The organism is Pseudonocardia hierapolitana, from assembly GCF_007994075.1.
Lineage (GTDB): Bacteria > Actinomycetota > Actinomycetes > Mycobacteriales > Pseudonocardiaceae > Pseudonocardia > Pseudonocardia hierapolitana.
This window is the reverse complement of sequence record NZ_VIWU01000001.1, coordinates 2,540,507-2,596,213: the sequence shown is the minus strand read 5'-3', so window position 1 is coordinate 2,596,213 and position 55,707 is coordinate 2,540,507. Positions and strand designations below refer to the sequence as shown.

The following is a 55,707-nucleotide window of genomic DNA, read 5'->3' as shown; positions in this document are numbered from 1 at the left end:
CGGATGGTGACGGTGCGTCCCACCTCCCTCGACGTGCTCGTCGCCGGGCGGCTGAGCCGGCGGGTCCCGTTCGGTGGCACGTCCGTCGACCTGGCCGAGCTCGATCGCGCCCTGCCTGCGAGCTGGTTGACCATCGGCGAGGGCGTCGCGACCCTGTCTGCGACGGTCGTACTGACCAGGGGCACCACCTTCGACGTCGCCGGCCCCGGCGTGCACACCCTGCGACTGGCCGGTGGAGCGACGTCCGCCGCCGCGGCGTCCATCCACACCGGCGGCGGAGCGCTCACCCTCGCCGGCCTCACCGTCACCTCCGTCGATCCCGCCACCGGGCAGGCCGTGCCCGCCACCGCCGCGGGTCGCCCGTCGATCGTGGCCTCGTCCGGCGGTCGGCTGGAGGGCACCGACCTCATCGTCAGCGACCTCGGCGCTCCGGCCGCAGCCGACGACAACGGCCGAGCCGCGGTGCTGTTCAACCCCGGCAGCACCGGCTTCCTGACCCGGGTCGCAGTGCAGCGGGGCAGCAGCGGCCTCGAGCTGCGGCGCTCGGACGGCGTGCGGCTCACCGACGTCTCCGTCAGCGAGTCAGGGGGCAACGGCCTCGTCCTGGCAGGCGACCGGGCCTCGACGCTGACCGGGATCCGCGCCGAACGCAACGGCGGCGACGGCGTCCTGGTGACCGGGGAGAGCTCGGATCGCCCGATCACCGGCATCGCCACGTCCGGGAACGGCGGCTACGGCCTCGCGGTCAAGAGGCAGACGGGCGCTCGCGTCACCGCCGTCACCACCACGGGCGACCAGGACGGCGGGCTCGAGATCAGCGGCAGCAAGGACGTCGTCGTCACCGACTTCACGGCCACCGGCCAGCGGGTGGGCGTGTTCGCCCACGTGGCCAGCAGCGGGATCACGCTCGACCGCGTCCGCACGTTCGACGGCCGCTGGGGGGCGTCGGTCGAGAAGAGCACCACCGGGTTCCGCATCATCGACTCGACCTTCCAGGGCGCCCAGGTGGCGGGCATCTCCATCGGAGGCAGCCGGACCATCCTCGAAGGGGTCCAGGTCCGCGACTCGAGCACGGGGGTGCGGATCGAGCGCGGCGCGCACGACGCCCGGCTCACCGACCTGACCGTTGCCGGCGGCCGGGACGGTGTCGTCGCCAAGCCGGACACGACCGGCGTCGTCATCACGGGGCTGGTGGCCGACAACGTCGAATCCGACGCCGTGCGCACGGCCGGCCCGGGCACGCGGATCGTCGGTGGGCTGATCACCGGTGGCGCCACCGGGATCGACGCCGAGGCCGCCACCACGATCAGCCACACGACGATCAACGCCTCGGAGGCGGGGATCAGCTCCAGCTCACCCGATCTCGTGCAGGCCACCGGTGTCGCCATCGAGACCCTGGACGTGGGCGTCAACACCGGCACCGGAAGCCCGTTCCTCCTCACGGACTCGCAGGTGCACGCGCTGGAGTCGGTGCGCGGCGAGGTCGACCTCGCCGGCATCAACGACCTGAGCCTGCCGCCGCTGAACGTCATCGGCCTGATCGGGATACCGCTGATCCTGCTGGCCGTCGTCCTGGAGGAGGTGCACAGCTTCCGCCAGCGCCGCTTCGACCGCGGCCGGGCCCGGGGGCGCGTGCTGGGGCTGGGATCGCCGGTCACACGGACGGGTTGAGCCTTCCGCTCGCCGTTGTCGCCCGCGTGAACCCCGCGATCACCGCTGGTGGCGCCCCCTTGACCTCGACCGAGGTTCAGGTCCGACGATTCGGACCATGACCTTCACGGACTACGAGCTGGCCTACCTGAAGGGCCCGCGGCTGGGCCGGCTCGCCACGACCGGGCCGGCCGGCCCGCAGCTGACCGCCCTGGGCTTCTCGGTGAACGAGGACGGCACCATCGACATCGGAGGGCCGGACCTGAGCAAGACCCAGAGGTGGCGCAACATCGCAGTGAACCCGCTGGTGTCCTTCCTCGTGGACGACATGACGCCCGACGAGCCCGGCGCGGTCAAGCCCGGCTGGGGGCGCGGCATCGAGATCCGCGGCGTCGCCGAGCTGCTCACCGACCACGCCCCGCCCGCGTACGGCGGCAGCTGGTTCAGCAACGAGGTCATCCGCATCCATCCCCGGCGCATCCGCAGCTGGCACCTCGACCCTGGGCAGGACCAGTACAGCCGCGACGTCGCGTAGCCCGGGCAGGGGTCAGGTGTTCGGCAGTTCGGCGGCGATCGCGAGGTCGGCGGCGAGGGTCTCGCGTTCCGCGGTGGACAGCTCCAGTTCATCGATCTGCGCGAGCACCGCCGCCGCGGCGTCGTGGTCGCCGGTGCGGACGTGCAGCTCGGCGAGGTAGACGAGAGCCGGGAGTCGCTGGGCGGGCGGGGCGTCGGCGTGCCGGGCGAGGCCGCTCTCCAGCATCCGGATCCCGGCCGCCTCGTCGCCGTGCGAGTCGGCCTGGCGCGCCGCTGCGGCGACCACCCGGGCGATGCGCCCCTCCTCCTCCGCGGGCCGGTCCTGGGGGCCACCGTCGAGGTCGGCGTCCGACGCGGTCCGCTGCCGGCTGATGCGCAACCAGTTCCCGCCGGGGTCGATCACCATGAACCCGCCCCGCGTGCCCTGCATCCGCCGCGGCCGCGTCATCCGCGGGATCCCGGACACCGGCACCTTCCCGAAGGCCTCGCGCAGGCCGGCCGCGAACGCCGCGTGCAGCGCCGCGGTGTCGGGCACGAGGACGATCACGGTGTGCATCGACTCGGCCGGATCGAATCCCGGCACGCCGAAGAGGTGCAGCTCGATGTCCTCGCGCCGGACGGCGGCGTACGGGTTGGGGCGCTCCTGGCGGTAGGTCACCTTGAAGCCGAGCGCCCGGTAGAAGGGCAGGGAGTCGTCGAGGTCCCGACAGGGCAGGGCGGGGATCACCGTCGCGGAGGGCACCACAACACCGTACGGTGTTCGGAGTATCAGCACTAGGAGAAGGCATGGAGTACGCGGGGCGGGGCGACCCCGCACGCACGGTGGCCCTGCTCTGGGAGGGCGCGCCCACGCCCCGGCGCGGGCCACGGCAGCGGCTCGAGCTCCCGCGGATCGTCGACGCGGCGATCGCCCAGGCGGACCGCGCGGGCCCTGCGGCCCTGTCGATGCGCGCGCTCGCGCAGGAGCTCGGCATCGGCCCCGCCACCCTCTACACCTACGTGCCGGGCAAGGCGGAGCTGCTGGAGCTCATGGTCGACCGCATCGCCGCGACCCAGCCCCTGCCCGTCGCCGACGCCGGATGGCGCGCCGGGCTGCACGACCTGGCGACGACCGATCTCACCGCGTACCGCGCGCACCCGTGGCTCCTGCAGGTCGCGACGTCGCGAACCGTCTTCGGACCGCACGTCATCGAACGCTACGACGCCGCTCTGGGCCTGCTCGACGGAACGCGGCTCACGGGGATCGAGATCGCGGGCTGTGTCGCGGCGGTCGAGGCGCAGACGCGGGGCGCGGCCGCCGCGGTCGTCGAGGCCGAGCAGGCGCCCGCCGCCACCGGGAGCAGCGACGACGAGTGGTGGGAGCGGCGCGCCCCGCTCCTCGCCGAGCGCATGGACGGGCGCTTCCCCCGCCTCGCCGCGCTCGAGGCCGCCGGGGCGTTCGCGGTGTCGAGCGTCGCATTGCCGTACACGCTGCAGCGGGCGCTGGACCGGTTCGCCTTCGGGCTCGACCTCGTGCTCGGCGCGATCGGCGCGCGTATCGCGGGGCTCGCCTGACGCGGGGTGCGAACGGGGGTACGGGATCCGGGAGCGGACCACCGTCGTGCCGCTCATCCGCGACGGCCACGGCCTGCGGGGCGGCATCGGGGAGTGGCAGCCGGCGGCCGGCGTCTGACGCCGACCCCGTGTTCAGCAGACGAATCAAGCGTTCGGTGTTCGGGCACGGCAGGATGCCCGCGTGCGGAAACTGCGCGGTGTCCTCGTCCTCGCGGCCTGCGCCGTGATCGCCGTCGTGGTGGCCGGGGTCGCGCTCGCCGACCCGTTCCACCTGCGCCACATCCGGTGGTTCACCGCGTCCGCCGTGCTGCTCGCCGTCCTGCTCGTCACCGCGGCGTTCGCGCTGCTCGCGCCCCGGGGCGTGGTGCGGCTGATCGTGCTGGGCCTCGGCGCGGTCGCCGCGCTCGGCTGGGTGGGGATCGTGGCGCTCGCGACGCAGGTGACGGTCGAGAACCGCTCGGTGTCGGAGGTGACGGACGCCGGCAGGCGGCTCGTGGTCGTCGAGTCCGAGCCAGTGGCGGCGCGCCCGGTATATGCCGTCGTGGTTCGCGCCGGCACCGGAGTGTTCGAGCAGGAGGCGGTGGTCTACCAGGGTGTCGAGGCCGGGCCCGTGCCGTCGGAGGTGCGGTTCGTCGACGCCGACACCGTCGAGGTGCGCACGGGGCCCTGTGTCTACCGGTCGGAGGTCGAGGCCGTCACCCTCGCCGTCGACCCGGTCCACCGCACCCTGCGCCACGACACCTGCTGACCGCGACTCGCGCCCACGGAGACCGCGACTCGCGGGATCAGGGGACGGGGTCGGCCTCGGCGATGCTGGTCGGGGGCACGAGGCCCGCGTCGCCCGGCTGCAGCACCACCATCATGAACCGGACGGGCCCGTCGCCGATGCCGGAGTAGCGGTGCGGCGCGTGGGCCTGGAACAGGACCGTGTCGCCGGTGTCCAGCTGGTGCTCGGCGGCGCCGACGCGCAGGCCGAGCCGGCCGGAGAGGACTCCCAGCACCTCCTGGGTGCCCATCGGGTGGGCCTCGCCGTCGAATCCGTCGCCCGGCTGGAGGGTCCAGTCCCACAGCTCGACGACGTCCGGCGGGTCGGTGCCGATCCGGAACACCGCGGCGCTGCCGGCCGTGCTGCTCCACAGCGTGGCGGCCTCGGCGGCGCGTCGGACGATCACCCGCGGCTCGGTGGCGTCCTCGACGAGCGACGCGACGCCGACGCGCAATGCGGCGGCGAGCCCGGTGAGCGTGGCGATGCTGGGGTTGCCGCGCGCTGTCTCGATCTGGATGACGGTGCCGCGGCTGATACCGGCCGCGGCGGCGAGCGCGTCGATCGTCATCCGGCGCTGCTGGCGCAGCGCGCGCACGTTGCGGCCGACGGCCGTGGCGACATCCTCCGGGGACTGCATGGGGACAGTTTGCCGGACCCTGGCGGATAGTTGGTTGTACTTCCTCTGGCCCGTCAGCTAGCGTCAACTTCGCTGTCCTTCGAAGTCGATTGTGCTGAACCGAGGTCCGATGTCCCTGCCCTTCGCCCTGCCGTCCGCCGTGACCTACGGCATCGCCGACTTCACCGGTGGGATGGCGGCGCGACGAGCGTCCGTGCTCGTCGTCACGGTCGTCGCGCAGGCCGCCGGGCTGCTGACCCTGCTGCTCGTGATCGGTTTCGTCGCGGGGCGACCGTCGCCCCCGGCGTTCGGGTTCGGGGTGATAGCCGGACTCGCCGGGGTGTCCGGCCTCCTGCTGTACCTGAAGGCGCTCGCCGTCGGGCCGATGGGCGTGGTCGCCCCGCTGTCGGCGGTGGTCGGTGCGGGGCTCCCGCTCGTCGTCGGGCTGGTGGGCGGTGAGCGGCTCGGGCCGGTGGCGGTGCTCGCCGTCGCGGTTGCGCTCGTGGCCATCCTGCTGGCCACGACGGGCACCCGGAACGACCGGGCCGCGAGCACCGGCGTGGTGCTGGGACTGGCCGCGGGCGTGGGCTTCGGCTTGTTCTTCGTCGGGGTCGACGCCGCGCCGGACGACTCCGGGCTGTGGCCGCTACTCGCCGGCCGGACCGCCTCGGTGGTGCTGCTCACCGGCCTCGTCCTCCGGCACCACCTGCCGCTGCCCTCCCGCAGCCGGGCCCGCGCCGTGAGCCTCGCGCCGGTTGCGGGCGAGTCCGGCGGCGTATCCACGCGGCCGGTCGGCCGTTCGAGGTCGCGGGGCCCGGTGGTGCTGATGGTGGTGAGCGGCGTGTTCGACACGGTCGCGAACGTGCTGTTCCTCGTGGCCACTCGCCTCGGCGACCTGGGGATCAGCGCGGTCGTGGTCTCGCTCTACCCGGTGGTGGTCGTCCTGTTGGCCCGCGTGGTGCTCGGCGAGCGCCTCACCCGCACCCAGCTGCTCAGCGCGGGGCTCGCCCTGACGGCGAGCGCGCTGCTGTCCGCGGCCTGATCGTCGGCCTGATCGTCGGCCTGATCGTCGGCCTGATCGTCACTGGCGCCAGGACGGCAGCCACAGCTGCGCGTCCCACATCTCCGGGGTGATGGGCACGCCCATCAGGATCGGCCACAGCCATGCGAAGTTGGCGACGACGAGGCCGGTCCAGAGCCCGACGACCAGCAGGCCGGTCTGGCGCCGCTCGCGCCCGGCGCCCGCCGGCCCGAGCACCGCACCCATCGCCAGCACCGTGGCGAGCACCAGGAACGGCGCCAGCGGTGTCATGTAGAAGAAGTACATCTGGCGCGCCATGTTGGCGAACCACGGCAGGATGCCCGCTGCGTACGCGAGCAGCACCGCCCCGTGCCGCCAGTCGAAGCGCGAGAGCAGCCGCCACACGGCGAAGCCGAGCACCGGGACCGCGGGCCACCACAGGGCGGGGGTGCCGATCAGCATCACCGCGCTGATGCAATCGGTCCTGCCGCAGCCGGTGACGTGGTCGCCCGATGCGTAGTAGTAGAGCATCGGGCGCAGCCCCATCGGCCACGTCCACGGCTTCGACTCCCACGGGTGCACGCCGCTGGCCTCGGTGGTGAGGCCGGAGTGGAACTCCAGCACCCTGCCGCTGTAGTACCAGAGCGAGCGCAGGGCGTCGGGCAGGAACGACCACGGCCCACCGGTGCCCACATCGATGCCGACGGCGTGCCGGTCGGTGCCGGTCTCGCTGCGGAACCAGCCCCACCACGCCGAGAGGTAGGCGAGCACGGGGACGACGGCGAGGGCCCACAGCGCGGGCCCGAGGTCGCGCCGCAGGGTGCCCACCCATGGCCGCCGCACCCCGGCGGCCCGACGGGCGCCGACGTCGAATAGCAGCACCAGCAGCGCGAAACCCGCCACCCAGTACGACCCCGACCACTTGACGGCGCAGCCCCATCCGAGCAGCGCGCCGGCCAGCAGCCGCCACCACCGCACGCCGAACCGCGGCCCGAACGGGGTGTCGTCGACGCGGCCCTCGGTGACCACCAGCGCCATGCGGGCCCGCACGTCGGCACGGTCGCAGAGCAGGGCGGCGAACGCGGCGAGCACGAAGAACGCCGAGAAGCTGTCGAGCATCCCCATCCGAGACTGCACGTGCGAGAGGCCGTCGCAGATCAGCAGGATGCCTGCGATCCCGCCGAGCAGCGTCGAGCCGGTGAGCCTGCGCCCGACCCGGATGACGAGCAGCACCGTGAGCGTCCCGGCGAGGGCGGACGCGGCGCGCCAGCCGAAGCCGTCGTAGCCGAAGAGCAGCTCGCCGAGCGCGATGAGCTGCTTGCCGAGCGGGGGGTGCACCACGAGCTCGTAGCCCGGGTTGTCCTCCACCCCGCCGTTGCGCAGCATCTGCCACGCCTGTGGCACGTAGTGCTTCTCGTCGAAGACGGGGGTGCCGCCGTCGGTCGGGTAGCCGAGTCCGGCGAACCGCACGACGCCCGCGACGAGCGTGAGTGCGATCGTGACGATCCAGCCGCGGAGGCGGTCGGCGGGTGGCGGGGGCCCGAGCACGGCGGTGGGGTCGAGCGGGCGCGGGGCGACCTCCGGGCTCGCCCCGAGCGGTTGAACGCCTTCGACGGGCCGGTCCCCGGAGGCCGCGCGGCTGCGCAAGCCCTCGACCGCCCGGGTGACCATCCGCCTGATCGTAGGCTGTGGCCCGTGTCCTCAGGTTCAGGTCCCGGTCGGCTGGTGCTCGCTGCGACGCCGCTCGGAGACGCGCGCGACGCCTCCCAGCGCCTGCGCGACGCGATGGCCACGGCGGACGTCGTCGCGGCGGAGGACACGCGCAGGCTGCGCTCGCTCGCGGCGGCGCTCGGTGTCGCGGTGACCGGGCGGGTGATCAGCCACTACGACGCGGTGGAGGCGGCGCGGCTGCCCCGGCTGCTCGACGACGTCCGGGCGGGACGGACCGTTCTCGTCGTGACCGACGCCGGCATGCCCGCCGTGTCCGACCCCGGCTACCGGCTGGTCGCCGCGGCCGCGGCCGCCGACCTCCCGGTGACGTGCCTGCCGGGCCCGTCGGCCGTGACCACGGCGCTCGTGCTCTCCGGGCTCCCGGCCGAGCGGTTCTGCTTCGAGGGCTTCGCGCCTCGCCGCGACGGCGAGCGCCGACGCTGGTTGGCCGGCCTCGCCGCCGAGGCCCGGGCGGTGGTGTTCTTCGAGTCGCCGCACCGGCTCGCCGACACCCTGGCCACCGCCGTCGAGGTGCTGGGCGGAGGCCGGGCCGCCGCGGTGTGCCGCGAGCTGACCAAGCTGCACGAGGAGGTGCTGCGCGGGCCGCTCGGCGAGCTCGCGCAGTGGGCCGCCGACGGCCCGGTCCGCGGCGAGATCACCGTGGTGCTGGCCGGTGCCGCGCCTGCGGAGGCGCCCACCGTCGAGTCGCTGGTGGGCGCCGTCCAGGAGCGGGTGGCCGACGGGGAGCGCATGAAGGACGCGGTCGCCGCGGTCGCGGAAGCCGCGGGCGTCAAGAAGCGCGAGCTGTACGCCGCAACGCTCGCCGCCGGGGGATCGTGAGTCGAGTCACGGCTGGGTGGGACCTTCTCCTGCCCCGGTGCGAGCGATCGCCTCTGCGATCTCCGTCAGATCCTCCGCGGTGAGCATCAGGTCGTTCGCCGCGATCCAGCCGTCGATCTGCTCGGGCCTGCGGGCACCGACGATCGCGCCCGTGACGCCCGGCCAGGCGAGCGTCCACGCCACCGCGACGGCCCCGAGCGACACGCCGTGGCGCTGCGCGACGGGCTCGAGGGCGGCGGTGAGGGCGAGGTTGCGGTCCAGGTTGGTCGTGAACTCGGGGCCGCTCCTGCGCCAGTCGTCGGCGGGCAGCGCGGCCACCCGCTCGGCCGTGAACGCGCCGGTCAGCAGGCCGGACTGCATCGGCGAGTAGACGATCGCGCCGGTGCCGTTCTCGTGGCACCAGGCGAGCTCCCGCGCCGCGGCGCGCTTGATCGCCGAGAACGGCGGCTGCAGCGAGTCGACGTGGCCGATCTTCTCCGCCACCTGGAGCTGGTCGACGTCGTGGTTGGACAGGCCGACCGCGCGCACCTTGCCCTCCGTGCGCAGGTCGACCATGACCTGCCAGTACTCCTCGAGCGACGTGCCGTCCTCCGCGGGCCAGTGCACCTGGTAGAGGTCGATCCGCTCCACGCCCAGCCGGCGCAGCGACGCCTCGACGTCGCGGCGCACGATCGCCGGCTCCATCACCCGGCGCGGCCGCGCGGTGCGGTCGGCGTCGTCCCAGACGAGCCCGCACTTGGTGAACACGTACGGCCGCTCGCCGTCGGGAATCGCCGCCAGAGCGCGTCCGACGACCTCCTCGGAGTGCCCGAGGCCGTAGACCGCGGCCGTGTCGATCCAGTTGACGCCCGACGCGACGGCGTGCCGGATCGCCGCCACCGACTCGTCGTCGTCCTGAGGGCCCCATGAGGCCGCCCAGCCGCCGCCCCCGATCGCCCAGGCCCCGAACCCGACCCTGGTGAGCTCCATACCCGTCGTACCCAGCTCGGCTGTCGTGAGTGACACCCGTCCTCCTGTCTTCGGCGTTGTCCCGATCCTCGCGGCGGCGCATTCACCTGTCCAACAGATGGATCTGTTCGCAGTGAGCACCTACAGTTCTCAGTCGTGGAGTTGCGCCAGCTCGAGTACTTCGTCGCGGTCGCAGAGGAGCGGCACTTCACGCGGGCGGCGCGCCGCGCGTTGGTGTCGCAGTCGGGGCTCTCGGCCTCGATCCGGGCGCTCGAACGCGAGCTCGGCGCCCCGCTGTTCGTGCGGTCCACGCGCCACGTCGAGCTCACGGAGGTCGGGCGGGCGGTGCTCGCCGACGCGCGGCGCGCGCTCGCCGGCGCCGCCGCGGCGCGCGACGCCGCTGACGCGGTGCGGGGCCTGCTGCGCGGCACGGTCGTCGCGGGCACCGAACAGGGCGTCACCGGCGTCGACGTCCCCGCGGTGCTCGCGGCGTTCCGCGCCGAGCATCCCGGCGTCGACGTCCGGCTGCGCCACGAGGGCTCGCTCGCCCTGCTCGAACAGATCCCGGCGAACCGGGTCGACGTCGCGTTCGTCGCGATCACCGGCCCGGTCCCGGACGGCGTCCGGCTGTTCCCGGTGGCGAGCAGCCCGATGGTGCTGCTGTGCCACCCCGAGCACACCGTTGCGGTGGGCGAGCCGACGTGGGCCGACCTCGCCGCCCAGGTCTTCGTCGACTTCCCGCCCGACTGGAGCATCCGCAGGCTCGGCGACCGGGCGTTCGCCCGGGCCGGCCAGCAACGCGAGGTCGCGCTCGAGGTCAACGACGTGCACGGCCTCATCGACCTCGTCCGCCACGACCTCGGCGTCGCCATCGTGCCGGAGTCGGTCGCCCGCAAGAAGACGGCGGCCGGTCTCGCGGTCCGTCCGCTCCCCGGTGCTGTGAAGATCGATTGGGAGGTGGCGGTCGCGGTCGGCGCCGAGGAGCGGGCGGGCCCCGCAGCGCTGGAGCTCTGCCGGATCGCCCGCGCGGAGACGGCAACGCCCTGTCGATAGGCGCTGAGACGCGACTCGCGGTCTCGACGCGGCAGGCGGCACAAGTCGGGGCCCGGTGTTCACGGCTCGTTCATTCGGACGGGTGACGATCACGGCATGACCGCTCCGGCGGGCCGGCGTTCCGGCAGGCGGGTCCTCAGCTGGTTGCTCGCGCTCGTCCTGTTGGGCGTGATCGGGTTCGTGGTGTTCCGCGACGTCGGCGGGCAGGAGCCGGAGCCGGTGGCTCCCACCGTGGTCAGCGGCGTCATCGGGTCGGAGAAGGCGGCGTTCTTCGCCGACGAGCGGGTGCGCAACGCCTTCCTGGCCCACGGCCTCGACGTGCGGGCCGACCCGGCCGGCTCGCGCCAGATCGCCACCACCGTGCGGCTCGACGGCTACGACTTCGCCTTCCCGTCCAGCTCGCCCGCCGCAGACAAGCTGCTCGCGCAGCGCCCGACCGCGCGGACGTACGCCCCGTTCTCCTCGCCGATGGCGGTGGCGACGTTCGCGCCGATCGTCGACCTGCTCACGCAGGCGGGCGTGGTCGCCCCCGGCAGCTCCAGCTTCGACGTGCGCCGATACCTGGAGCTCGCCGCGGCCGGCACCCGGTGGGATCAGCTGCCGGGCAACACCACCTTCCCGGCGCGCAAGGACGTGCTGCTCTCGACCACCGCGCCGTGCCAGTCCAACTCGGCGGCCATGTACCTCGGCATCGCCTCCTACGTGGCGAACGCCGACGGGGTGGTCGCCGACCAGGGCGTCGCCGCCCAGGTGACCCCCTCGGTCCAGCCGCTCTTCCGCGACCAGGGCTACCTGCCGCCCACCACCGAGGTGCTGTTCGAGGACTACCTGTCGGCCGGGATGGGCCGGGTGCCGATGGCGCTGGTCTACGAGGCCCAGTACCTGGCCGAGGCGCTCTCGCCCGACCCGGTCCTGCCCGCCGACGCGCGCCTGCTCTACCCCAGCCCGACGATCTTCTCGCGGCACACGCTGGTGCCGCTCTCACCCGCAGGCGACCGCGTGGGGGAGCTGCTGACCAGCGACCCGCAGCTCGCGGAGCTCGCCGCGCAGCACGGGTTCCGGCCGACCGACCCCCGCCCGTTCGCCGCGGCGTTCCGGGATCGCGGGCTGCCGGAACCACCCCAGCTCGTCGACGTCGTCGAGCCACCGTCGTTCGACACCTTGGAGGGCATGTTGACGCTGCTCGGATGCGCGCCGTGAGGCGGATCGCGGTCGTGGCCGCGGTGCTCGCCCTCGTGGCCGGCTGCGGCGGTGACGGGGGCGGTGGCGACGGCCCGGGACTGGCGGTGGGCCCGTCCGACGCGCCGGTCACGTTGCGCGTGCTCGCGGGCAGCGAGCTGCTCGACCTCGAGCCCGTCCTCGCGGAGGCCGGGGCCGCCACCGGCGTGCGCATCGAGCTCGATCCCGTCGGCACGCTGGACGGCGCCGAGGCCGTGGCGTCCGGGACGGCGGAGGCCGGCCACGACGCGATCTGGTTCTCCTCGAACCGCTACCTGGCGCTGCAGCCGGCGGCCCAGGCGCGGCTCGGCACGGCCACCGACATCATGTCCTCGCCCGTCGTGCTCGGCCTGCGGCGGTCGGTGGCCGAGCGCCTCGGATGGGTCGGCCGCCCCGTCACGTGGGCCGAGATCTCAGCGGCCGCGGGTGCCCGGCAGTTCACCTACGGGATGACCGACCCGTCGGCGTCCAACTCGGGTTTCTCGGCGGTGGTGGCCGTGGCGACGGCGCTGGCCGGGGCCGGATCGGCGCTCACCCGCGAGCAGGCGGAGTCGACGGTGCCCGCCCTGCGCGACTTCTTCGCCGCCCAGACGCTCGCCGCCGGCTCGTCCGGTTTCCTGCAGGAGGCATACGTCCGGCGGGCCACCGGCGCGGACCCGGGAGAGCCGGTCGACGGCCTGATCAACTACGAGTCGGTCCTGGAGGGGATGAACGCCGCGGGCACCGTCCCCGAGCCGCTCGAGCTGGTCCGACCGGCCGACGGCGTGGTCACGGCCGACTACCCGTTCACCGTGCTCGCCGCCGCCTCCCCGGAGGCGAAGGACGCCCACCGCAGGCTCGCCGAGCACCTGCGCACCCCGGACGTGCAGCGCGCGATCGCGGAGCGCACCCACCGCAGGCCCGCGGTCCCCGGCGTCCTCCCCGCACCGGCGGGGACGGCGGTCGAGCTGCCGTTCCCGGCGCAGGCCGACGTCGTCGACGCGCTGCTCACCAGCTACTTCGACAAGCTCCGCCGACCGTCGCGCACGATCTACGTGCTGGACACCTCCGGCTCCATGGCGGGCGACGAGCGCATCGGGGCGCTGCGGCGCTCGCTCGCAGGCCTCGCAGGGGCGGACCCCTCGCTCACGGGGCAGTACCGCCGGTTCCGGGGCCGGGAGCAGGTCACGCTGCTGCCGTTCTCCACCGGCCCGGGGTCCCCGCAGACGTTCACGGTGGCCGAGGACGACCCCGGCCCGGACCGGCAGCGGATCGCCGACGCGGGTGCCGCCCTGCAGCCGGACGGAGGGACCGCGATCTACGACGGCCTGCAGGCGGCGTACCGGATCGCGGAGCAGCAGATCGCCGCCGACCCCGACCGGTTCACCTCCATCGTGCTGATGACCGACGGCGAGAACACATCGGGTGCCGACATCGAGGCGTTCCGGCTCTTCGCCGGAGCCCGGCCCGCCGCGCTGCGGGAGGTGCCGGTGTTCTGCGTGCTCTTCGGGGAGACCGACGCCGAGGAGATGGAGGAGGTCGCCCGGCTCACCGGCGGGCGCACCTTCGACGCGCGCACGGCGCCGCTCGCGGAGGTCTTCAAGGAGATCCGCGGGTATGTCTGACCGGGTGCGCCGCTACCTCGGCTCGCGGAAGAACATCGCGGGGATGGCAGGCGCGCTGGCCGGCGTGGGACTGCATCTCGCCGGCGTGATCGGCGACGTGTGGCCGGTGGTCGCGGCCGGGCTGTACGGGGTGGGCGCGCTCGTCGGGCCGAGCGACCCGCCGGGCGAGCCGGCCGAGCCCCGCCTGACCGACGCGCTGCGCGCGGAGGCCGCCGCCATCCTCGGCCGGGCCGAGGCGCGGTCCGGAGCCCTCCCGGAAGGCGCGGTCGCGGACGTCGGCCGGATCATCTGCGCCCTCCGCCTCGTGCTCGATCGGCTCGACGACGTGGCCGATCAGGAGACCGACCGGATCGCGGCGCCGGAGCGGCTCGCCGACGTCGCCGAGATCGTGCGCGTCGAGCTGCCGGAGTGCCTCGAGACGTATCTCGGCCGCGCCCCGTCCCCTCCCGAGGCGCCCGCCGCACGGGAGTTGCGGGCGCAGCTGACCCTGGTGGGCGAGCGAGTCGACCGGCTGGTGGCGCAGGTTCCCGACGTCCACGTCCGGCGCGCCGAGGACCTGACGCGGGAGATGCGCCGCCGCCACGAGCGCCCGTAGCCGGGGCCTCCCTGGTTCAGGAAAGCCACATTCCTGGCCTACGAGGCCCTGAATGTGGCTTTCCTGAACCGCGGGGCCACCAGCAGGGAAGACCCACTAGCTGTGGCTGATCTTCAGCCCGTAGATCACGACCTGGCCCACGTCGTCGGGGTCGGCGCCCTTCTCGGGGTTGGTGTTCACGTAGGCGCCCGCCTTGAAGTAGCTCTCGGCCCCGAAGATGGGCAGGTCGGCGGCGAGCTTGCCGTTGTACCAGACCTTCACCTGCCCGTCGGCCGACTGGATCTTCACGCGGAACCGCTCGCCGAGCTTGTACGAGGGATCGAGCACGACGTCCTTGTCACCGTCGGCGTACTTCACCGTGAGCCTGCTGCCGGACAGGTGGATCTGCATGACGTCGTCCTCGCCGCCGTGGATCTGTCCGGCGATGACGTCCGGCTTGGTGGCGGGCGTCTTGGTGATGGCCTGGTCGAGCTCCATCGTGTGGGTGCCGGACCGGCCGTCCCAGCTCGCCTTCTCGCCACCCGTCATCTCGCGCAGCTCGGAGCGCGGGTAGTGGCTGTTGACCGTGGTGGCGCCGCCTGCGTTCGCGGTGAAGACGACGCCGTCCTTCGTGTCGTTCAGCTGGAACCACTTGCTGGCGTAGGTGGAGAGGTCCTTGGTGTCGACGGTGTCCGGCTGGCCCTCGGACCCGGTGGGCAGCGTGAGGTACCACTTGCTGGCGTCGATGATCTCGGCCGGGAACCGGACGGCGCGCGCGACGGCCGCTCCCAGCCCGCCTTCGTCGCCCTCCTTGTCGTCGTCCTTGTTGTCGTCGGCGGGCGGCTCGGAGGTGGGGGCCGGGGCCTCCGTCGTCGGCTCGGGCGTCGGCGGCAGCAGCTCGGGGACGGGCAGCTCCGGCGTGGGGAGGACCGCCAGGTCGCGGGAGGCGAGGTTGACGTCCTTCTCCGACGGCGGGCCGAGCGCGCCCGCGAACGACAGCATGCTGCCGATGACGGCGATGACCGCCGCCATGGCGACTGCGACGAGGACGGTGGTGTGGTGCGCTGGGGTGCGCGCTCCACGCGCGTGGTCGCCCTGCTCCGACCGCTGTTCGTACGGGGGAGCGGGCGGCGCGTGGCGCGTCCGGGGGGAGCGGTGCCGGGCCACGAACCTGCCTTCCGGATCGACGACCGGCCAGGACGCCCGGCTCGGGGATGCCGGCGGGGGTGGGGAGGCCCCGTGTCCGTTTCGTGACCGGTCCGGTCGAGAGAAAAGCTATCGGCGAGACCGTCCCGGGTTGCCTGTGCACCGGCGAGAGGGATGATCTCTGCGATGAGCGGTACCCCTGTTAGGCCATTCGGCCTAACGACGGCATCAGTTGCCTGCTGAGGGAGCGGGAGCCGTCGTCGGGCGCCGGGCCCGTGCCCACCGTGCCGCCGGCTCCACCAGGCGTGCCGCCACTGGGCCGATCACCGCCATCAGCAACACGTAGGTGGTGGCGAGCGCCGCGAGCTCGCTCTCCACCGCGGCGTACGCGACGGCCAGCCCGGCGATGACGATCGAGAACTCCCCGCGAGCGATGAGCGCGGCGCCCGCGCGGGCCCGTCCCAGCGGACCGATGCCGACCCGTCCCGCCGCCCACCAGCCGGTGGCCAGCTTCGTCACCGTCGTCGCGATGGCGAGCACGACGGCCCAGCCGAGCACGGGTGGGATCGACGCCGGGTCGGTGTGCAGCCCGAAGACCACGAAGAACACGGCGGCGAACAGGTCGCGCAGCGGTTCGAGGAGCTTGGTGGCGTTCTCGGCGGTCGAGCCCGAGATCGCGATGCCAAGCAGGAACGCGCCGACCGCGGCCGAGACCTGCATCGCCGAGGCGAAGCCCGCCACCAGCAGCGCGAGGCCCAGCACCTTGAGCAGGAACACCTCGCGGTCGGGCGAGTCGACAACGGCCGAGACGAACCGTCCGTAGCGCAGCGCGACCACGAGCACGACGGCGAGCACGGCCACCGAGATGCCCACCGCGCTCAGCGCGCCCACGAAGGTCACCCCGATCAGCACCGCGGTGAGGATCGGCAGGTACAGCGCCATCACGAGGTCCTCGAACACGAGGATCGACAGCACGACCGGGGTCTCGCGGTTGCCGAGCCGGCCCAGGTCGCCGAGGACCTTCGCGACGATGCCGGACGACGAGATGTAGGTGACCCCGCCCATCACGAGCGCCCCGACCGGCCCCCAGCCGAGGATCAACGCCACCGCCACGCCCGGTGCGGCGTTCAGCACGATGTCGAGCAGGCCCGCCGTCCAGGAGCGGCGCATGCCGTCGATCAGTTCGGTGGCCGAGTACTCCAGGCCGAGCAGCAGGAGCAGGAGGATGACGCCGACCTCACCCGCGATCGTCGTGAACGACTCGATGCCGTGCAGCGGGATGACGCCGCCGGTGCCGAAGAACAGGCCGCCGAGCAGGTAGAGCGGGATGGGGGAGAGGCCCATCCGGCCCGCGAGCCTGCCGAGGAGACCGAGCGCGAAGAAGACGGCCCCGAGCTCGATCAGCTCGAGAGCGGTGCTGTCCATCTAGTGCCCCCCGTCGGAAGCCCGGTGCGTGTATCGGCGGATCCAGGTTTCCGCTGGGTGTGCCGGCGGGCCGGCCTCGTACCGGGCGTACTCGGACGGATCGCCGGTGCGCCCAGCGGGAGGCTGGGCCGGCGAGAGGTGTGGTGGGCTTCCGACGGGGGGCACTAGCCGCGCTTGAGGATCTTGACAGCGTTGTCGAGCCCCTCCGACGTGCCGACGGTGACCATGAGGTCGCCCGCGGTCAGGGTGAAGTCCGGCGTCGGGCTCGGGTGCACCTGGCCCGCTCGCATCACGGCGACGACGGAGACGCCGGTGCGGGTGCGCAGGGCGGTGTCGCCCAGCGTGCGGCCGTCGAACGGCGTGCCGACCGGGATCTGCCGGGTGTGGATGCCCGGGAGGTCGCGGTGCTCCTCGCTGAGCTGCGCGACGAGCTGCGGGGCGCCGAGCAGGTTGGCCAGCGCCCCCGCCTCCTCCGCGGTGAGCGGTAGCTCGGCGAGGCACGCGTCGGGGTCGTCGGACTTGGAGACGATCAGATCGATCTTGCCGTCCCGGTGGGTGACGACGCCGATCCGCCGGCCGTTGCGCAGGGCGAAGTCCTTGCGCACTCCGATTCCGGGCAGGGGCGTCACCTCGACGTTCACGACTACACGTTAATCGACGACGTGTCGGTGCTCAGCCGCGCGCCGTCGTCCGAGCGGGCCGCGAAACCGCGCTGTGGCCCGGGCATAGGCTGGAGCGCATGAGCTCCCACGTGCTGACCGCCGTGGCCTGGCCCTATGCCAACGGCCCTCGGCACATCGGCCACGTCTCCGGTATCGGTGTGCCCTCCGACGTGTTCTCCCGCTACCAGCGGATGGCCGGCAACCGGGTGCTCATGGTCTCCGGCAGCGACGAGCACGGCACCCCGATCCTGGTGCAGGCCGAGAAGGAGGGCCTCACGCCGCAGCAGACCGTGGACAAGTACCACCGCGTGATCGCGGAGGACCTGCGCGGGCTCGGCGTCACCTACGACCTCTACACGCGCACCACCACCGGCAACCACTCCGACGTCGTGCAGCAGATCTTCCTGGCGCTGCACCGCAACGGCTACGTGGTCCCGAAGACCACCACCGGGGCGATCAGCCCGTCCACCGGGCGCACGCTGCCCGACCGCTACGTCGAGGGCACCTGCCCGATCTGCGGCTACGACGGCGCGCGCGGCGACCAGTGCGACAACTGCGGTAACCAGCTCGACGCCGCCGACCTGATCAACCCTCGGTCGCGGATCAACGGCGAGGTGCCGAAGTTCGTCGAGACCGAGCACCTGTTCCTCGACCTGCCCGCGTTCACCGAGACGCTGGGCAAGTGGCTCGCGTCGAAGACGGGCTGGCGGCCGAACGTCCTGAACTTCACCAGGAACCTCGTCGACGACATGCGGCCCCGCCCGATCACCCGCGACCTGGACTGGGGCGTCACGATCCCGCTCGACGGCTGGAGCGACCAGCCGCTCAAAAAGTTCTACGTCTGGTTCGACGCGGTGATCGGCTACTTCTCGGCCAGCGTCGAGTGGGCCCGGCGCACGGGCGACCCCGACGCGTGGAAGGCGTGGTGGAACGACCCGGCGTCCGAGCTCGTGTACTTCATGGGCAAGGACAACATCACCTTCCACGCCCAGATCTGGCCCGCGCTGCTGCTCGGCCACAACGGCCAGGGCGACCACGGTGGCGAGCCGGGGCCGTACGGGGTGCTGAACCTGCCGTCGGAGATCGCGTCGAGCGAGTTCCTCACGATGAGCGGCTCGAAGTTCTCCACCTCGCGCGGCACCGTGATCTACCTGCACGACTTCCTGCGCGAGTTCGGGCCCGACAGCCTGCGGTACTTCATCGCGGCGGCCGGGCCGGAGACGCAGGACGTCGACTTCACGTGGGACGAGTTCGTGCGCCGGATCAACTTCGAGCTGGCCAACGAGTGGGGCAACCTCGTCAACCGGTCGATCTCGATGGCCCACAAGAACAACGGGGCCGTCCCGGGGCCCACCACACCTGCGGCCGCCGACGCCGAGCTGCTGGCGCTGTCGAAGGCGGCGTTCGACACGGTCGGCGCGCACCTCGCGCGGTCGCGGTTCCGCGCCGGGCTCAGCGAGGCGATGAAGGTCGTCTCCGCGGCGAACCGGTACCTGTCGGACCAGGAGCCGTGGAAGCTGAAGGACGACCCGGGCAGGCGCGACGCCGTGCTGCACACGGCCCTGCAGGTCGTGCAGGACGCCAACGCGCTGCTCACGCCGTTCCTCCCGCACTCGGCGCAGCAGGTGCACGAGGCGCTCGGTGGCACCGGTGTGTGGGCAGCGCAGCCGGAGCTGCAGGACGTCGAGGACCTCGACATCCCCGGCCGGATCAACCCCATCCTCACGGGCGACTACACCAAGGAGCAGGCGCGCTGGGCGTCCACGCCGATCGAGGTCGGCCGGCCGCTGGCCAAGCCCACGCCGATCTTCCGGAAGCTCGAGCCCGAGCTCGCCGAGACGGGCCCGGAATGGGCCCCGATCGCGAAGTGAAGCCCGCCCGTTCCGACGAACGGCGCGCTCGTCGGTACCTATCCGACGAACGCGCCGCTCGTCGGAAGGGGACGGGGGCGTGAGCGGGGCGCACGGGCGGCGGGAACCTCCGCCGCCTCCCGAACCGCTCTCCGTGCCCACGGTCGATGCCCACACGCATCTCGATGCGTGCGGGTGCGTCTCCGCCGACGACGTCCGTGCCGCGATGGACCGGGCCGCCGCCGTGGGCGTCACGCGCGCGGTCACGGTGGCCGACGACCTCGCCTCGGCGCGGTGGGCCGTGCAGGCCGCGCACTGGGACGACCGGGTCGTCGCGGCCGTCGCGCTGCACCCCACGCGCACGGCCGCGCTCACCGATGCCGACCACGCCGAGATCGAGCGGCTCGCCCGCGACCCGCGCGTGGTGGCGGTGGGGGAGACCGGCCTGGACTACTACTGGGACCACTCGCCGCCCGAGGCGCAGCAGGAGTCGTTCCGCAGGCACATCGACCTCGCCAAACGCCTCGGCAAGCCGCTGATGATCCACGACCGGGACGCCCACGACGACGTGCTGCGCATCCTCCGCGAGGAGGGGGCCCCCGACACCGTGGTGTTCCACTGCTTCTCCGGGGACGCCGCGATGGCGCGCGAGTGCGCCGACGCGGGATTCGTGCTGTCGTTCGCGGGTCCGGTCACGTTCCGCAACGCCCGCGCCCTGCAGGAGGCGGCGGTCGTCGTGCCCGAGGAGCAGCTGCTCGTCGAGACCGACGCCCCGTTCCTCACCCCGCACCCGCACCGCGGGCGTGCGAACGAGCCGTACTGCCTGCCGTGGACCGTCCGTGGCCTCGCGGACCTGCGCGAAGTCCCGGAAGAGCGGCTGGCGGCGAGCGCCGGGCGCAACGCCGAGCGGGTCTTCGGGCTCGCCGAGCTGCCGCCCGCCGCGGCACCCGCGACGCCCGCCGGTGAGGCTTCGCGCTCGGCGTAGGGGGCGGGCCGTTCGGCGCTGCCGGCGTGTCGGGGTTCGACCTGGGCGCTCACAGCCCGTTACGGTTCCGTGATCGCAAGCCGGGGTGGGGAATCGCTCCCCAGCTATTGCGGGCACGGTGGTCCGGGGCGCTCCCCCAGATCGTCAGCCTCCGGGCCACCGTGACCGCGACTCCTCCCCTGCCCGGTCCGACGAGGTCTGGAAGCCCGTGGTCGACGTCCCAACGCGTGCTCGGCGAGGTGCCGAAGCCCGCGCCAGGCTCGGTCGCGCGGTCTCCGACGCGGAGGCCGCGGAGGACCCGTACGCGGCCTGGTACGCGGGCGGCGACCCGGAGGCTCCCGAGGCGGTCGTCACGGCGGCCCTGGATGTCGTCCCGCCTGCCGCCCCCGCGGCCCGCTCGCTGCTGACCCGCTCGCGCGCCCACCGCCGGGCGCCGGGGATCGAGTCCGACCGCCGGGGCCCCGCCACGGGTCAGTTCCGGCCGATCGTCACGCATCCGACGGACGGCTCCGCCGACGACGCCGCCGCCGACCCCGTCACCGGGGAGCTGCCCGTCGTCGCCCCGGACGATCTGACCGGCCCGCTCCCGGCACTGCCCACCGACCTCGGGAACACCGGCGGCACCGGTGCGCAACAGGCGGTCGAGCGCACCGCGAACCAGGTCGCGGTGAGCGGCACCGATGTCCGGCCTGCTGTCCAGCGCACCAGCGCCCGCCCGGTGGTCGACCGCGTCGCCGGAGCGGAGCGCACCGGGAGCCATGCCACGGCGTCCGGGACCGGTGTTCAGCCTGTTGTCGAGCGCACGGGCGCCCGGCCGGTGGTGGACCGCGTCGTCGGAGCGGAGCGGACCGGGGGCCACGTCACGGCCTCCGGGACCGGTGTCCAGCCCGCCGTCGAGCGCACGGGCGCCCGGCCCCGGCCGCGGCCGGCCGACACCGAGATCACCGGCCCGCAGCCGCCGATCACCGTGGCCGAACCGGCGGTCGCTGCCGGGACGACCAGCGTCGAGGCGCTCGAGCGGGCGAAGGCGCGCGCCGGCCGGCCGGCCTGGACGGCGTACCTGAACGATGCGCCGACCGGCCCGATGCCGGTGATCGAGGACGAGTCGTTCACACACCCGTTCGGAACGGTCACCGCGCCCGTCGAGGTCGTGCCCACGGCGCTTCCGGCGCCCGCCCCGGTGGAGGAGCCCGAGCCCGCCGTCAGGCCCCGGCCGCGCCCGGCCTCCGCGCCCGCGTCTGCGCCCGTGTCGGCACCGGTCTCCGCGCCCGTGGCGGCGCCGGTGTCCGCGCCCGATGTCGTGCCACGACGCTCCCGCCGGGACCGGCGTGTGGCCGAGGAGACCCGGCAGCGGCGCGGCCTGCTGCGGGCCACGGTCGTCGCCGTCGTACTCGCGATCATCGCAGGCGGCGCGAGCGCGCTCGCCGGGGACAAGACGATCACGGTGACCGTGGACGGCCAGAACCGGACCGTGCACACCTTCGCCGCCGACGTCGGGTCGGCGCTCGCGGCGGCCGGGATCGAGGTGACGCCGCAGGACCGCGTCGAGCCCGCGCCCACCAACCCGGTCGTCGACGGCGACGAGGTGATCTTCACCCACTCCCGCACGCTGACCCTCGTCGAGGGCGCCTCGCAGCGCGACCTGCCGATCCCCGCCACCACGGTGGAGGAGGCGATGCAGCTCCTCGACCTGGAGGCCGCCCCCATCCAGATGTCGGCGCCCCCGTCCACGCCGATCCCCCTCGGCGGGTTCCGGCTGGAGCTGCGGGTGCCGCGCACGGTGTCGTTCACCGACGGCACGGGAGCGCCGTCCCAGGTCACCACGATGTCCGGCACCGTCGCCGGTCTGCTCGTCGAGCAGGGCATCCAGCTCGGCCCGGACGACGTGTCCGTCCCGTCGGCGGACACCCCGCTCACCGAGGACCTCGACGTGCACATCGTGCGCAACGGTGAGGGCGAGGTGGTCGAGGTCCGGCCGATCGCGCCGCCGGAGCAGATCATCGAGGACCCCGAGCTGCCACGGGGCAAGCGGGTCGTCGTCGAGAAGGGGGCGCCCGGCGAGCAGACCGCGATCATGCGCGTCTACGTGCAGAACGGTCAGGAGGTCCGCCGCGAGCAGGTCCGGGCCGGGAGCATGACGCAGCCGCAACCGCGGGTGGTGCGCCTGGGCACCAACGACAGCCTGCGCGCGCCGCTGGTGGCCGACGGCAGCGTGTGGGACCGGCTCGCGCAGTGCGAGGCGACCGGGAACTGGGGGATCAACTCCGGCAACGGCTACTACGGCGGCCTCCAGTTCGACGCCGGCACCTGGCGCGCCTACGGCGGCACCGACTACGCCCCGCTCCCGCACCAGGCATCCCGCGAGGAGCAGATCGCCGTCGCGTCCCGGGTGCGGGACGACCGCGGCGGCTACGGGGCATGGCCCGCGTGCTCCCGCCGGCTGGGCCTCCCGCGCTGACCGGCATGCTCCTGTAGTGCCAGCCACTCAGTCCCGGCTTCTGGGCCCCGCCGAGGTGCGGGCGCTGGCCGCCGAGCTCGGCCTGCGGCCGACGAAGCGGCTCGGGCAGAACTTCGTGCACGACCCGAACACCGTGCGCCGGATCGTCAAGGCGGCCGAGCTGGAACCGGACGACGTCGTCGTCGAGGTCGGTCCGGGGCTCGGGTCGCTGACGCTCGCCCTGCTGCCCGCCGTGCGGGCCGTGCACGCGGTCGAGATCGACCCGGTGCTCGCGGGACGCCTGCCCGCGACCGCCGCCGACCGCGCACCCGCGCTCGCCGACCGGCTCACCGTGACCACCGCCGACGCGCTCGGCGTGCGCGCCGCGGACCTGCCCGAACCCGTGCCCACGGCCCTCGTCGCGAACCTGCCCTACAACGTGGGTGTGCCGGTGGTGCTGCACCTGCTGGCCGAGCTGCCGCGGCTGCGGCGGGGACTGGTGATGGTGCAGTCCGAGGTCGCCGAGCGGCTCGCCGCCACACCGGGCAGCCGCGCGTACGGGGTGCCGAGCGCGAAGCTCGCCTGGTACGCGGCGGCGCGCCGGGCCGGGCCGGTGCCGCGGGCGGTGTTCTGGCCGGTGCCCAACGTCGACTCGAGGCTGCTCGCCTTCGACCGCCGAGACCCGCCCCCCGGCGACCGGGAGGCCGTCTTCCGCCTGATCGACAGGGCTTTCGCCCAGCGTCGCAAGGCCCTGCGCTCCGGCCTCGCGGGCTGGGCGGGCTCCCCGTCCGCGGCCGAGGCGGCCCTGCGTGCCGCCGGCATCGACCCATTGGCCCGGGCCGAGACCCTCTCCATCGAGGACTTCGCCCGCCTCGCCGCGGCCACCCCACCCCTTGCCGCTAGTCCGACGAACGGGCACGCCGAGTCGCGCTGACCACCACGGGCGAGTCCGACATCTCGACACGCTGAATCCGGCGTTTCGCCACGGTCGATCTGCTGACCCTGCCGTGCGCGGATGCCCGACTCGCCGCGTCGAGATGTCGGACTCGCCGCGTCGAGATGTCGGACTCGCCGTGCTGGAACGTCGGACTCGCCGTGTTGGAACGTCGGACTCGCCGTGTTGGAACGTCGGACTCGCCGTGTCGGGATGTCGGACTCGCCGTGTCGGGATGTCGGACTCGCGGGGTGGGGGCGGTTGGGTGGCCTCGGGATCTGGGTGGCGAGGCGGGGCGCGGCGCGTCGGGTGTGGACGCACGTAGGGTTGACCAGTGCTCGCCGCCGTCCCACCACCGGTCACCGTGCGTGTGCCCGCCAAGATCAACTTGCATCTCGCGGTCGGGCCGCTGCGGGACGACGGGTACCACGACCTCGTCACGGTCTTCCACGCGGTGAGCCTGTTCGACGAGGTCACGGTCGTGGCGAGCGAGGCGCCCGGCATCGAGGTGCACGGCGAGGGCGTGTCCGAGGTGCCCGCCGACGAGACGAACCTCGCGTGGCGGGCCGTCCAGGTGCTCGCCGAGAAGGCCGATCGCGACCCGGACGTGCGGCTGGTGCTGCGCAAGGGGATCCCGGTCTCGGGGGGCATGGCGGGCGGCAGCGCGGACGCGGCTGCGGCGCTCGTCGGGCTCTCCACGCTGTGGAAGCTCGATCTCACCCGGGACGAGCTGTCCGTGCTGGCCGCCGAGCTGGGCAGCGACGTCACGTTCGCGCTCTACGGCGGCACGGCCGTCGGCACCGGGCGCGGTGAGCAGATCGTGCCGGTGCTGTCGCGGCACACCCAGCACTGGGTGATCGCGCTGCATCGCGGTGGCCTGTCGACGCCCGCGGTGTTCCGCGAGCTCGACCGCCTGCGTGGCGACAGCCCGCCCGCCGAACGGCCGGTGGAGCCGGTGCTGGAGGCGCTCGCGGGCGGTGATCCGCGCCAGCTCGCGCTCAGCCTCGGCAACGACCTGCAGTCCGCGGCCGTGAGCATGATCCCCGACCTGCGCCGCACGCTGCGGGCGGGCGTGACGGCGGGCGCGCTCGCCGGCCTGGTGTCCGGGTCCGGCCCGACCTGCGCCTTCCTGTGCAGCGGCGCCGAGGCCGCGTTGGACGTCGCCACCGAGCTGGCCGGGGTGGGCGTGTGCCGCACGGTGCGGATCGCGCACGGCCCGGTGCCCGGCGCCCGCGTGGTCGACCACGAACCGCCCGCAGGCCCGCCGCCCGCCTCGTGGCCCCCGGTGCGTGCCTGATGGCGGGGCAGAACCTGGTCAACCTGGAGACCGTCACCGCGCACGTCCCCGGCGACGCCTCCCGGGTGCTGCTGAACGCCGTGTCGCTCGGTGTGGAGCAGGGCGAGCGGATCGGCGTCGTCGGGCTCAACGGCGGCGGCAAGTCCACCCTGCTCGACATCATCACCGGCTCGCGCGAACCCGACGGCGGCCGCATCAGCCGCCTCGGCGGCCTGAACCTCGCCCGCCTCGCCCAGGCCGACGTGCTGCCGGCGGGTGCGCGCATCCGGGACGTCGTGCTGGCGGCGTGGGCGGGCGCCGCGGAGCACGAGTGGGCGGGCGACCCGAAGGTGCGCGACGTCATCGACGGGCTGGGCATCACCGACCTCGACCGCGGTGTCGAGGGTCTGTCCGGCGGGGAGAAGCGGCGCGTCGCGCTCGCCGCCGCGCTCGTCGGCGATCCGGACCTCGTCGTGCTCGACGAGCCCACGAACCACCTGGACATCGAGGGTATTCGCTGGCTCGCCGACCACCTGATCTCCCGCCGGTGCGCCGTGGTGGTCGTCACGCACGACCGCTGGTTCCTCGACGCGGTCTGCACCCGCACGTGGGAGGTCGCGAACGGCCGGGTGGAGAGCTACCTCGGCGGCTACGCCGACTGGGTCTACGCCCGCGCCGAGCGCGCGCGGCAGGCCGACGCGGCGGAGGCCCGTCGCCAGAACCTCGCGCGCAAGGAGCTGGCGTGGCTGCGCCGCGGCGCGCCGGCCCGTACCTCGAAGCCTCGGTTCCGCATCGAGGCCGCGGAGGCGCTGATCGCCGACGTGCCGCCGCCCCGCAACGCGGTGGAGCTGCTCGGCTTCGCCACCAACCGGCTCGGTCGCACGGTGCTGGAGCTGGAGGACGCCACGGCGGTCGTGGCCGGGCGCACGCTGCTCGATCACGTCACGTGGCGGGTGGGCCCCGGCGACCGGATCGGGATCGTGGGCGTCAACGGGTCGGGGAAGACCACCCTGCTGCGAAGCCTGACCGGCGAGCGCCCGCTCGACGGCGGCCGGCTGGTGCGCGGGCGCACGGTCCAGCTCGCCCAGCTCACGCAGGAACTCGTCGACCTGCCCGCTGACATGCGGGTGCTGGAGGCCACCGAGCAGGTCGGGAAGTACGTGCGGCTCGGGAAGGCGGAGCTGTCGGCGTCGCAGGTGCTGGAGCGGCTCGGCTTCCCCGCGTCACGGCAGTGGACGCCCGTCGGCGACCTGTCCGGTGGGGAGCGCAGGCGCCTGCAGCTCACGCGGCTGCTCATGGCCGAGCCGAACGTCCTGTTGCTCGACGAGCCCACCAACGATCTCGACGTCGACACCCTCGCCCAGCTCGAGGATCTGCTCGACGGCTGGCCGGGCACGCTCGTCGTCGTCAGCCACGACCGCTACCTGCTCGAACGGGCCTGCGACACGGTGGTCGCGCTGCTCGGCGACGGGAGGATTACCCACCTCCCGGGCGGGGTCGACGAGTACCTGCGGCGCCGGGCAGCCGCCCGGGACGGCGCCCCGCCCCCGCCGCAGGCGAGGCCCGTCTCGAACGCCGCGCAGCAGCGCGCCGCCCGCAAGGAGGCCGCCCGGCTGGAGCGGCGCATGGAGGCGCTCGCCGCCACCGAGAAGCGGTTGCACGAGCAGCTGGTGGAGGCGGCCACCGACCCCGAGCGCTTGATGGCGCTCGATCGCGAGCTCAAGGCCGTGGTGGCCGAGCGGGAGGAGGTCGAGCTGGAATGGCTCGCCGCCGCGGAGCTCGCCGAGGCCTAGACGAGTAAGTCCGAATTGATCAGTGGTCGTAAGCGATCAGGGATCGGGTGATGGGCTGGCCGGTGGCGCGGTTGTGCCAGATCGCCGCGGTCAGGGCGAGCAGGCGCTGGCCGATCCTGGCGCCGACGCCATCGATGCTGCGCCCGCCATGCAGTTCGAGGTCGAGCTGGCCCTTGAGGGTGTCGTTGACCGACTCGATGAGCTGCCGAATCGGTTTGAGTAGGTGTTCTCCGGGGCGGGGGGCGCGGTTGCGGTACGAGGGGCGCAGCAGCGTCGCGCCGCGTTCGGCCAGGTAGCGGTCGAGCTCGGCGGAGGCGTATCCCTTGTCGGCGATGATCGTCAGCCCGAGCCGGGTGGCGGTGAGGGTGGGGTCGTGGTCGAGCACGGCCATCAGCACCTGCCGTTCGTCGAGTTTCGGGTCGGCCAGCGCCCAGGTGATCGGCAGCCCGGCCGGGGTGCACACCAGGTGTAGGCGCAGGCCCCAGAAGAACCGCGAGTGCGAGGCGCAGTAGCTGTAGCCGGCCCACCCGGCCAGGTTCGAGCGGCGCACGGTGGGGCGGGAGCGGGCGCACTCGACCGGGGTCGAGTCGACGATCCACACCGGGTCGTCCCACAGGTCGGTGTCGGTGGCCAACACCCGGATTAGCCGCTTGATAAGAGACAACGCGCCACGGAGGCGCTTGTTGTAGCCGGATTGCCCGGGCAGGTAGGGGAACGCGCCGGGCAGCGCACGGGGGACGAACCGCAGCCAGCGGGCCTCCGAGCGCACCCCGAGCAACACCTGTGCCACGGCCAGAGTGAGCAGCTCGGCATCCGAGAGCTTGGGTGGTCTACCCGGACGGGTACGGCGGCCCAGGTAGTCGTCGATCTTGACGTACAGTGCGGTCAGGAGGGTGTTCAGGTCGGTCGTCACAAACTGATCTTGAACGCCCTCCTGCCACGTCTACGGGCCACCCCGCCGTTAGGACTTACTCGTCTAGTGCTCCCCCGCCGGAGCCACGACCGAGTGACGGGCCGCGACGGTGTGTCGCGTTCGGCGATCGGACGCTGCGTCATTCGGGCTACGCCGTCACGCTATCGTGACGGTCTTGGACCTGTGCACGTGACATGACGGGCCGGTGAGGCGGACGCCGACGTCCGCCGGGGCACCGCCGGCCGTCTGAAGGAACGTTCGAAGGGACAGCTCTTTGAGCATGCCCTGCTCCCCGCCGACGATCCCGTTGCCCGCGCAGACGATGCCCGACATGCGGTTCCCTCCGTTCCCGGAGTCGCGTTCCGCGGTGGGGGTGCGCGGCGGGCCCCTCGTCGCGCTGGCCGCGTTGCTGGCCGGAGCGGTTGCGCTCGCGGTGATCGCGCTGTTCGGGGCCGGATGGCCGGACTGGTGGGTCCCTGCCGGGCTCGCGCTGGTGACGATCGCCGCGTACGTCCTGCTGTGGGGCTTCGTCGTCCGCCCGGTCCGGCGCTTCGCCGCGGCGATGGCCCGCATGGCGGCTGAGGACCGCGTCGATCTCGTTCCCCGCGCCCGGATCGCGGAGCTCGACCGCGTCGCGCTGGCGCTGTACCGCTTCCGTCGCATCCGGCCCGGCCGGCGGGGCGCCCGCGCCCGCCACCGGGTGCCGTTGCCCGCCACGCTCGGTGTGGTCGCCGCCCTCGTGCTGGGCTGGGCGATCCCGGCGGCCGTGGTGACCGTCGGCGGCGTCGAGCCGCAGACCGACGCCGTCGTCCGTGACGCGGGCGCGAGCGCCGCGGCCCAGGCGGAGGAACTGCACGGCGCGTTGCGCGGCGGGCTGGCGGTCGTCGAACGCGCGGCCGGCCTGCCGACCGGTGCCGCGATCACCGACCCCGCAACCACGGCGGCCGAGGTGCTCGCGGCGGAGCCGCTCTTCCGCTCCGTGACGGTCGTCGACGCGTCCGGGCAGCCGGTCGCGACGGCGGGGCCTGCGCCCAGCAGCGCGATCGAGGTCCCACCGGGCGGGCCGAGGGTCGTGCAGGCCAACAACGCTGGCAGCGAACCGCTCGTGCGCGCCTCGTCCCCGATGTGGGACGGCGCGAGCGCACTGGTGGCCGAGTTCGATCCACGCGCCCTGAACACCGTGATCCGCGGGTCCGGCGGCCACACGCGGGTCGTCGACGGGCAGCGGGCCACCGTGCTCGACAGCAGCGGCTACACGGCGTTCGACCCGCTGGACGACCCGGCGCTCGGTGCGCTCGCCGCCGCGGCGTCCGGAGGTACCCCGGCCGTGGACACCCCGGAGGACGGGCGGGTGGCCGCGGCGCAGCGGGTGACCCCGCCCGGCACGGCGACCGATCTGGGCTGGGTGCTCGTCGAGGACCAGGATGTCGTCGCCGCGGCCTTCGCGGGTGACGGGAACCGGCGCGCCGCGCTCGTCGCGATCGTGGTGGCGGCGAGCCTCGCGTGCGCGGCGCTCGCCTGGACGGCGGTCACGGTCGTCGCGCCGGCCCGCAGGCTCGCCGGGCACGTCGAGCGCCTCGCGGTGGGGGAGACCGTGGCGCCGCTCGCCCCGCAGCGGCTCGACGAGATCGGCACCGCCGTGGAGGCGACCAACCGGCTGGCCGCGACGCGGACCGTCCGGAGGGTGGCGCGCGCGTGACGTTCCTGTTCGGCGTGTACGTCGCCGGCTGCCTGATCCTGCTGGTCGCCGGGATCGTCGAGCAGCGCGGCCACCACCGGCGCCTGCGCTCCATGCCCCAGCGGATCGTGGTGAACGGCATCCGCGGCAAGAGCTCGATCACCCGGCTCTGCGCCGGAGCCATGCGCGGGGGCGGGATGCGGGTCGTCGCGAAGACCACGGGAACGGCCGCCCGCTTCATCCTCCCGGACGGCACCGAGGAGCCGGTGCACCGCAAGTTCGGGATCGCCAACGTCGTCGAGCAGATCGGCATCGTGCGCCGGGCGGCGTCCTGGAAGCCGGACGCGCTCGTGATCGAGTGCATGGCCGTGCTGCCGGACCTGCAGGAGATCAACGAGAAGAAGCTGGTGCGCTCCACGATCTGCGTGATCTGCAACGTCCGCGAGGACCACCTCGACGAGATGGGCCCCACCCTCGACGACGTCGCCCGCTCGCTCTCGCGGTCGATGCCCGCGGGCGGGACCTGCGTCACCGCGGAGCGCGAGCGGCTGCACATCCTGCAGGAAGAGGCCGACCGGCGCGGCTGCCGGCTCGTCGCGGTGGACCCGGAGTCGGTGCGGGACGACGAGATGGAACGGTTCCGCTGGATCACCTTCAAGGAGAACGTGGCGATCGCGCTCGCCGTCGCCCAGCTCTCGGGCATCGGCCGCGGCGAGGCGATGGCCGGCATGGTGGCGGCCAACCCCGATCCCGGCACGGTCACCGTGGAGAACTACGCGACGCACCGGGGCCGGGTCGCGTTCGGCAACGTGTTCGCCGCGAACGACCCCGAGTCGACGCTGATGAACATCGACCTCCTGCGGCGTCGCGGCCTGATCTCCCAGCCACTCACGATGGTGGTGAACTGCCGTCCCGACCGCGTCGAGCGCAACGGGCAGATGGGGGAGCTGTCCGGCCGGGTCCGGCCAGAACGGATCGTGCTGATCGGGGAGCAGACCCACACGGCGCGCGGCCGGGTGCCGCGCGAGCTCGCCGACCGGGTCGTCGACCTGGGCGGCGCGCTCGAGGTGGATGCGCTGCTCGACGCGGTCGTGATCGGCCCGGACGGTGTGGGGTCCGTGGTGGCGGTGGGCAACATCCACGGCCAGGGCGAGGTGCTGCTGTCCCGGATGGCCGCCCTGCCGAGGCCGCAGCTGCGGGTGAGGGTCGCCTGATGCTGGCCGGATCCCTCGCTCCGCAGGCGGCCACCGTCGCGCTCGCGATCGGCCTGCTGTTCGCGCTCGTCTGCTACCTCACCACGAACCTCTCGCCAGGCGGGATGATCACCCCCGGCTGGCTCGCGCTCACGCTGGTGGAGGACGCGCGCAAGGTGGCCGTGATCGCGGCCGTCACGGTGGTCACCTACCTCTGCCTGAGGGGCCTGCAACGGGCCGTGATCCTCTACGGCAAGCGCCTGTTCGCGGCCGTGATGATGCTGTCGGTGCTGCTCTCGACCGGCCTGTTCCTGCTGGTGCAGCGCGACTACCCGCTGATCTTCGCCCACGAGACGCTCGGCTTCGTCATACCGGGTCTGGTGGCCTACCAGCTCGTGCGGCAGCCGCCGGTGGCGACGGTGCTGGCCACGTCGGCCGTGAGCCTCGCCAGCTACGGGGTCCTGGCCAGCGGGCTGGTGCTCGGGGCGGTGACGGCCCTGTGAGCACGCTCAGGGCCCGACGCATCCTCATGGGCGTGCTGGCGGTGGCGGTGGGCGCCACCGGGATCGCCGTCGGCCAGCTGCGGGGCGAGCCGACGGCGCCCGGCGCGGCGCCGTCGCGGGTGGCGTCCGCCTCGGCCGACCTGCGCTTCCTGCGCCGGGACGCGCCTGCGGGCACCACCGTGGTCGACACCGCCGGAACCGTGCTGGCCACCCTCACCGACGGCGCCCGCACCGCCACCATCGACGGGCCGCAGCGCACCTTCGCCGAGCCGCAGTTCGGCGGCGCTCCGGTGACCACCAGGGTCTGGGTGCGGCTCATGCCCCACGAGTGGCGAGCGGGCGCGGAGGACGAGCCGTGGTTCCGTCCGTGGCTGCAGGAGAACCTGGGCAGCACCGCGCCCGACGTGCTGGCGTCGGCCGCGGAGTACCTGGACGGTGCTCCGGAGCAACGCGACGCGGAGGGCGTGCGGAAGGGCGGAGACGCGCGGTTCGGACCGCCCGGCCCGAACGGTGGTCCGTCCCCCGAGAACTCCGACTTCTACGACTACCTCGGAATCGGCTGGCGCTTTCCCGACAAGCAGGCGCGCAGGCCGGACCCCGAGCGCTACGGAGCGGTGGACTGTTCCGGCTTCGTCCGGCTCGTCTACGGCTACCGCGCGGGATATCCACTGCTCGCCACCGAGAAGCCCGGTGCAGGGCTGCCCCGGCGCGCGCGGGCGATGGCGGAGGTCGGCCCCGGCACCGTCGTCCTGCCCGACACCGGCGTCCCGCCGACGAACGTGGGTGCGTTGCAGGCGGGCGACCTGCTGTTCTTCGACCTCGACGAGGCGCCGGACCGTCGCATGGACCACGTCGCGGTCTACCTCGGGCGCGACGACCGTGGGCAGCCGCGCTTCGTGTCGAGCAGGCGCCGGGCCGACGGTCCGACCCTCGGTGACCTCGGCGGCACGTCCGTGCTCGACGACGGCGGCCACTACGCCAGGTCGTTCCGGGCGGCGAAGCGGCTGTGAGCCGGACGGGAGTCATGATCGGCGTGCTCGTGGTGCTCGCGATCGCCGCGGTGGCGGCGCTCATGACCGTGCTCATGACCGTGGTGACGCCCCGCGCGACACCGCCCGACCCGCCGACGCTGGAGCAGCAGGTCCGGGACCTCACCGACCGGCTCAGCCCGCGCGGTCCCTACCGCCCGCCGGAACCAGTCGAGCGGGACGCGGTGGTCGGGGCGGTGGCGGCGCTGGTCGCGTCCGGGTCGGACGGTGCAGCCCGTGGCGTGCTGGAGGGCGCCGGGTTCACCGTCGGAACGGCTCCGAACGAGGAGGGTGCCGAGTTCCTCGTGGCACGCAGCGACCCGGCATCGGAGCGATCGTGGGGTCTGATCGCGCTCCCGCTGGGCCGGACGCCGCGGCTGCTCGTCGAGGTGCCGCACCCGAACGCCGACTACGACACCGAGGACGTCGGGCTGGCCGTGCTCTCCGCGGTGCCGGACGCGGTGTACCTGCAGGCCGGGGCGCACCGCAGGGCCGACGACGAGCGGGCCGACGTCGCGCACCAGCAGGACTCGCTCTTCCACGCCGTGGCGGTGGACCTGAGCACCCGGCTGCGGCTCCCGCAGCTGCAGCTGCACGGCTTCGGCGCGCGCGACGACCTCGACGCGGACATCGTGCTCGGCGGCGGCCCGGACGACCCGGCGCCTGCGGTGCGGGCGCTCGCGGACCGGCTGGAGGAGTCGGGGGTGCAGATGTGCCGAGCCTGGGCAGGCAGCTGCAGCGAGCTGGAGGGCCGCACGAACGTGCAGGGCCGGGCGGCCGCGCGGGCCGGCCTCCCCTTCGCGCACGTGGAGATGAGCGCGGAGCTCCGCTCCCGCCCGGAGAAGGTGGCCCCGGTGCTGGCGACCCTCGCCGGGTCGTGAAGGGCTCGTTGCTCGGCACGATCGTTCTGTGCGGCGCGTCGGGCCCCTGTCGGGACGAGGTCCAGGTCACCCGGCGCAGGCGTGCGGTGGACGCCGGGGTCAACCGATCGATCGACCCGTGCCACGTGGGTCGGGCCCTAGCGTTGATCGGGTGACGGTCGAACAGCAGGTACCGGTGCGGGTGCTGCCCGCGTTCAGTCGTGGGGCGGTGGGTGCGGTGGCCGTCGCGGTGGGTGTCGTGCTGACGGCCGTGAGCGGGCAGTACGGCTACTTCGGCGACGAGCTGTACTTCGTCGCGGCAGGTCACCACCTGGACTGGGGGTACGCCGACCAGCCGCCGCTGCTGCCGCTGATCGCGCTGCTGATGGACACGATCGCCCCTGGTTCGGTGGCGGTGTTGCGGATCCCGGCGACGCTCGCGATCGTCACGGCGGTGGTGCTCGCCGCGCTGCTGGCGCGGGAGTTCGGCGGCGCCAGGCGGGCCCAGCTGCTGGCGGCGGGCGCGGTGGCGGTCTCGCCAGGGTTCCTGGCAACCGGCCACCTGCTCGCCACGTCCACACTCGACCCGGTCGCCTGGATCGCGGTGACGTACCTGCTGGTGCGCTGGGTCCGTACCCGGTCGGACGGGCTGCTGCTCGCCGCGGGGATCGTCACCGCCGTCGGGCTGCAGGCGAAGTTCCTGATCGTCGCGCTGTGGGCGGTCGCGATCGTCGCCGCGTGGTTCTGCGGGCCGCGCGAGCTGCTGCGCAGGCGTGCGCTCTGGGCAGGCGCCGGGATCGCGGTGCTCGCCACGATCCCGACGCTCGTCTGGCAGGCCCGCAACGGCTGGCCGCAGCTGGAGATGGGCCGGGTCGTGGCCGAGGAGAGCGTCTATGCCGGCGGGATGATCGGGTTCCTGCCGCTCGGGTTCTTCGCATCCGGGCTGCTGGTCGGCTCGGTGCTGGGCGTGATCGGCGTCGTGCGGCTGCTCCGGGTTCCCGAGCACCGCTTCCTCGGCGTCACGGCACTGGGTGTCGCCCTGCTGTTCATGGTCGCGGGCGGGCGCCCGTACTACATCGCAGGCGTGCTGCCGCTGTTGTGGGCCGCCGGGGCGGCACGCGTGGAGCAGGTGCGCCCCGCCGCCTGGTGGCGCTGGACGACTACGTGGCCGGCGTACGCCCTGACGGCGGGAGCGCTCCTGGTGGTGAACGTGCTGCCGGTCCAGCCGGCATCGATGCACGCCGACCAGCCGCTCCAGATCGGCAACTTCCAGCGCGACGAGATCGGCTGGCCCGCGATGGTCGCCGACGTCCAGGCGGCCTGCCGGGCGCTGCCGCCGGACGTGGCACGCGACGCCGTGGTCGTCACGGGGGACTACTGGAGCTACTCGGCCGTCCAGAAGTTCGCACCGGAGTTGCCTTCGTTCAGCTTCAGCCGCGGTGCGGCCTGGTTCGGTACGCCGCCGGAGGAGTCGGGTGCCGTCGTGTTCGTCGGCGACCCGACGGCGATCATCGGCGCGTTCCGGACCGGCACCTGGATCGGCCGGCTGGACAACGACGAGCGCGTCGCGAACCTCGCGCAGGGCACCCCGATCTACCTGCTGGAGGGGCGGCGGGTGCCGTGGGCCCAGCTGTGGGAGTCGGCCCGCCGGCTGTGAGCGGTCAGGCCGCGGAGAGGGCGGCGACCAGGTCCTGCGTGCGCCCGAGCAGCGCCGCCATCGCGATCGAGTCCATGTAGTCGTCGTACTCCACGATCTCCCCGTCGCGCACGCGGACGACGCCGAGCGCGCGGAAGCGGTACGGGCCGCCCGATCCGTGCGAATAGCCGTGGTGCTCGATCTCGACGACGACGACCTCCGGGTCGTCGGTGTCCCGCACGATCATGTCGACGCCCTCGACCTCGAGCAGCGACCGCCGGGCGGACGCGGCGCGGTGGTACTCGCGGATGGTGTCGCGGCCTTTCATCTCGCGAGGCATCCCGGGGGGAGCGAAGGGGTAGCGCAGGACGCCGTCGGCGGCGAAGAGGTCGCCGAAGACCACGCCTTCCCCGGCGACCATCCGGCGCACGTCCTCGACGACCTCGCGCGGGCTGCGGCTCATGTGATCCTCCCTGGATCGGAACTAGAATCGGAACGGTGACCCCGCTTAGAAGATACGGAACGCGCGCCCCGGTTAGCAAGCGCCATGCCTGAGCGGAGCCTGCGCGCGGACGCCCGCCGCAACCGCGAGCGCGTTCTCGACGCCGCGCGGCGTGCATTCGCCGAGCAGGGCTACGCGGTGCCGCTCGACGAGATCGCCGCTGCCGCGGGGGTCGGCCCCGGGACCGTCTACCGGCACTTCCCGACGAAGGAGGCGCTGTTCGAGGCGGTGTCGGTGGCGAACGTCGAGGAGCTCGCCGCCGACGCCCGTGCACGGGCCGAGGCCGCCGACCCGGACCTCGCCTTCGGCGGCTTCCTCGACCGGCTGGCGGAACAGGCCTTCACCAAACGCGACCTCCCCGACGCGTTCGCCGGCGCGGGGACGGACGCCGTGGCGGCGGTGGTCGCCGACATGCACGACGCGCTCGGTGTCCTCCTCGCGAAGGCGCAGGAGGCCGGTGGTGTCCGCCGGGACGTGACCGTCAGCGACCTGATCGCACTGCTCAAGGGCCTGCTGCACGCCGTGCGCACCGACCCCGACCCGGACGTCCGGCACCGGCTGCTCGCGGTGATCCGGGACGGGCTCCGTCCGAAGGATGGGTGAGGATCAACCTTTCGACCGATCCGGTGACGCGGCGAGCGGCCTAACGTCAGTGACAGCGCGGGCCGGGTTGGGGGACCCGGGAGGGGAGTCCCGCGCTGCACGACCGGCCCCTGCCGTACCGACGGCGGCAGTGGGCCGGTCGGCACGGTCTGCGGCCATCGGGCCTCGCCCGGTCGGTGACCGGGCGAGGCTCGACGCCTGCCGGCGACCCGCAGCCTCCCCTCAAGGGCCAGGGCTACCGTGCAGATTCCCGGTCCCCCGGGCGAACTGTCACGCTGCCGCGCGCGCCTGCTCCCTGTCACGGTCGATGGCTCGCTGTGCGCGAGCATTCGCCCCCGGCAACGGCACGACGCTCTGATGGCGGGCAACCGGGGTCTGGGGTTTCACCGCAGGGTGAGATTAGCGATGCGGGGTACGCGCCGTCCAGGTGTGGAACGGCCGGACCGGGAGCCACGCTGCCGACCGGGTCGAGAGGGGACGGTGCCCGGCCGGCAGCACTGCGGCGTGGCCCGGGGGACTCTGGGACCGACGCCACGAACCACGCTAGCCCGGACGGGACCGGCCGGAAGCCCGCGAACAGAGCAAACGTGCTGCGCCGGGCCGGATCAGGCGCACACCTGGTAGTCGAGCAGGACGAGACGGTCGTCGATCACCGTGGTGCCGCCGAGGCGAAGATCGACGTCGGGAAGTCCGGCGAACACCGGACCCTCACCGGTGGTGCCGCGGATCGTCGGGAAGACCATCACCCGGACCCGGTCGACCAGGCCGAGCCGGAAGAGGCTGCGCACCAGGGAGACGCTGCCGATGGTGCGCATCGGCAGCCCGTCGGCCATCGCCTTCAACGCGGGCACCGCGGTCTCGACCGGCTCGTCGACGATCGTCGTGTTGGCCCACGTCAGCGGCGGCGTGAGCGTCTTCGAGAACACGATCTTGGGGAGCTCGGCCATCCGTGGGAACGTCGGGTCGTCGCCGTTCGCGACGATCTCGGACATCAGCCGGTACGACGTCGCGCCCATCAGCATGACGTGGTCCTCGGCGAGCTGGGCGTGCATCCAATCGAACAGTCCGGGGGTTCCGTAGCCCCAGTACGGTTCCGCCCGCGTCGGCTTGCTGGAACCGAACCCGTCGACGGTGCTGAACATGTCGACCTGCAGCTCACGCACAGTTCCTCCTCGTCCGGGCGGCACGGGAGCGGTGCCGCGTTCGGTGGGACGTCGAACGGGCGGCCCGGGAATCGACACCACCACCGCACACGCACTCCGGCCGAAGCGCGGAGCTCATCCCCGCCTGACGACGCGGCCGTCAGCCCATTCGATGCGCTGTCCGGCACGGAGGACGCTCAGGTAGCGACGGGGAACCCGGTCGCCCATCCGCGTGCGGACGCGCTCGGCGACCGCGTCGAGCAAGGGCTCGCGGACGTCGGGTTCGAGGCGCCGGTACAGCGACTGGGAGCGAAGGAGATCGGCGAAACCGGCCCCGTCGAACCACTGGACGGTCGGGTACCAGCGCACCGCGGGTGGACCGAACAGGCCGGCGGGATCGCCGGGATCGTCGACGACGCCCCAACCCTCGTCGGTCGCGCGCACGTCCTCCTCGAGCGGCGGATGACCCCAGCCGGGATTCCCGGGGGAGAACCGTTCGTGGAGATCGGCGGTCTCGGCGTACACCTCCGGCTCGCCGGGCCTTCGGACGACGACGTGGCCGAGCAGGGCGATCCACCCCCGGGCGTCGAGCACACCGTGGGCCCGCTGCCAGCCGACCGAGGGGTCGACCCAGTGCCATGACGACGCAGCCACAAGGAGGTTGTAGCGGCGGCCGCGGTCGTCCCACTCCTCGAACGTCGACGTCTCGACGTCGACGCCGGGGACGTCAGCGAGCCGTTCCCGGGCGAGCGCGGCCATCCCCGCTCCCGGCTCGACGGCCGTCACCGAACATCCGAGCCGTGCCAGCGAGCGCGTCGCCTGGCCGGTGCCGCACCCCACCTCGAGCACCGTGGCCTGCTCGTCGACGCCGGTGATGGTCGCGAGGTCCGCGAAGAGCTCGTCGGGGTATCCGGGACGGACCCTGTCGTACAGGGCCGGCACCTCGTCGAACAGCCGGCCGACCGGATTCCCGCCCATTCCGCGGCTACTCGCCTGCGAGCTCGGCCAGCATCAACGCCTCCGCCAGCACGGCGCGGCCGAACATCGCGAGGTCGAGGCTCTCGTCGATGCCGTGCCAGCGGCTCGCCGGATCGCCGACGCCGGTCACCAGCACGGCTGCACCGGGGAACTGGCGGGCGAACTCCGCGATGAACGGGATCGAGCCCCCGATGCCGGTCTCCACCGCCGGGTTGCCGTAGGCCTCGGTGAAGGCGCGCCGGGCCGCGTCGTACGCGGTGCCGGCGGCCTCGATCGTGAACGGTTCGGCGATCCCCGGTTCGGGCGTGACGGTGACGTGGGCGCCCCACGGCACGTTGGCCTCGAGGTGGTCGGCGAGGGCGCGCTGTGCCTTGACCGCGTCGTCGCCGGGCGCGAGCCGCATGCCGACGCGTGCCCTGGCCCTCGGCAGCAGCACGTTCGACGACTCGGCCACCCGCGGGGCGTCGATCCCGAGCACGGCGACGGCGGGCTTCGCCCACGCGCGCGTCGGGATCGTGCCGCTGCCGATCAGCTGCACACCGTCGAGCAGGCCGACGTCGGAGCGGAACACGGCCTCGTCGACGTCCGGGGCCTCGGAGGTGCCGTGCACGAGCCCCGCCACGGCGACCTCGCCGTCGGCGTCGTGCAGCGTCGCGAGCGTGCGGCACAGCGCGGTGAGAGCGTCGCCGACCGGGCCGCCGTAGACCCCGGAGTGCGCAGGCCGCTCCAGCATCGCGACCTCGACCGTGACGTCGACCAGCCCGCGGAGGCTCGTGGTGAGCGCCGGGACGTCGACCGCGGGGTTGGCGGCGTCGGCGATCACGATGACGTCGCACGCCAGCAGCTCGTGGTGGCTGCGCAGCAGCGCGGGGAGCGTGGGCGAGCCGGTCTCCTCCTCGCCCTCGACGAACAGGGTGACCCCGACCGGCGGGCGGCCACCGTAGGCCCGCAGCACGGCGAGGTGGGTCATCACGCCGGCCTTGTCGTCGGCGGCGCCGCGGCCGTAGAGGCGGCCGTTGCGCTCCGTCGGTTCGAACGGCGGGGTGGTCCAGAACTCGTCACCACCGGTGGGCTGCACGTCGTGGTGGGCGTAGAGCAGCACCGTGGGCGTGCCGGCCGGGCCGGGGAAACGCGCGACGACGGCCGGGGCACCACCGTCGGCCGCGATGATCGTCACGTCCGCCGCGCCCGCGTCGCGCGCCAGCTCCGCGACGGCCTCGGCGCTTCGGCGGGTGTCGTCGGCGTGGCCCGGATCGGCCCAGATGCTGGGGATGCGCACGAGCCGCTCGAGGTCGGCACGGGCGCCCGGGAGGACGGCGGCCACGGAGGCGGCCACGGACTGCTCAGACATGCATTCGGATACTAGCGCCCCCGACCGGACGTCCTGCACGAATCTCGACGGCCCAGCTTCCCGCTGGCCGCACCGGCCGAGTACGCCCGGTACGAGGCCGGTCCACCGGCACACCCAGCGGAAACCTGGATCCGCCGATATCCACACAGCACTTCCGGTCGGGGGCACTGGTGACGGAAAGACCGTAAGTTGGTGACCATGTCCCGGTTCCTCGCGATGTTGCTGGACTCCGCCGCGCGCTCTCCCCGGGGGATGACGACGGGCGAGCCGAAGCAGCCGGTGCGGCGCACGTGGCCCGAGGTGCACGCCATCGCCCGCCGGATGGCGGCGACCCTGCGCGCGGGGACCGCCGATCTCCCCGCGGTCGAGCACGGTGCCGCGGTGGGCGTGCTCGCGGGGGAGCCGGTGTCGATCGCCCCGGCCGCGCAGGCCGTGTGGCTGTGCGGGGGCAGCGTCACGATGCTGCACCAGCCCACCGCGCGCACCGACCTCGCCGCCTGGGCGGAGGACACGGTGTCCGTGCTGCGGATGATCGACGCGCGGCTCGTGCTGCTCGGCGCACCGTTCGACGCGCTCGCGCCCGTGCTCGCCGAGCGCGGCATCCCCTTCCGGGCGCTCGAGGGGCTCGGCGAGGGCGACATCGAGCCGTCCGCGGATGCCGCCTCCGAGGACGACACGGCACTCCTGCAGCTCACGAGCGGGTCGACCGCGGAGCCGAAGGCCGTGCGGATCACCCACCGCAACCTCTTCGCCAACCTCTCCGGAATGGTCGAGGCGTCGAAGCTCGACGTCGAGCGGGACGTGATGGTGTCGTGGCTGCCGCTCTTCCACGACATGGGGATGGTCGGGTTCCTGACCGTCCCGATGACCACGGGGCTGGAACTGGTGACGGTCACGCCCGTCGACTTCCTCAGCCGCCCGCTGCTGTGGGCCGAGCTGATCTCGAAGTACGGCTGCACGGTCACGGCGGCGCCGAACTTCGCCTACGCCGTGCTGGGACGCCAGCTCGCACGCGCCGAGGAGGGCTCGCTCGACCTCTCCACGTTGCGGATCGCGCTCAACGGCGCCGAGCCGATCGACCCGGAGGCCGTGGAGGCGTTCACCAGTGCGGGCGCGAAGTTCGGGCTGCGGCCGGAGTCGGTGCTCGCGGCGTACGGGATGGCGGAGACCGCGCTGGGCGTGTCGTTCGCGCCGGTCGAGACCGGTCTGCAGGTCGACACGATCGACGCCGACCAGCTGGAGTCGCACCGGCGTGCGGTACCGGCCGGGGACGCCCCGGCCCGCCGGTTCCCCCGCCTCGGGCCGCCGCTGCCCGGCGTCGAGGCTCGCGTCGTCGGCGACGACGGCCGTGTGCTCGGCGAGCGCGAGGTGGGCGTGCTGCAGCTGCGTGGCGATTCGGTGACCCCGGGGTACCTCACCGTCGACGGACCGGTCGCCACCCAGGACGCCGACGGCTGGCTCGACACCGGCGACGAGGGCTACCTCGCCGACGGCGACGTCGTGGTGTGCGGCCGCCGCAAGGACGTGATCATCATGGGTGGCCGCAACATCTACCCGACCGACATCGAGCGCGCCGCGGCCACCGCCGACGACGTGCGCGCGGGCAACACCGTCGCGGTGCGCGTGCCCGCCGGTGGCGAGGGTGGGCGGCACCGCGAGTCGTTCGCGGTGGCCGTCGAGTCGCGCAAGGCCGGTGACGCCGAGGCCGAGCAGCTGATCAAGAAGGACGTGATCCGCCGCGTGGTGTCCGCGGTGGGCGTGCGGCCCGCCGAGGTCGTGGTGCTCGGCCCGGGCACCCTCCCGAAGACGCCATCGGGGAAGCTGCGCCGCGCCGCAACCGCCGAGCTGCTCCGGGGCCGCTGACTCCCTTTCCGACGAATCAGCCGCTGAGTGCGTGGAACCTGTTCTGCGTGGGCTCCAGGCCGTCGGAGAGCAATGCCTCAGCGGCGTCGGCCGCCAGGTCGATCGCCAGGTCCAGCTCCTTGCGCTCCGTGCTCGAGAAGCGCTTGAGCACGAAGTCGGCGGGGTCCTGGCGGCCCGGCGGACGGCCGATGCCGAACCGCACGCGCAGGTAGTCCTTCGTGCCGAGCGACGCGCTGATCGAGCGCAGCCCGTTGTGGCCACCCTCGCCGCCGCCGCGCTTGAGCCGGATCACGCCGAAGCCGAGGTCCAGGTCGTCGTGGATCACGACGAGATCCTCGACCGGCACCGAGAAGTACCGGACGAGGCCGGCGACCGGCCCGCCCGAGACGTTCATGTAGGTGCGCGGCTTCGCGAAGACGACCCGGCGGCCGGCGAGCCTGCCCTCCAGTACGTCCGCGCCTGCGCGGTGCTTGGAGAACCGCCCGCCGCCGGCCCGCGCCGCGAGCAGCTCGACGACGCCGAACCCGACGTTGTGCCGGGTCTCGGCGTAGTCCGGGCCGGGGTTGCCGAGCCCGATCACCAGTGCGGGGCCCGGCGACATGCTCAGCTCTCCGAGCCGGCGGACTCCGATGCGGCCGGGGTCGAGGGCGGCTCCTCGACGACGCCGGCGGCCTCGAGGTCGACCTCACCCTCGAGCTGCGCCTCGGTGGGCGACGGGACGATGTTGACGACGAGCAGCTCCGCGTCGGCCTTCAGCTCGGTGCCCGCGGGAAGCTGCACGTCGGAGGCGTGGATCTGGGTGCCCACCTCGAGGCCCTCGACGGAGACCTCGATCTGCTCGGGGATGCTGGAGACGTCGGCCTCCACCTCCAGCGTGTTGAGCTCCTGGCTGACCATGGTGCCCGGCGCGGCGTCGCCGGTGACCACGAGCTGGACCTCGACCGACACCTTCTCGCCCCGCCGGATCACGAGCAGGTCGACGTGCTCGATGTACGGGCGGATCGGGTGCGTGACGACCGTCTTCGTCAGGGCGAGCTGCGGCGTGCCGCCGATGTTGAGGGTCAGCACCGCGTTGCGGCCCTGCTCGCGGATCACCCGGGCGAACTCCACCTGCGGGAGCGACAGGTGCTGCGGGTCGGTGCCGTGCCCGTAGAGCACGGCGGGGATCTTCCCGGCACGACGGGTGCGGCGGGCTGCGCCCTTGCCGAACTCCGTGCGGGTCTCGGCGTCGATACGGGCCTCGGCCACGGTGGTTCTCCTCGATCGGTACTGCTGCGGTGGAAGCGCGCGCGACGAGGCAGACCGGTGGGACCGGAACTGCGTCGATCACGGCGGGCCAGCGTGCACCCGCCCTCGCCGCGGAACGGTCATCAACGATACGCGACGGCCCCGGGCCTCGTTCCGCCCGGGTGCTCCGCCACCCACCCCGCGAGACGCAGCAGGGGGCTCCAGGTAACGGCCGCCTCTCCACACCCGAGTCCTTGATCGGCGTCGGGGACCGCACGATCCGGAGAACGCTCCCCATGACTCAGCCCTGGACTCCCCAGCAGGGCCACGGCCACCAGCCGTACGGCCCGCTCCCGCCGCAGTCCCACCGGCCCTTGCCGAACCCCCGACCGGAGGCGCAGCCACCGTACGGACCGCCTCCACAACGCGCCTACCCGCGGCCGCCGCAGCAGTCGCGCCCATCCCCGAGGGGACCCGACCACGGCGGCAGGCAGCCGTACGAGCCGCCGCCCGTGCAGCGGTCGTACGAGCCGGCGCCGCCTGCGAGCCACCGGCGGGCCGAGCCGCGCAACGGGCTCGGACTGGCGGCCGCCATCGTCGGTCCGATCGGCATCCTCTTCGGGCTCGTCCCGCTCACCGGGTTCGTGGCCGTGATCTGCGGTCTCGTCGCCGTCCCGCTCGCGCTCGCAGGCCGGTCCCGCTACAAGAAGCGAATCGCGACCAACGGCCGGACCGCTGTGGCGGGTCTCGTGTCGGGCATCCTCGCGCTGGCGCTCGGGGTGTGGGGCATCACGATCGTGTTCCAGGCGACCAACGAGCTCGTCGCGACGCTGGAAGGGGCGGCCCCGGTCTCCTCCGGGCCGGTGGCAGGTGGCGGGCCGGACGCGCCGGCGGATGCCGCTGCGTTCGACCAGCGGGTGACCTTCGACGACGGTGTGGCGGTCGAGGTGACGGCGCCGCAGGCGTTCACCCCCGGTCGGTACGTGTTCGGGAACGAGCGGGACCGCGCCGTGAGTTTCGAGATCACGATCGTCAACGGATCGGACCAGCCGCTCGACACGGCCACGGCGATCGTCCGGGCCACGCATTCCGGCCGGGATGCCCCACTGATCTTCGATCTCCAGAACGGCATGAAAGGCCCACCGCAGGGCACAGTCCTGCCCGGCAAGTCGATCACGTTCCCGGTCGCGGTATCGATCGGGAAGGATGTCGCCGATCTCCAGATCGACGTCAGCCCCGGATTCGTCGGCGACCCCGCGATCTTCTCAGGCCAGGTCTGAACCATCGCCAGCCGGGGCGTGGGAGACCGCGACCCGCGTGCATCGAGAGCGCGACTCGCGGGGAGAGGTCAGGCGTTGCCGTTGAACAGGCTCGTGACCGAGCCGTCGTCGAAGACCTCGTGGATGGCGCGGGCGAGGAGCGGGGCGATCGACAGCACGGTCATCGTCGGGAAGCGCTTCTCGTCCGGGATGGGCAGGGTGTCGGTGAAGATCACTTCACGGGCACCGCAGGCAGCCAGCCGCTCGGGGGCAGGCCCGGAGAGCACGCCGTGCGTGGCGGCGACGACGACGTCCTTGGCGCCCTCCTTCAGCAGCACCTCGGCGGTCTTCGCCACCGTGCCACCGGTGTCGATCATGTCGTCGATCACGACGCAGAGCCTGCCCTCGACCTCGCCGACCACCCGGTTGGCGATGGCCTCGTTCGGCTTGCGGGGGTCGCGGGTCTTGTGGATGAACGACAGGGGAGTGCCGCCGAGCGTCTCCGCCCACCGCTCGGCCAGCCGCACGCGGCCGGAGTCGGGGGAGACGACGGCGAGCTCGTGGTCGGAGTAGGTGCGCTTGATGTGCTCGGCGAGCACCGGCAGCGCGAAGAGGTGGTCGACGGGGCCGTCGAAGAAGCCCTGGATCTGGGCAGTGTGCAGGTCGACGGTCATGATGCGGTCGGCGCCCGCGACCTTGAACATGTCGGCGATCAGGCGGGCCGAGATCGGCTCGCGGCCACGGTGCTTCTTGTCCTGGCGGGCGTAGCCCCAGAACGGCATCACGACCGTGATCCGTTTGGCCGACGCCCGTTTCAGCGCGTCGACCATGATCAGCTGCTCCATGATCTGGTCGTTGATCGGCGCTGAGTGCGACTGCAGCACGAACGCGTCGCAGCCGCGCACCGACTCCTCGAACCGGACGAAGATCTCACCGTTCGCGAAGGAGTACGCCGACTGCGGCGTGATCGTCACGTCGAGGTGCTTCGCCACCTGCTCGGCCAGCTCGGGGTGCGCCCGCCCCGAGAAGAGCATGAGGTTCTTCTTGGGGGTCGCCGACATCACGCTCACCGTGCTGTGCCTCCGTGGACGTCGATGGCCGGGTCGGCCGCACGAGCGGCGGCCTCGGCGGCCGGGGTGCCGGGTCGCTTGCGGGCGACCCACCCCTCGATGGTGCGCTGTGACCCGGCCGACACCGCCAGCGCCCCCGGCGGTACGTCCTCGCGAACAACGGTGCCGGCGCCGGTGTAGGCACCGTCACCGATGTGCACCGGAGCGACGAACGTGTTGTCCGATCCCGTCTTCACGTGCGACCCGACCACCGTGCGCTGTTTGCGTACCCCGTCGTAGTTGACGAACACGGAGGAGGCACCGATGTTGCTGTGCTCGCCGATCGTGGCGTCGCCGACGTACGTCAGGTGCGGCACCTTGGTGCCCGCCCCGATGTCGGCGTTCTTCACCTCGACGAAGGTGCCGATCTTGCCGCGCTCCCCGAGCCGCACGCCGGGCCGCAGGTAGGCGAACGGCCCGACGGACGCGCCCGGACCGATCGTGGCGTCGCTGCCGTGCGTGCGCACCACCTTGGCGCCCGCGCCGATCTCGCAGTCGGTGAGCGTGGTGTCGGGGCCGATCTCGGCCCCGCCGGCCACCGACGTGGCGCCGTGCAGCTGGGTGCCGGGGTGCAGCACGGTGTCGGGCTCGAGCCGGACCTGCACGTCCACCCATGTGGTGCCCGGATCGATCACCGTGACGCCTGCGTACATCCACTGCTCGAGCAGGCGCCGGTTGAGCTCGGCCCGCATGGCGGCCAGCTGCACGCGGTCGTTGACGCCGCGTAGCTGCCAGTCGTCGCTGCAGCGGACGCCGCGCACGTCGGCGCCGTCGTCGTGGGCGATCTTGACCAGGTCGGTGAGGTACAACTCACCCTGGCTGTTGTGGGCGCGCAGTCGGTCGATCGCGGCGAGCAGGAACGCCGAGTCGAAGGCGTACACGCCGGAGTTGACCTCCCGCAGGGCGCGCTGCTCCGGGGTGGCGTCGACCTCCTCGACGATCCGCGTGACGGTGCCGTCGGACTCGCGCACCACCCGGCCGTAGCCGGTGGGGTCGTCGACCTCGCTGGTGAGCAGCGTCAGCGGGACGCCGAAGGCCGCGTGGTCGGCGAGCAGCGCGGCCAGCGTGGGCGGTTCGAGCAGCGGCACGTCGCCGTAGGTGACGACGATCGGCCCCGCGAGGCCCGCGGGCAGCGCGTCGAGCGCGCAGCGGACGGCGTGGCCGGTGCCGAGCCGCTCGTGCTGCTCGGCCACGACCACCGGCCGGGTGAGCTCGTCGACCATCCCGTCGATCGCCTGCCGGACCTGGTCGGCCCCGGCCCCCACGACCACGACCAGGTGCTCGGGCTCGAGCGCGGCCACGGCGTGCACCGCGTGGCCGAGGAGGCTGCGGCCTGCGATGGGATGCAGGACCTTCGGGATGGCGGACCGCATCCGCGTGCCCTCACCTGCTGCCAGCACGATGGCCGCCGCCGGCCGGGACGGTGTGGCGCCGGACGATCCTCGCCCGTGCGGGTCGAGCATGGAGTCGACTCCTGGTTGTGGCCGGGACCGGCGCGGCAGGGGACGGCGATGCCGCGTCGGGCGCGGCTCGACGCGCCGGTGCCGGCGGTCGGGACCGACCGATCGTACGGGTTCACCCGACGGTGTGCCGCTGCCCGGTGAGCCCTCGTAACCACCGACGACGCCCGTCGTTGTCCGGGCCGGGCACTCTGAGTGCCGGAGTCGTCACACACCGGCGGCATCTCGACCCGAAAGGCTTCGATGGGCAAGCACAGCAGGGCGGCGCGCGTGCGCGTGCGCTCGCTGACGGCGGCCGTACTGGTCGTTCTCGGCGGTTTCGGGGTGGCCGGAACCGCCCAGGCGGACGACGGTCTCGTCGAAGGCACCCCCTGCACCGACGACGTGCGTGCGTGCGTCGACCTGGGTTCGAAGCGCGCGTGGCTCATCGACGACGGCGTGATCGTGCGCGGGCCGGTGCAGATCAGCCCCGGTGGCCCGGGCCACGAGACCCCGAAGGGGGACTTCCGGGTCGAGTGGAAGGACACGAACCACCGCAGCGTCGAGTACGACGGCGCGCCGATGCCGTTCGCGGTCTTCTTCGCCGAGGGCGGCATCGCGTTCCACGAGGGCAGCCTCCGCAGCCCGTCGAAGGGGTGTGTGCGGCTCGGCCACGACGACGCCGTGGAGTTCTACAACTTCCTCGAGGTCGACGACGCGGTCGAGGTGCATTAGGGCTGTGAGCGGCGCGTAACACGTACGAAACGACCACTCGGCGTCGATCAGCCACCGGTCGGCTCAACGGATGTGTCATCCAGGACGACCCGGGCGACTCAACAGTTGTCAGGGTGAGACAGCGACGACGAGAGGACTCGGGGATGCCGACGCGTACCGCCCGGACGGCCTGGAACGGAGACCTGCAGAACGGGTCCGGTCAGGTCGAGCTCAGCAGCAGTGGGGTCGGGACCTACGACGTAAGCTTCCCGAAGCGGGCGGCCGACGACGCCGACGGCACCACCAGCCCGGAGGAGCTCATCGCGGCGGCGCACTCGGCGTGCTACTCGATGGCGCTGTCGGCCGAGATCGGGCGTGCGGGGGGCACGCCGCAATCCCTGGACGTGACGGCGGCCGTCACGCTGGGGCCGGACCCCGCGGGAGGGTTCCGGATCTCGGAGATCGCACTCACGGTCCGCGCGGAGGTCGAGGGGCTCGACGCGGACGGGTTCGACACCGCTGCCCAGGCGGCGAAGAGCGGTTGCCCGGTCAGCAAGGCGCTGACCGGAACCACGATCACGCTGGACGCCGCCCTCGAGTGAGCGGCGCCGGTGGGTCTCGAGGGGTGAAGGAGTTGGACATGAGGTGCACGGGGAACGGACGTCCGCCCGAGCCGCCGCCGCGGCCCGGCGGCCGCTGAACCCAGCGACGCCGGACGGCGCTCGTGTCGGTCGGGAACCGACGCGAGCGCCGTCCGTCATCTGTGACCCATGTGTTCGCCACGCGGGATGATCGCGCTGCCTGCGCGGCCAGACTCGTGATCAAGGGAGATGGCCGCGCTCGCCGCTGCTCTCCTGCTGAGCCCTGCGTCGGTGGTGGTGCCACGTGACCGCCAGCAGCAGCGGCGGCCACAGGATCATCGGTGCGTAGAGCTGAAGGACCTCCCACCCGGGCGGGACGCAGCCGGGCGGCAGCGGGTGGCGCGGCTCGCCGCCTGCGAGCCCGCGCACGATGAACGCCGTCAGCAGGAGCGCGCCCGTCGTCGCGGCACCCACGGCGAGCGCGACCGGTACCCGGCGGCCCCCGATCCACGGCATCCACGCCGCGAACACCTCACCCCACGGCCGGACCAGGCCCAGCGTCAGCAACGCGAGGCCGAGCGAGACCACCGACAGCGACGGGACGTAGATCTTCTCCCAGAGAGGGTCTCCCGGCGCCGCACACGGGTGCCCGCCGCGGAGCAGGCCGCTCAGCCAGTCCGCCACCCTCCACACGGCGGAGGGCAGCACGCTCGCGGGCACCGCCCACGCAGCGACCTTCGCCCAGGTCGGCACCAGTTCGGCTCGGAACGTCGACATGCCACCGACACTTGCCGCCCCGGCCCCACCACGGATCCCCCGCGGACGTGATGGCCTCCCTCGTGGGAGGGACGGACGGACCGCCGCCGACCTGATCCGCGAATTCGGCCCCATTGCCGCGCCGGCGACCTCGAGCAACCGCTACCCGCGATCACCGTCGATCGTCCGTCACGGCGCGTGTCGTTCACTCCATCGGGTAATCGACGTGCAACGCTCGGGCGTTGACTCGGACATGCGTCGGAGGTGTGGCCGTGACTGGCACCGCGGGAATGATTCTGGCCGACGGTGACGGATTCGAGGGGAGCACGGGGCTCTTCGGCCTGATCCTCATCCTGCTGATCCTGTACCTGCTGTTCCGCAAATGAGGGCGCCACCCCCCGGGAGCGAGCTCGCCCTCGGGAGCGGGATCGGCGCGCGACCCACGCCGCCCATGGTGGGACAGCCGGGGTTCGATCATCGCGAGGACCCGGCCGACCTGCTGCTCCGCCGCCAGGATTCGAACCTGGACCATCGGAACCAAAATCCGAGGTGCTGCCGTTACACCACGGCGGACAGGCCTTCATCCTGGCACGGGCCGGGAACCGGCTTGCACGGCGGCGCGTTGGCCGGGCGAGCGGCGACGTCTGCGCGCTTCGGGTGGTTCGCCCGGAGTTCGCATGCGGTGGCGGCGGACGACATCGTCGTCCCCTAACCTCGCTGCCCGAGACCGGTGTCGGACCCGAGCCCGAGGAGCCAGATGACCGCCACGGCCGAGGACCCGCTCGCTGCCGGTCCCAACCCGGTGATCGCCGGACGGCGCACGGCGTTCCAGCACGTGATGATCTACGTGTTCGTCGCGACGCCGATGGTCGCGCTCGTGCTCGCCGTGCCGCTGGTCTGGGGCTGGGGCGTCGACTGGCACGACCTGGTGCTGCTCGCCGTCTTCTACGTGATCGCGGTGCTGGGCGTCACCGTCGGGTTCCACCGGCACTTCACGCACAAGTCGTTCAAGGCCAAGCCGTGGCTGCGGGTGGCGATGGCCATCACCGGTTCGCTCGCGGTGCAGGGCAACGTCCTCAACTGGGTGGCCGACCACCGGCGCCACCACGCGTTCTCCGACCGGGAAGGCGACCCGCACTCGCCGTGGCTGTTCGGCACGTCGCCGCTCGCCGTCGCGCGCGGGTTCCTGCACGCGCACATGACCTGGTTCTTCGACCGGAACGAGACCAACCACCGCCGCTTCATCCCCGACCTGCTCGCCGATCGGGCGATCGTGCGGGTCAGCAAGACGTTCGGGGTGTGGGTGGCGGTCAGCCTGCTGCTGCCGGCGGCGTTGGGCGCGCTGCTGTCCTGGTCGTGGCAGGGCGCGATCACGGGCTTCTTCTGGGGCGGGCTGGTGCGGCTCGCCGTCTCCAACCACGTCACGTGGTCGATCAACTCGATCTGCCACATGGTGGGGGAGCGCCCGTTCCGCTCCCGCGACCGTTCGCGCAACTTCTGGCCGCTCGCGATCCTGTCCATGGGCGAGTCGTGGCACAACCTCCACCACGCCGATCCGACGTGCGCCCGGCACGGCGTGCTGCGCGGTCAGATCGACATCTCGGCTCGGCTCATCTGGGTGTTCGAGCGCCTCGGGTGGGCCCACGACGTCCGCTGGCCGACGACACGCCGCCTCGCGCGCCTCACGGCGAACTGACACCCGTCCAACCTGTCTGACCAGCCCGAACCGGCCGCGGGTCGGAAGGGGCCGGACAGGGCCGGGGCCCCACCCGGGGCCGGGCGGTGTACGGCTCGTGGAACACTGGCGGCCGTGCGCGTGGAGAGAGTGCACACCGAGGCGACAACCGGGGGGTCGACGCGGTGCTGACCGACAACGCAGCTGCGCCCGACGCGGAAACGCATGGGCCGGGCGTCGAAGTCCCGGCCCCGACGTGCAGGCTCTGCGGATCGGCCCAGCTGCGAAGCTTCCTCGATCTCGGGGCCACCCCGCCCTGCGAGCGGATCCTCACCGCGGAGGAGATCGAGGAGCCGGAGGTCACCTACCCGCTGCACGTGCGGGTGTGCGAGCGGTGCCTGCTGGCCCAGCTCCCGCCGTTGATCACGCCCGAGGACACGTTCACCGAGTACGCCTACTTCTCGTCGTTCTCCACCTCGTGGGTGGAGCACGCCCGCCGGTTCGTCGACGACGCCACGGCGCGGCTGGATCTGGGTCCGGAGTCGTTCGTCGTCGAGGTGGCGAGCAACGACGGCTACCTGTTGCAGCACGTCGTCGAGCGCGGCATCCGCTGCCTGGGCGTCGAGCCGTCGGTGAACGTCGGCGAAGCGGCGCGGGAGAAGGGCGTGCCCACGCTCACCGCGTTCCTCACCCCGGAGACCGGTGACCAGGTGCGCGAGGAGCACGGTCCCGCCGACCTCGTCTGCCTGAACAACGTCTACGCGCACATCCCCGACGTCATCGGGTTCACCCGCGGGCTGCGGTCGATGGTGGCCGACGACGGGTGGGTCTCGATCGAGGTGCAGCACCTGCTCACGCTGGTGGAGCGCACCCAGTTCGACACGATCTACCACGAGCACTTCCAGTACTACACGCTGCTCACGGGCCAGCGGGCCCTCGCAACGGGTGGCCTCGCGCTCGTCGACGTCGAGCTGCTCGACACGCACGGCGGGTCGATCCGGATGTGGGCGCGGCCCGCCGAGGTGGCCGGTGATCCGTCGGAACGGGTGCGTGAGGTGCTCGCGGCGGAGGAGGCCGCCGGGCTGCACACGCCGGAGGGCCACGACGGGTTCGCCGAGGCCGTGTCGCGGGTGCGCGACGATCTCGTCGCCTTCCTCGTGGAGGCGCGGCGGGAAGGCAGGAAGGTCGTCGGGTACGGCGCCCCCGGCAAGGGCAACACGCTGCTCAACTACTGCGGCATCCGGCCTGACATGCTCGCGTACACGGTCGACCGCAACCCCTACAAGCACGGCAAGTTCACCCCGGGGATGCGCATCCCGGTGCTGGCGCCGGAGCGGATCGCCGCCGACCGGCCCGACTACGTGCTGATCTTGCCGTGGAACCTGCGTGACGAGCTGGTCGAGCAGCTGTCCTACGTGCGCGAGTGGGGCGGCAAGCTCGTGTTCCCGATCCCCGAGCTCGAGGTGGTCTCGTGAAGGTCGTGCTGTTCTGCGGTGGCTACGGGATGCGGATGCGGGACGGGGTGTCCGATCTGCCCAAGCCGATGCACCCGGTGGGACCACGGCCGCTGATCTGGCACGTGATGCGCTACTACGCGCATTTCGGGCACACCGACTTCGTGCTGTGCCTCGGGTACGGGGCGCACCACATCAAGGATTTCTTCCTGACCTACTCCGAGACGGCGTCCAACGACTTCGTGCTGCGCGACGGGGACGTGCACCTGCTGGGCAGCGACATCTCGGACTGGACGATCACCTTCGTCCACACCGGGCTGGACTCGCCGATCGGGGAGCGGCTGCGCCGGGTGCGTCGCCACGTCCAGGACGAGGAGATGTTCCTGGCCAACTACGCCGACGTGCTCACCGATCTGCCGTTGAACGCGATGGTGGACAGGTTCCGGCGCTCGGACGCGGTGGGTGCACTGCTGGCGGTGCCGCCGCAGTCGGCGTTCCACTGCGTGGACATCGGTGAGGACGACCGGGTGGCCGGCATCACCACGTTGCAGGAGATGCCGCTGTGGGAGAACGGCGGCTACTTCGTGCTGCGGCCGGAGGTCTTCGACTACCTGCCCCCGAACGGGGACCTGATCATGGATGCGTGCCGTCCGCTGGCGAAGGAGGGCCGGCTGATGGCCTACCGGCACCGGGGGTTCTGGCAGCCCGCCGACACGGTGAAGGAACGGCACGCCCTCGAGGCGGCCTACACGGCGGGGGACCGGCCCTGGATGCTCTGGGAGCAGAACGCCGACAACGCGGTGGACGCCGACGACCGACCGGACCTCGTCTCCCCGGAGCACGACCCGCTGCAGGCCGCCATCGCGGCCATGCGGGGCTCCCTCGTCGATCGCTGAACGGGGCAGAGGACCGACCGTGCTGAGCCTGCTGCCCGAACGTCTCGACCGGATGCTGCTGCTGGGCGCCCACTGCGACGACCTCGCGATCGGTGCCGGTGGCGCCCTGCTGGAGCTGTGCCGCGCCCACCCGGGCGTCACCGTGGAGGCGCTCGTGCTCACGGGCGGCGGGTCGCTGCGCGAGGAGGAGGAGCGCGCGGCTCTCGGCGCGTTCTGCCCCGGCGCGAAGCTCGACGTCACGGTGCTCGACCTGCCCGACGGGCGCGTGCCCACCCGGTGGGAGCGCGCCAAGCTCGCGCTCGAGGAGCTGCGCACCCACGGCGAGCCGGACCTCGTGCTCGCCCCGTCGGCGCACGACGCCCACCAGGACCACCGCACCCTCGCCGAGCTCGTGCCCACCGTGTTCCGCGACCACCTCACGCTCGGCTACGAGATCCTCAAGTGGGACGGCGACCTCGCCCAGCCCACCGCGTACCTCCCGCTGGCCGAGCCGGTGCTGCGCGAGAAGATCGCCAAGTTGCACGAGCACTACGGGTCCCAGCGCGACCGGGTCTGGTTCGACGCGGAGGCCTTCGGCGGGCTCGCCCGCATCCGGGGCGTGCAGTGCCACGCGCGGTACGCCGAGGCGTTCCACGTCGCGAAGCTGGTGCTCGGTGTGGCGCCGCTCCCGAGCGGCGAGCCCATGGACGGGATCCGGTAACGGGCCGCGGAACCGGCTCGACGAGAACATGACGACGACGATCGAAGGGAAATTGCACCTGTGCGCATCCTGCTGACCGGCCACCAGGGCTACCTGGGCACCGTGATGGCCCCGATCCTCACCGCGGCAGGGCACGAGGTGACGGGCCTGGACAGCGGCCTGTTCGCCGACTGCGTGCTCGGCTCCCTCGACGTCCCGGACGTCGAGGGCCTGTCCACCGACGTGCGTGACGTCACCGTCGAGCAGCTGCAGGGCTTCGACGCCGTCGTGCACATGGCGGCGCTGTCCAACGACCCGCTGGGCTCGCTCGCCCCGGAGATCACCTACGACATCAACCACCACGCCTCCACCCGGCTCGCCCGGCTCTCGAAGGAGGCGGGCGTCACGCGCTTCGTCTACGCCTCCACCTGCTCGGTGTACGGCGCGCAGTCCGGCGACGAGCTCGTGGACGAGGACGCCCCGCTCAAGCCGGTCACCCCGTACGCGATCTCCAAGGTCCGCGTCGAGGACGACCTCGCCGAGCTGGCCGACAGCGACTTCGTGCCGGTCTCGATGCGCAACGCCACCGCCTTCGGCTTCTCACCGCGGCTGCGCGCCGACATCGTGCTGAACAACCTGGTGGGGCACGCGATCCTGACGGGCGTGGTCAAGGTGCTCTCCGACGGCACCCCGTGGCGTCCGCTCGCCCACGCAGAGGACATCGCCGGTGCCGTCGTGGCGGCGCTCGCCGCGCCTGCCGACGTCGTGCGCGCCCGCGCCTACAACGTCGGCACCGAGAAGAACAACCGCACGGTCGCCGAGATCGCCCAGGCCGTGGTGGACGCCGTCCCCGGCTCGGAGCTCCTGATCACCGGCGAGGCGGGCAACGACCCGCGCTCCTACCGCGTGGACTTCGCCCGCGCCCGCAAGGAGCTCGGGTTCGAGGCGCAGTGGTCCATCCCGGACGGCGCCGTCCAGCTGGCGAAGGAGTACCGCGAGCGCGCCCTCACCCAGGAGGCGTTCGACAAGAAGTTCACCCGCCTCGCCGTTCTGGCCGCCCGCCAGCAGAAGGGCGAGCTGGACGAGGGCATGCGCGTCGTCTCCTGACACCGTCGACACCGACCGGAACGGCACTCCCGCCCTCGGACGGGAGTGCCGTTCCTACGTCCGTCATCCAGCAGGTGGCTGCACGTGGCCGAGCTGGACGAGCAAGCTCAGCTGGTCGTAGTACAGCTCGGTCCGGACGACCTTGCCGTCCGCGTCGTACTCCCGGACCTCGCAGAACGGCGACGACGCGTCGCGCCCGGTCGCGGGGAACGGGCCGAACGGCCCGTCGTTGCGGCCCGCGCCGGTGAACAGCATCACCGTGGCCGAGCCGGCATCGAAGAACCGGGGACTGGTGATCCGGCCGTCGGAGAAGGCGGCCACCCAGCCCTTCTCGAACTCGAGGTACTGCTGGCGCCCCTTGACCGTGACGTCGCGGGCCTGGTCGACGAGCTCGCAGTTCTCAGCGAGGTCGGCGGCGAAGCCGTCCCAGTCGCGGCTGTTGAACATGTCGGCCGACCGGCGGTGGCTGTCGATGTTGCTCATGGCGATCCCCTCTCCCAGGGGCGGGGGACGCTACTCGCTGGGTGATGCAGACCACGCCGTCCGAATGGCCTCGAAGTGCGAATGGTCCGGTCGGCCACTCGGTGGCCGTGCGGCCCCGGACGTGCGGCACGTTCCTCCAGTAGGTTCTGATGCGAGTGCCGTTCGTCAATGAGGGGGCCACTCCCGTGTGCCGCAACATCCGGACCCTGCACAATTTCGAGCCTCCGGCCACCACCGACGAGGTGCGCGCGGCTGCCCTGCAGTACGTGCGCAAGGTCAGTGGGACGGCCAAGCCGTCGCAGGCCAACGAAGCCGCCTTCGCGCGGGCCGTCGACGCCGTCACCGAGGTCACCCGCCAGCTCCTCGACGAGCTGGTGACCACGGCGCCGCCGAAGGACCGCGAGGTCGAGGCGGCGAAGGCGCGGGAGCGGGCCGCGCTGCGTTACGGCACCCGCTGACGCGGGCCTGCCACGCGGCCGCCACGACGAGCGCGGCCACCGCCGCGCCCGCGGAGGCGAGCAGTCCGTAACCACCGCCGCTCATCACCGCGCCGGACGCCGCGCCGCCGCCACCGGCGGCCACCCCCATCGCGACCTCGCCCCAGCCCTCGCGGCGCGGCCGCTCGGCCGCCGGCACGCCCGCCGTGAGCAGGGTGCTGCCGGCCACGAGCCCGAGGTTCCACCCGACGCCGAGCAGCACGAGTGCCACGCCGAGCACGAGCGGTGCGCCCGCGCCCACCGCGGCGAGCAGGGCCGACACCACGAGCATGGCCCCGGCGAGCGCCGTCGTCGGTACCGCGCCCCAGCGGTCCGTCAGGCGCCCCGACAGCGGTGCGGGGGCGAACATCCCGGCGACGTGCAGGCTCACCACGAGGCCGATCGCTCCCAGCCCTGCGCCGAGGTGGTGCAGGTGCACCGGCGCCATGGTCATCACACCGACCATCACCAGGTTGGCGAGCGCCAGTACGGCCAGCCCACGCACCGCCGTGCCGCCCGGCACCGCGCCGCGCGGATCCGGCTCGACCGCGGGTGGACGCGCCGGCAGCCGCAGGAGCAGGCCCGCGGCGATCGCGAAGCACAGCGCGGCCACGACGTACGCGCCGCCCAGCCCGGGCAACCCGAGTGCACGGCCGAGGGCGTCCGCCGGCACCAGCAGGTTCGGCCCGGCCACCGCGCCGACGGTGGTGGCCACGAGCACCGTGGCCATCGCCCTGGCCCGCGCTCCCTCCGGCGCGCTGTCGGCCGCCGCGTACCGGCCGAGCATCACGGCGGCCGTTCCCGCACCCAGCAGCAGGGTGCCGGCGAGCAGCCCGAGCAGATCGCCTGCGAACACGACGACGACGCTCCCGCCCGTCGCCACCGCCAGCCCGGCGGCGAGCGCCCGCGGCCGCCCGTACCGCCTGCTGAGCGCCGACATCCCCAGGGCCGCCACCGCCGACCCGACCACGAGCACGGCCTGCGGCAGCCCGGCCACCGCGTCCGA

Annotated in this window: 53 protein-coding genes and 1 tRNA gene (2 of these 54 only partly in view); 33 read left to right on the top strand and 21 right to left on the bottom strand. The window is 73.1% G+C overall.

What is annotated here, in order from left to right; translation table 11 throughout:
• Together FHX44_RS12335 and FHX44_RS12330 are read left to right on the top strand one after the other, a co-directional pair.
• A protein-coding gene (locus FHX44_RS12335) for a right-handed parallel beta-helix repeat-containing protein (protein WP_147255927.1) crosses the window boundary here: on the top strand, positions 1 to 1,671 show its 3' portion. 288 nt of this gene lie to the left of the window's left edge; the window shows 1,671 of its 1,959 coding nt (coding positions 289-1,959); its start codon lies beyond the left edge, outside the window; the stop codon is at positions 1,669 to 1,671.
• 97 nt (positions 1,672 to 1,768) lie between these two features.
• Positions 1,769 to 2,185 (top strand): PPOX class F420-dependent oxidoreductase, encoded by a 417-nt coding sequence (locus FHX44_RS12330; RefSeq protein WP_147255925.1) that lies wholly within the window; start codon positions 1,769 to 1,771, stop codon positions 2,183 to 2,185.
• 12 nt (positions 2,186 to 2,197) lie between these two features.
• Here the strand turns inward: FHX44_RS12330 and FHX44_RS12325 are convergent, their stop codons facing one another.
• The gene (locus tag FHX44_RS12325) at positions 2,198 to 2,926 is read right to left on the bottom strand and encodes a VOC family protein (RefSeq protein ID WP_147255923.1); all 729 of its coding nucleotides are present in this window, start codon (positions 2,924 to 2,926) and stop codon (positions 2,198 to 2,200) included.
• A 44-nt stretch (positions 2,927 to 2,970) separates the two neighbouring features.
• Between FHX44_RS12325 and FHX44_RS12320 the strand changes: the two genes are divergently transcribed.
• Both FHX44_RS12320 and FHX44_RS12315 read left to right on the top strand, forming a co-directional pair.
• Positions 2,971 to 3,738, top strand: coding sequence for a TetR/AcrR family transcriptional regulator (locus FHX44_RS12320; protein ID WP_147255921.1), 768 nt, complete (start codon positions 2,971 to 2,973; stop codon positions 3,736 to 3,738).
• Between the two features lie 181 nt (positions 3,739 to 3,919).
• The gene (locus FHX44_RS12315) at positions 3,920 to 4,486 is read left to right on the top strand and encodes a hypothetical protein (RefSeq protein ID WP_147255919.1); all 567 of its coding nucleotides are present in this window, start codon (positions 3,920 to 3,922) and stop codon (positions 4,484 to 4,486) included.
• A gap of 37 nt (positions 4,487 to 4,523) precedes the next feature.
• Here the strand turns inward: FHX44_RS12315 and FHX44_RS12310 are convergent, their stop codons facing one another.
• A complete protein-coding gene (locus FHX44_RS12310; RefSeq protein ID WP_147255918.1) occupies positions 4,524 to 5,141 on the bottom strand; it encodes a helix-turn-helix domain-containing protein in 618 nt (205 codons plus the stop codon).
• 109 nt (positions 5,142 to 5,250) lie between these two features.
• Between FHX44_RS12310 and FHX44_RS12305 the strand changes: the two genes are divergently transcribed.
• Positions 5,251 to 6,162 carry an EamA family transporter gene (locus FHX44_RS12305; RefSeq protein WP_147255915.1) on the top strand — a complete coding sequence of 304 codons (912 nt, stop codon included), beginning with the start codon at positions 5,251 to 5,253 and terminating at the stop codon, positions 6,160 to 6,162.
• 39 nt (positions 6,163 to 6,201) lie between these two features.
• Here FHX44_RS12305 and FHX44_RS12300 read toward each other — a convergent pair whose 3' ends face one another.
• On the bottom strand, positions 6,202 to 7,812 hold the full coding sequence (locus tag FHX44_RS12300) for a dolichyl-phosphate-mannose--protein mannosyltransferase (RefSeq protein ID WP_147255914.1): 1,611 nt from the start codon (positions 7,810 to 7,812) through the stop codon (positions 6,202 to 6,204).
• A gap of 24 nt (positions 7,813 to 7,836) precedes the next feature.
• On the opposite strand from FHX44_RS12300, the gene rsmI reads away from it, so the two are divergent.
• Positions 7,837 to 8,691, top strand: a complete 855-nt coding sequence (gene rsmI / locus FHX44_RS12295) for a 16S rRNA (cytidine(1402)-2'-O)-methyltransferase (protein ID WP_147255912.1) — start codon at positions 7,837 to 7,839, stop codon at positions 8,689 to 8,691.
• 6 nt (positions 8,692 to 8,697) lie between these two features.
• Here the strand turns inward: rsmI and FHX44_RS12290 are convergent, their stop codons facing one another.
• On the bottom strand, positions 8,698 to 9,696 hold the full coding sequence (locus FHX44_RS12290) for an aldo/keto reductase (RefSeq protein ID WP_246170333.1): 999 nt from the start codon (positions 9,694 to 9,696) through the stop codon (positions 8,698 to 8,700).
• A 99-nt stretch (positions 9,697 to 9,795) separates the two neighbouring features.
• On the opposite strand from FHX44_RS12290, the gene FHX44_RS12285 reads away from it, so the two are divergent.
• From FHX44_RS12285 to FHX44_RS12270, 4 genes are all read left to right on the top strand, one after another.
• Entirely contained in the window at positions 9,796 to 10,692 is an 897-nt protein-coding gene (locus FHX44_RS12285) for a LysR family transcriptional regulator (RefSeq protein WP_147255910.1), read from the top strand.
• Positions 10,693 to 10,788: 96 nt separating this feature from the next.
• Complete coding sequence (locus FHX44_RS12280) at positions 10,789 to 11,892, top strand: hypothetical protein (protein ID WP_147255908.1); 1,104 nt, start codon at positions 10,789 to 10,791, stop codon at positions 11,890 to 11,892.
• Positions 11,880 to 13,514 (top strand): vWA domain-containing protein, encoded by a 1,635-nt coding sequence (locus tag FHX44_RS12275; RefSeq protein WP_246170332.1) that lies wholly within the window; start codon positions 11,880 to 11,882, stop codon positions 13,512 to 13,514. The genes FHX44_RS12280 and FHX44_RS12275 overlap by 13 nt, the downstream gene beginning before the upstream one ends.
• Entirely contained in the window at positions 13,507 to 14,109 is a 603-nt protein-coding gene (locus tag FHX44_RS12270) for a hypothetical protein (RefSeq protein ID WP_147255906.1), read from the top strand. The genes FHX44_RS12275 and FHX44_RS12270 overlap by 8 nt, the downstream gene beginning before the upstream one ends.
• A gap of 96 nt (positions 14,110 to 14,205) precedes the next feature.
• Here the strand turns inward: FHX44_RS12270 and FHX44_RS12265 are convergent, their stop codons facing one another.
• The 3 genes from FHX44_RS12265 to FHX44_RS12255 all read right to left on the bottom strand — a co-directional run bounded on the left by FHX44_RS12265 (position 14,206) and on the right by FHX44_RS12255 (position 17,300).
• Positions 14,206 to 15,120: a polysaccharide lyase family 7 protein gene (locus tag FHX44_RS12265; protein WP_147255905.1), complete on the bottom strand. Its 915-nt coding sequence runs from the start codon at positions 15,118 to 15,120 to the stop codon at positions 14,206 to 14,208.
• Between the two features lie 342 nt (positions 15,121 to 15,462).
• On the bottom strand, positions 15,463 to 16,659 hold the full coding sequence (locus FHX44_RS12260) for a cation:proton antiporter (RefSeq protein ID WP_147255903.1): 1,197 nt from the start codon (positions 16,657 to 16,659) through the stop codon (positions 15,463 to 15,465).
• Between the two features lie 164 nt (positions 16,660 to 16,823).
• On the bottom strand, positions 16,824 to 17,300 hold the full coding sequence (locus FHX44_RS12255) for a cation:proton antiporter regulatory subunit (RefSeq protein WP_147255901.1): 477 nt from the start codon (positions 17,298 to 17,300) through the stop codon (positions 16,824 to 16,826).
• A 98-nt stretch (positions 17,301 to 17,398) separates the two neighbouring features.
• Between FHX44_RS12255 and metG the strand changes: the two genes are divergently transcribed.
• The 6 genes from metG to FHX44_RS12225 all read left to right on the top strand — a co-directional run bounded on the left by metG (position 17,399) and on the right by FHX44_RS12225 (position 26,596).
• Positions 17,399 to 19,192: a methionine--tRNA ligase gene (gene metG, locus FHX44_RS12250; RefSeq protein WP_147255899.1), complete on the top strand. Its 1,794-nt coding sequence runs from the start codon at positions 17,399 to 17,401 to the stop codon at positions 19,190 to 19,192.
• A gap of 133 nt (positions 19,193 to 19,325) precedes the next feature.
• Positions 19,326 to 20,156 (top strand): TatD family hydrolase, encoded by an 831-nt coding sequence (locus tag FHX44_RS12245; RefSeq protein ID WP_246170331.1) that lies wholly within the window; start codon positions 19,326 to 19,328, stop codon positions 20,154 to 20,156.
• 208 nt (positions 20,157 to 20,364) lie between these two features.
• Positions 20,365 to 22,614, top strand: coding sequence for a resuscitation-promoting factor (locus FHX44_RS43825; RefSeq protein WP_147255895.1), 2,250 nt, complete (start codon positions 20,365 to 20,367; stop codon positions 22,612 to 22,614).
• A gap of 16 nt (positions 22,615 to 22,630) precedes the next feature.
• On the top strand, positions 22,631 to 23,527 hold the full coding sequence (rsmA, locus tag FHX44_RS12235) for a 16S rRNA (adenine(1518)-N(6)/adenine(1519)-N(6))-dimethyltransferase RsmA (protein ID WP_147255894.1): 897 nt from the start codon (positions 22,631 to 22,633) through the stop codon (positions 23,525 to 23,527).
• 334 nt (positions 23,528 to 23,861) lie between these two features.
• Positions 23,862 to 24,824 carry a 4-(cytidine 5'-diphospho)-2-C-methyl-D-erythritol kinase gene (locus FHX44_RS12230; RefSeq protein WP_147255893.1) on the top strand — a complete coding sequence of 321 codons (963 nt, stop codon included), beginning with the start codon at positions 23,862 to 23,864 and terminating at the stop codon, positions 24,822 to 24,824.
• On the top strand, positions 24,824 to 26,596 hold the full coding sequence (locus tag FHX44_RS12225) for an ABC-F family ATP-binding cassette domain-containing protein (protein WP_147255891.1): 1,773 nt from the start codon (positions 24,824 to 24,826) through the stop codon (positions 26,594 to 26,596). The genes FHX44_RS12230 and FHX44_RS12225 overlap by 1 nt, the downstream gene beginning before the upstream one ends.
• 19 nt (positions 26,597 to 26,615) lie before the next feature.
• Here the strand turns inward: FHX44_RS12225 and FHX44_RS12220 are convergent, their stop codons facing one another.
• Positions 26,616 to 27,509: an IS982 family transposase gene (locus FHX44_RS12220; protein ID WP_147254063.1), complete on the bottom strand. Its 894-nt coding sequence runs from the start codon at positions 27,507 to 27,509 to the stop codon at positions 26,616 to 26,618.
• Between the two features lie 156 nt (positions 27,510 to 27,665).
• On the bottom strand, positions 27,666 to 27,842 hold the full coding sequence (locus FHX44_RS42115; RefSeq protein ID WP_170308884.1) for a hypothetical protein: 177 nt from the start codon (positions 27,840 to 27,842) through the stop codon (positions 27,666 to 27,668).
• On the opposite strand from FHX44_RS42115, the gene FHX44_RS12215 reads away from it, so the two are divergent.
• From FHX44_RS12215 to FHX44_RS12190, 6 genes are all read left to right on the top strand, one after another.
• Entirely contained in the window at positions 27,841 to 29,208 is a 1,368-nt protein-coding gene (locus tag FHX44_RS12215) for a HAMP domain-containing protein (RefSeq protein ID WP_147255890.1), read from the top strand. The two genes, FHX44_RS42115 and FHX44_RS12215, sit on opposite strands and share 2 nt — an antisense overlap.
• Positions 29,205 to 30,401, top strand: a complete 1,197-nt coding sequence (pgsB, locus tag FHX44_RS12210) for a poly-gamma-glutamate synthase PgsB (protein ID WP_147255888.1) — start codon at positions 29,205 to 29,207, stop codon at positions 30,399 to 30,401. The genes FHX44_RS12215 and pgsB overlap by 4 nt, the downstream gene beginning before the upstream one ends.
• The gene (locus FHX44_RS12205; RefSeq protein WP_147255886.1) at positions 30,401 to 30,883 is read left to right on the top strand and encodes a poly-gamma-glutamate biosynthesis protein PgsC/CapC; all 483 of its coding nucleotides are present in this window, start codon (positions 30,401 to 30,403) and stop codon (positions 30,881 to 30,883) included. The genes pgsB and FHX44_RS12205 overlap by 1 nt, the downstream gene beginning before the upstream one ends.
• Positions 30,880 to 31,893: an NlpC/P60 family protein gene (locus tag FHX44_RS12200; RefSeq protein ID WP_212612434.1), complete on the top strand. Its 1,014-nt coding sequence runs from the start codon at positions 30,880 to 30,882 to the stop codon at positions 31,891 to 31,893. Before FHX44_RS12205 ends, FHX44_RS12200 begins: the two co-directional genes overlap by 4 nt.
• Positions 31,890 to 32,792 (top strand): hypothetical protein, encoded by a 903-nt coding sequence (locus tag FHX44_RS12195; RefSeq protein WP_147255884.1) that lies wholly within the window; start codon positions 31,890 to 31,892, stop codon positions 32,790 to 32,792. Before FHX44_RS12200 ends, FHX44_RS12195 begins: the two co-directional genes overlap by 4 nt.
• A 151-nt stretch (positions 32,793 to 32,943) precedes the next feature.
• The gene (locus FHX44_RS12190) at positions 32,944 to 34,428 is read left to right on the top strand and encodes a glycosyltransferase family 39 protein (RefSeq protein WP_246170330.1); all 1,485 of its coding nucleotides are present in this window, start codon (positions 32,944 to 32,946) and stop codon (positions 34,426 to 34,428) included.
• Between the two features lie 4 nt (positions 34,429 to 34,432).
• On the opposite strand, the gene FHX44_RS12185 is transcribed toward FHX44_RS12190, so the two are convergent.
• Positions 34,433 to 34,870, bottom strand: a complete 438-nt coding sequence (locus FHX44_RS12185; RefSeq protein WP_147255882.1) for a nuclear transport factor 2 family protein — start codon at positions 34,868 to 34,870, stop codon at positions 34,433 to 34,435.
• 84 nt (positions 34,871 to 34,954) lie between these two features.
• On the opposite strand from FHX44_RS12185, the gene FHX44_RS12180 reads away from it, so the two are divergent.
• Positions 34,955 to 35,512, top strand: a complete 558-nt coding sequence (locus FHX44_RS12180; RefSeq protein ID WP_147255880.1) for a TetR/AcrR family transcriptional regulator — start codon at positions 34,955 to 34,957, stop codon at positions 35,510 to 35,512.
• A 605-nt stretch (positions 35,513 to 36,117) separates the two neighbouring features.
• Here the strand turns inward: FHX44_RS12180 and FHX44_RS12175 are convergent.
• The 3 genes from FHX44_RS12175 to FHX44_RS12165 all read right to left on the bottom strand — a co-directional run bounded on the left by FHX44_RS12175 (position 36,118) and on the right by FHX44_RS12165 (position 38,983).
• On the bottom strand, positions 36,118 to 36,675 hold the full coding sequence (locus FHX44_RS12175) for a dihydrofolate reductase family protein (protein ID WP_147255878.1): 558 nt from the start codon (positions 36,673 to 36,675) through the stop codon (positions 36,118 to 36,120).
• Positions 36,676 to 36,789: 114 nt separating this feature from the next.
• Complete coding sequence (locus tag FHX44_RS12170) at positions 36,790 to 37,632, bottom strand: class I SAM-dependent methyltransferase (protein ID WP_147255876.1); 843 nt, start codon at positions 37,630 to 37,632, stop codon at positions 36,790 to 36,792.
• A 7-nt stretch (positions 37,633 to 37,639) separates the two neighbouring features.
• Positions 37,640 to 38,983 carry a dipeptidase gene (locus tag FHX44_RS12165; RefSeq protein ID WP_147255873.1) on the bottom strand — a complete coding sequence of 448 codons (1,344 nt, stop codon included), beginning with the start codon at positions 38,981 to 38,983 and terminating at the stop codon, positions 37,640 to 37,642.
• Between the two features lie 198 nt (positions 38,984 to 39,181).
• On the opposite strand from FHX44_RS12165, the gene FHX44_RS12160 reads away from it, so the two are divergent.
• Entirely contained in the window at positions 39,182 to 40,846 is a 1,665-nt protein-coding gene (locus FHX44_RS12160; RefSeq protein WP_147261114.1) for a fatty acyl-AMP ligase, read from the top strand.
• Between the two features lie 16 nt (positions 40,847 to 40,862).
• Here the strand turns inward: FHX44_RS12160 and pth are convergent, their stop codons facing one another.
• Both pth and FHX44_RS12150 read right to left on the bottom strand, forming a co-directional pair.
• Entirely contained in the window at positions 40,863 to 41,447 is a 585-nt protein-coding gene (pth, locus tag FHX44_RS12155; RefSeq protein ID WP_147255871.1) for an aminoacyl-tRNA hydrolase, read from the bottom strand.
• Between the two features lie 2 nt (positions 41,448 to 41,449).
• A complete protein-coding gene (locus FHX44_RS12150) occupies positions 41,450 to 42,094 on the bottom strand; it encodes a 50S ribosomal protein L25/general stress protein Ctc (protein WP_147255870.1) in 645 nt (214 codons plus the stop codon).
• 491 nt (positions 42,095 to 42,585) lie between these two features.
• On the opposite strand from FHX44_RS12150, the gene FHX44_RS12145 reads away from it, so the two are divergent.
• A complete protein-coding gene (locus tag FHX44_RS12145) occupies positions 42,586 to 43,353 on the top strand; it encodes a DUF4190 domain-containing protein (RefSeq protein ID WP_147255869.1) in 768 nt (255 codons plus the stop codon).
• A gap of 68 nt (positions 43,354 to 43,421) precedes the next feature.
• On the opposite strand, the gene FHX44_RS12140 is transcribed toward FHX44_RS12145, so the two are convergent.
• Both FHX44_RS12140 and glmU read right to left on the bottom strand, forming a co-directional pair.
• Positions 43,422 to 44,393 carry a ribose-phosphate diphosphokinase gene (locus FHX44_RS12140; protein ID WP_147255866.1) on the bottom strand — a complete coding sequence of 324 codons (972 nt, stop codon included), beginning with the start codon at positions 44,391 to 44,393 and terminating at the stop codon, positions 43,422 to 43,424.
• A 5-nt stretch (positions 44,394 to 44,398) separates the two neighbouring features.
• On the bottom strand, positions 44,399 to 45,904 hold the full coding sequence (glmU, locus tag FHX44_RS12135) for a bifunctional UDP-N-acetylglucosamine diphosphorylase/glucosamine-1-phosphate N-acetyltransferase GlmU (protein ID WP_147255864.1): 1,506 nt from the start codon (positions 45,902 to 45,904) through the stop codon (positions 44,399 to 44,401).
• A gap of 240 nt (positions 45,905 to 46,144) precedes the next feature.
• Between glmU and FHX44_RS12130 the strand changes: the two genes are divergently transcribed.
• Positions 46,145 to 46,615 (top strand): L,D-transpeptidase, encoded by a 471-nt coding sequence (locus FHX44_RS12130; protein WP_147255863.1) that lies wholly within the window; start codon positions 46,145 to 46,147, stop codon positions 46,613 to 46,615.
• 143 nt (positions 46,616 to 46,758) lie between these two features.
• Entirely contained in the window at positions 46,759 to 47,196 is a 438-nt protein-coding gene (locus FHX44_RS12125; RefSeq protein WP_147255861.1) for an OsmC family protein, read from the top strand.
• A gap of 219 nt (positions 47,197 to 47,415) precedes the next feature.
• Here FHX44_RS12125 and FHX44_RS12120 read toward each other — a convergent pair whose 3' ends face one another.
• A complete protein-coding gene (locus tag FHX44_RS12120) occupies positions 47,416 to 47,952 on the bottom strand; it encodes a hypothetical protein (protein WP_147255859.1) in 537 nt (178 codons plus the stop codon).
• Between the two features lie 481 nt (positions 47,953 to 48,433).
• A tRNA-Gln gene (locus FHX44_RS12115) sits at positions 48,434 to 48,504 on the bottom strand.
• Positions 48,505 to 48,688: 184 nt separating this feature from the next.
• Here FHX44_RS12115 and FHX44_RS12110 point away from each other — a divergent pair.
• From FHX44_RS12110 to FHX44_RS12090, 5 genes are all read left to right on the top strand, one after another.
• The gene (locus tag FHX44_RS12110) at positions 48,689 to 49,627 is read left to right on the top strand and encodes an acyl-CoA desaturase (protein WP_147255856.1); all 939 of its coding nucleotides are present in this window, start codon (positions 48,689 to 48,691) and stop codon (positions 49,625 to 49,627) included.
• A gap of 164 nt (positions 49,628 to 49,791) precedes the next feature.
• Positions 49,792 to 51,081 (top strand): class I SAM-dependent methyltransferase, encoded by a 1,290-nt coding sequence (locus FHX44_RS12105; RefSeq protein ID WP_281287889.1) that lies wholly within the window; start codon positions 49,792 to 49,794, stop codon positions 51,079 to 51,081.
• Positions 51,078 to 51,956, top strand: a complete 879-nt coding sequence (locus FHX44_RS12100) for a sugar phosphate nucleotidyltransferase (protein WP_246170329.1) — start codon at positions 51,078 to 51,080, stop codon at positions 51,954 to 51,956. Before FHX44_RS12105 ends, FHX44_RS12100 begins: the two co-directional genes overlap by 4 nt.
• A 19-nt stretch (positions 51,957 to 51,975) precedes the next feature.
• Positions 51,976 to 52,656, top strand: a complete 681-nt coding sequence (locus tag FHX44_RS12095; protein WP_147255854.1) for a PIG-L deacetylase family protein — start codon at positions 51,976 to 51,978, stop codon at positions 52,654 to 52,656.
• Positions 52,657 to 52,716: 60 nt separating this feature from the next.
• Entirely contained in the window at positions 52,717 to 53,742 is a 1,026-nt protein-coding gene (locus FHX44_RS12090) for an NAD-dependent epimerase/dehydratase family protein (RefSeq protein ID WP_147255852.1), read from the top strand.
• A 63-nt stretch (positions 53,743 to 53,805) separates the two neighbouring features.
• On the opposite strand, the gene FHX44_RS12085 is transcribed toward FHX44_RS12090, so the two are convergent.
• Positions 53,806 to 54,225: an ester cyclase gene (locus FHX44_RS12085; protein ID WP_147255850.1), complete on the bottom strand. Its 420-nt coding sequence runs from the start codon at positions 54,223 to 54,225 to the stop codon at positions 53,806 to 53,808.
• A gap of 185 nt (positions 54,226 to 54,410) precedes the next feature.
• Here FHX44_RS12085 and FHX44_RS12080 point away from each other — a divergent pair, with 185 nt between their 5' ends.
• Positions 54,411 to 54,683, top strand: coding sequence for a DUF2277 domain-containing protein (locus FHX44_RS12080; protein ID WP_147261112.1), 273 nt, complete (start codon positions 54,411 to 54,413; stop codon positions 54,681 to 54,683).
• Here the strand turns inward: FHX44_RS12080 and FHX44_RS12075 are convergent.
• Positions 54,574 to 55,707, bottom strand: partial view of an MFS transporter gene (locus FHX44_RS12075; protein WP_147255848.1) — the 3' portion only. The gene runs 93 nt beyond the window's last position; 1,134 of the gene's 1,227 nt are visible here — the last part of the coding sequence; the start codon falls outside the window, past its right edge; it ends in the stop codon at positions 54,574 to 54,576. The genes FHX44_RS12080 and FHX44_RS12075 overlap by 110 nt on opposite strands.

What these genes read in the sequence shown, in the direction of transcription:
- FHX44_RS12165 (WP_147255873.1), bottom strand. Translation starts at nt 38,983, where the DNA reads ATGTCTGAGCAGTCCGTGGCCGCCTCCGTGGCCGCCGTCCTCCCGGGC.
- FHX44_RS12160 (WP_147261114.1), top strand. Translation starts at nt 39,182, where the DNA reads ATGTCCCGGTTCCTCGCGATGTTGCTGGACTCCGCCGCGCGCTCTCCC.
- FHX44_RS12215 (WP_147255890.1), top strand. Translation starts at nt 27,841, where the DNA reads ATGCGGTTCCCTCCGTTCCCGGAGTCGCGTTCCGCGGTGGGGGTGCGC.
- FHX44_RS42115 (WP_170308884.1), bottom strand. Translation starts at nt 27,842, where the DNA reads ATGTCGGGCATCGTCTGCGCGGGCAACGGGATCGTCGGCGGGGAGCAG.
- FHX44_RS12225 (WP_147255891.1), top strand. Translation starts at nt 24,824, where the DNA reads ATGGCGGGGCAGAACCTGGTCAACCTGGAGACCGTCACCGCGCACGTC.
- FHX44_RS12110 (WP_147255856.1), top strand. Translation starts at nt 48,689, where the DNA reads ATGACCGCCACGGCCGAGGACCCGCTCGCTGCCGGTCCCAACCCGGTG.
- FHX44_RS12120 (WP_147255859.1), bottom strand. Translation starts at nt 47,952, where the DNA reads ATGTCGACGTTCCGAGCCGAACTGGTGCCGACCTGGGCGAAGGTCGCT.
- FHX44_RS12330 (WP_147255925.1), top strand. Translation starts at nt 1,769, where the DNA reads ATGACCTTCACGGACTACGAGCTGGCCTACCTGAAGGGCCCGCGGCTG.
- FHX44_RS12320 (WP_147255921.1), top strand. Translation starts at nt 2,971, where the DNA reads ATGGAGTACGCGGGGCGGGGCGACCCCGCACGCACGGTGGCCCTGCTC.
- FHX44_RS12310 (WP_147255918.1), bottom strand. Translation starts at nt 5,141, where the DNA reads ATGCAGTCCCCGGAGGATGTCGCCACGGCCGTCGGCCGCAACGTGCGC.
- FHX44_RS12270 (WP_147255906.1), top strand. Translation starts at nt 13,507, where the DNA reads ATGTCTGACCGGGTGCGCCGCTACCTCGGCTCGCGGAAGAACATCGCG.
- FHX44_RS12180 (WP_147255880.1), top strand. Translation starts at nt 34,955, where the DNA reads ATGCCTGAGCGGAGCCTGCGCGCGGACGCCCGCCGCAACCGCGAGCGC.
- FHX44_RS12130 (WP_147255863.1), top strand. Translation starts at nt 46,145, where the DNA reads ATGGGCAAGCACAGCAGGGCGGCGCGCGTGCGCGTGCGCTCGCTGACG.
- FHX44_RS12140 (WP_147255866.1), bottom strand. Translation starts at nt 44,393, where the DNA reads ATGTCGGCGACCCCCAAGAAGAACCTCATGCTCTTCTCGGGGCGGGCG.
- metG (WP_147255899.1), top strand. Translation starts at nt 17,399, where the DNA reads ATGAGCTCCCACGTGCTGACCGCCGTGGCCTGGCCCTATGCCAACGGC.
- FHX44_RS12185 (WP_147255882.1), bottom strand. Translation starts at nt 34,870, where the DNA reads ATGAGCCGCAGCCCGCGCGAGGTCGTCGAGGACGTGCGCCGGATGGTC.
- FHX44_RS12280 (WP_147255908.1), top strand. Translation starts at nt 10,789, where the DNA reads ATGACCGCTCCGGCGGGCCGGCGTTCCGGCAGGCGGGTCCTCAGCTGG.
- FHX44_RS12275 (WP_246170332.1), top strand. Translation starts at nt 11,880, where the DNA reads ATGCGCGCCGTGAGGCGGATCGCGGTCGTGGCCGCGGTGCTCGCCCTC.
- FHX44_RS12300 (WP_147255914.1), bottom strand. Translation starts at nt 7,812, where the DNA reads ATGGTCACCCGGGCGGTCGAGGGCTTGCGCAGCCGCGCGGCCTCCGGG.
- FHX44_RS12265 (WP_147255905.1), bottom strand. Translation starts at nt 15,120, where the DNA reads ATGGCGGCGGTCATCGCCGTCATCGGCAGCATGCTGTCGTTCGCGGGC.
- FHX44_RS12125 (WP_147255861.1), top strand. Translation starts at nt 46,759, where the DNA reads ATGCCGACGCGTACCGCCCGGACGGCCTGGAACGGAGACCTGCAGAAC.
- FHX44_RS12205 (WP_147255886.1), top strand. Translation starts at nt 30,401, where the DNA reads ATGCTGGCCGGATCCCTCGCTCCGCAGGCGGCCACCGTCGCGCTCGCG.
- glmU (WP_147255864.1), bottom strand. Translation starts at nt 45,904, where the DNA reads ATGCTCGACCCGCACGGGCGAGGATCGTCCGGCGCCACACCGTCCCGG.
- FHX44_RS12170 (WP_147255876.1), bottom strand. Translation starts at nt 37,632, where the DNA reads ATGGGCGGGAATCCGGTCGGCCGGCTGTTCGACGAGGTGCCGGCCCTG.
- FHX44_RS12085 (WP_147255850.1), bottom strand. Translation starts at nt 54,225, where the DNA reads ATGAGCAACATCGACAGCCACCGCCGGTCGGCCGACATGTTCAACAGC.
- FHX44_RS12260 (WP_147255903.1), bottom strand. Translation starts at nt 16,659, where the DNA reads ATGGACAGCACCGCTCTCGAGCTGATCGAGCTCGGGGCCGTCTTCTTC.
- pth (WP_147255871.1), bottom strand. Translation starts at nt 41,447, where the DNA reads ATGTCGCCGGGCCCCGCACTGGTGATCGGGCTCGGCAACCCCGGCCCG.
- FHX44_RS12305 (WP_147255915.1), top strand. Translation starts at nt 5,251, where the DNA reads ATGTCCCTGCCCTTCGCCCTGCCGTCCGCCGTGACCTACGGCATCGCC.